The following is a 45781-nucleotide window of genomic DNA, read 5'->3' as shown; positions in this document are numbered from 1 at the left end:
ACTTGTTCATTTATAAGCGTTTTCTGTAAGATTTTCACTTGTTTGTCTTAATTTATGTTTGTGGATCAAGTAATGGTCACAGGGTTCCTGTTCTCTGTTATAAGGAACCTGCCATTTCGAACAGGTATCTTTTACCGAGAGTATCAATCTTGGATCTTTGATGGGAAGATTGATATTTTGATAGGGTTTTCGATTCTTTAAGGCATGATCCAATTGACTAAGGATATCTGAGATGGCCTCCCGTTCCAATCCCAAAGTTTCCAGTTCATATTTATGGAATGTCCATTTATTTTGCAGCCTTGTAACCAATTTACTTGCCCCATTATAATTCCCACGCCGGTAATGGTATAGACTGACTGCCAGCTGGATCATCCATACCCATATAGAATCGCGCTCGCCTGGAGCGGTTTCTTTCCAATATTCTTCTAATACTTCATGACATTCAAAAAAATCTTTTGTTCCATTGAAATGTGCCAGAAATTCTACATAAGCTTTAGGGTAATACATAAAAAACTGCTCCTTCATGCTCATTCTTGAAGTTTACCAATAGTGTAACATAACAGAGCAGAAATAAAGAGTGACAAGATCCAGAAAAATGGACCTTGTCACTGGGTCTTTAATTTTAATACCAGGATGCCCCTACAATAATCAATAAGATGAACAAAACGACGATTAACGCAAAGCCGCCTCCATAGTATCTACTCATCTTTATTCCTCCTTTTTGCAGTTAACGGAAATCTGATTTTTTGGTAAGATACATCTTACGATAATAAAATATGTAACCCCGTAGATTATGTATGGGCGAATACCCTTGGTTTGCCAGATGAAAAGTGGAGGAAATAATATGAAACAAAGTTACCAAGTAAAAATAGATGCTTTCGAAGGCCCTCTTGACCTTCTTTTACACTTGATCAACCAGTATGAAATTGATATTTATGATATACCGGTTGCAGATATCACGGAGCAATATATGGCCTATATTCATACGATGCAGCAACTGGAGCTTGATATCGCAAGTGAATACCTGGTAATGGCAGCGAGTCTGCTTGCGATGAAAAGTCAAATGCTCCTTCCTAATCAACCGGTCGAGTTGGACGATGAAGAGGATATGGAAGAAGATCCACGTGATGAACTGATGAAACGCTTGATCGAGTATCGCAGGTATAAAGATGCAGCCTTGCTTCTAAAAGAAAAAGAGGAAAAGGCGGACCGTATTTATACGAAACCTCCGTCGAATTTGGATGCTTATCGAGAAGAGCAACCAGTCATACGAAAAGGCGAAGGTTCTATTTATGATATGCTGGAAGCTATGACGAAAATATTGAAAGGTCACCGGGTAACTGATAGGAAACGAGCTGACACGAAGGTGCAGCGAGACGAGATCCCTATACAAATGAGAATGTCAGAAATCATGGACCATATCGGCAAATCAGGCAGTGCAGTGAAATTTGATGAATTATTTCCACAGCCTTCCCGGACACATATCGTAGTCACATTCATGGCTTTATTGGAATTGATGAAGGGAAACGAAATATATTGTGTGCAGGAAAAACATTTTGATGAATTGTTTGTGTATAAAATGGAGGACTAATCTATCATGAATATCAATGAATACAAAGGAGTCGTTGAAGGACTCCTGTTTGCAGCAGGGGAAGAGGGGCTGACAAAACAAAAATTGAAGGATGCCCTTGGAATAAACAAGCATACTCTTCAAGAACTTTTAGATGAACTTATGGTAGACTATCAAGCGATAGAGAGAGGCGTTACGTTGATGTTTTCGGGGGAAACCATTTATTTGGGAACCAAAGTGGAACATGCTCCATACTTGAAGGAGTTATTGGATGGTCCCCAATCTTCGAAATTATCCCAGGCCGCCCTCGAAACATTGGCCATCATAGCTTACCAGCAGCCAATTACAAGAGTGGAAATCGAAGAGTTAAGAGGAGTTAAAAGTGAGCGTGCTATCCAGACGCTTACCAGCCGATCCTTGATCCAGGAAGTTGGCAGGAAAGAGGGAATTGGCCGCCCGATTTTATATGGTACCACGAAAGACTTTTTAACATATTTCGGAATAAATTCTTTAGAGGAAATTCCACCATTGCCAGAAGGAAATGAAGATGACATGGAAACGGAAGCAGATCTGTTTTTTGAAGAATTTAGTACACATGAAAACGGGAATCCGGATGATAACGGCTAATTTTCAGATATTTCAGGCCAGTTATGGTAATATATACTTATATTAACTTGTTTGGGGGGAGATTATGGAAATCAAAGCATCCAGAGGAGTAGAGCTGGTAAAAGAAAAGCCTAATTCGCCGGAAGAGTTTTTCAATCGCTCCGAATTAATTTACGAGGATAAAGGAAGGGAACATAACTTTTCTTTGCTGTATCTCCGTTATTTTGATGAAAAATTACATGAGTTCACACCATTTAAGGAAAATCCTATCATGGTTTTTGGAGAAAATGAAATCATGCTGAAGGACTTAGCTGCTTTTATTGCCCTTGTAAAAAATCCTGGTTATAAACATAAGCGAAAAGTGTATATAAATGAATATGAGGAATATAAAGAATTATTTGCAGGTGTTAATTGGGAAGCTGTTCAACAAGCCTTCTTGAAAATCAACGATGGCAAAGGCTTTGATATGGAATCGACACTCGAATTTATTCATGCCTGAGTACCACAGCTGAGTGTACTAACATATAGGAGGCTGGCAATGAGTAATCAGATTGTTCGAGCACAGATGAACAAAGTAGACGCATTTTTAAACAACGTTGTTAAAGAATTGGATATCTACCTGGATCATCACCATTTGGCTGGTTTACTTGGAGAAAAGGGAAGTAAAGAAAGAGAGTACTATCGTTCCTTATTAAAATCACTGCGAAGGTTAGAAGTGATTTGTGATGAAGCAAAAGACACAATCGGAATATTGCTGCAATCAGAAGTGTTTCGTAAGACTGCCGCAGAACGTACGCTTTACGGGATATATCATCAATGCATTGGTGAATTCTTTTCCCCTAAAGGTGATGGCTGGTATGAAGATAGCCGGGCAGCTTATACCGGCAGGCATGCTATCCTTTTTCATAATGAGCCGCCAGAATCGCTAAGAGCATTAATGATCCAGTTAGAAAAACCTTTCCAGGAAATACGTGAAGAACTGGAATATTATGAAACAGACTATCAGCTTAAAATAATGAAGCAATAGAAAAAATCAGCTATCGCCAAGCCCTATTGGCGGTAGCTTTAGTCTTTTCTTATATTTTAACCCTTTAACAAAATTAAAGTTTCTTAAAGTAAAAGAAAATAGAGTGCCCTGCTTCATAAGAATGCGTATAACAAAACCTCCACTGACAGGAGGTTTTTTAATTATCCAATAAAGAAGAGATTCTTTTCATGTATCCCCTATCATACGCTTGTCATCCTGGCATAGATTAGTTAATAAGCAATGTAATCGAAGGAGGAGCGGCTTTGAAGAAGCGGATGATAAAGTGGCTGATCTTAAGTGTCCTCATGTTTAGTTTCATCCATCCATTTAAAGTAGAAGCAGCGATTTCGGTATCCGCCAGAAATGCAGTTTTAATGGACATGCAGTCTGGCAGGGTACTTTATGAAAAGGCAGCCTACGAAGAGGAGTTGATTGCAAGTACAACTAAAATAATGACTGCTTTATTGGCGGTTGAATCTGGAAAGCTTGATGAAAAAGTAAAAGCAAGCAACAATGCAGTCTATACGGAAGGGTCATCCATTTACCTGAAAGAAGGTGAAAAGATGACGTTGAAGGATCTGGTCTACGGTTTAATGCTTCGTTCAGGAAATGATGCCGCCATGGCTATTGCGGAGCATTTAGGGGGGAGTCAGGAAGGTTTTGCTTATTTGATGAACCAAAAAGCAGCCTGGTTAGGAATGAACCATACTCATTTTGATAACCCTCACGGATTGGATTCTGAAACTCATTACTCTTCCGCGTATGACTTAGCATTATTGATGAGAAATGCAATGCAAAATGATGTGTTCAGGGAAGTTACAGGTGCAGAAAGGTACTTATCTGATAATCGTGATTATTATTGGTTCAATAAAAATAAATTGCTGACAAAGTATTATGATTATTGTATCGGGGGCAAGACAGGTTATACCAAAGCTGCAGGAAGGACCCTGGTATCTGCTGCAAAAAAGGGTGATATGGAACTGGTAGCAGTTACGTTGAATGCGGGAGATGACTGGAATGATCATCAGGCCATGTATGAGTGGGGATTTGAAAATTTTGATCAAGTAACACTTCAGGAAAAAGGGGAGGTCCCTGTTGAAGTTCCTGGGCAGAAATCTTTGTATTATACAAGGGATGTAACCTGGCCAGTTACCGCTGAGGAAAAAGCAGCATTGCGCTCCAGATTGAATCTTTATCGGGAAGTAGATGACTTCCTGGTTGGCAGGCACGTTGTTTATTTAGACGACCGTCCTATATTGTCGACAGCTGTGGTCGATCGACCTGCTGAAGGCTCGTTTTGGTCGCATTGGAAAGACAGGGCCAGTCGCTTGATGGGGCTGGCGGCATGGTAAATATCATTTGGTCCCTGCTTGCGGTAGTTGGCATCGTGTTTGCGGCTGTCAATGGCAGAATGGAAGCAGTCAATAAAGCAATCTTCAGCACCATTGATGATGCCATCATGATAACCTTGACCATGATGGGGGTATTGATTTTCTGGCTGGGATTGATGAGGATTGCTGAAGAGGCTGGGCTGCTCAAAGGATTAGCTGTATTATTCCGGCCTTTCGTCCAGCGTATATTCCCAGATATTCCTAAGGACCATCCTGCGATGGGTTATATTTTATCCAACATGACAGCGAATTTATTTGGATTAGGCAATGCTGCTACACCTATGGGGCTAAAAGCGATGAAAGAATTGAAACGCCTGCACCAGACTGATACTGCTAGCCGGTCCATGATTACGTTCCTGGCAATCAACACCTCATCTATTACTTTGATACCAACTACAGTTATCGCAATCCGGATGAAATATGGCTCTGTAGACCCTACAGTAATTGTCGGGGCGACCATCATCGCTACCTGCATCTCCACCACTGGAGCTCTCCTTATTGACCGTTATTTCCATTGGCGAAGGACCAGGAGGGGAGAAGTATGAGTGTCAGTATCTGGATAATCCCCGTGATAATATTATTTGTACTGCTGATAGCTACCTACAAGGGAGTACCTACCTATGAAAAATTTGTGGAAGGCGGTAAAGAAGGGATCGATATTGCCGTATCTCTGCTTCCTTTTCTGATTGGAATGATGGTCTCGATTGCAATTTTCCGGGCATCTGGTGCTATGGAAGCAATCATAACCACTGTAGAACCAGTGACCAGTTTACTCGGGATGCCGGAGGATATATTGCCACTGGCCCTCGTTCGCCCCTTATCTGGTACAGCAGCTTTAGGAATGACAAGTGAACTGATCAAAACTTTTGGACCGGATTCTTTTATTGGGCTATTAGCATCTGTGATGCAAGGGAGCACAGATACTACTTTTTATATTATTACTGTGTATTTTGGTGCTGTGGGAATAAAGAAAATGGGAGATGCACTTAAAGTTGGACTAGCTGCTGATTTGATTGGTATAATAGCTTCTATAATAGTTGTCACTATCCTTTTCAGTTAAGATAAGGGATGACAGCCCTGTATAAAAGCCACGCTGAAACACTCAGCGTGGTTTCCTGTTGGTCAATGAATTTCCTGACCAGCGCTACTTCTTTCTTTTTCTTCATAAAATATTAACATTTTCATCCTAAACTAGTGAATGGTATGACTATCGCTTGCTGGTATAGAATGATGCGATTAAGTTAATCACTTGAGGAAGGAGGAGATGGAAGGTGTTTGTTCCAGATTATATATGTTATAACAATAAATAAGTAGGTGATAGATATGTCAAATGAATTAGAACGATTACAAAAAGTAATTGCACAAAGTGGAATAACTTCCAGACGGAAGGCCGAAAACTTAATAACCCAAGGAAAAGTTGCTGTAAATGGAAAGGTAGTCACTGAACTGGGTACCAAAGTTTCTCCGGATGACAAAGTAGAGGTAGAAGGCGTCCCTTTGACAAAAGAGGAACCGGTTTATTTTCTGTTATATAAACCCCGTGGAGTAATATCAAGTGTTAAAGATGATAAAAATCGTAAAGTGGTAACTGATTACCTGCCGGAAGATAGAGAAGAACGTGTCTTTCCAATTGGACGCCTGGATTACGATACTTCCGGCATCCTTCTATTGACGAATGACGGGGATTTTGCTAACCAATTGATGCACCCCAAGCATGAGATAGATAAAGTCTATATTGCAAAAACGAAAGGAATTCCTCTGAGAGAAGAGCTGGCAAAGCTGACAAAAGGAATAAAGTCAGATGGGGAGCTTTTACGAGCTACTCACGTCAAAACAAAGTCTATCGATAAAAAGAAAAATACTGCAATTATCCAATTGACTTTGCATGAAGGTAAAAATAGACAAGTGCGACGAATGTTCGAATCTTTAGGCTACCCGGTGGACAAGTTGAAACGGGAACGGTATGGATTTCTTGATTTACATGGCATGAACGCAGGAGAAATACGTGAGTTAACTCCTCATGAAGTGAAACAACTGAGACACTTAGCTGAAAAAAGTGTTAAATAACTTTCACATTTAACAATAATGATTAATGTTATAATCGCAAAAGGAGTGATACAAAATGGATAAAACCAAGAAAAAGCGCCGCAGGCTGATTTTCCGGACACTGGTTCTTGCTGTCCTGGTAGGATTAGTGGTATTTGCGATTATAGGTAATCTCTCACAGGATGACGCGGTAGTGGCTGTAGGGGATAAGGCCCCTAATTTTGAACTTGTACAATTCGGGACTAACGGAGAACGTAAGTCGTTGAAAGATTTCAGAGGCAAAGGTGTTATGCTTAATTTCTGGGCTACATATTGTAAGCCATGTGAAGAAGAAATGCCATATATGCAGGAACTGTACCCGGAATATAAAGAAAAAGGGGTAGAAATAGTTGGGGTGAATCTTGACTCAACGAAACTGGTAGTCAATCGTTTCATTGATAAATATAACCTTACTTTTACCAATCTTCATGATAAAAATGGACAAGTGATGGATCTATATGGAATAAGTCCAATCCCTTCTACCTTCTTTATCGATGAAAATGGGAACGTTGTAGATAAAGTGATTGGACCATTGACATTAGAAAAGCTGGAAGAACATTTGAAAGAGATTCAGCCAGAAGCTTAAGTCTTAGATATAGAGAGGTTTTATCTATGAAAAAAATCAAGTGCGAATGCGGGCATGTCAACCCGGAAGGTACTGTTTTATGTGAAGCCTGCGGGAAGCCGATTGAAGGCAACCAGCATATTGATGGAAATAAAAAAGACTCCCTGCTGAATATGCGTTATGAAGGAAGTGCGAGGCGTTCGCAGACTTATAACCGGAGTATAGTGGATAAAGTTTGGAACTTTTTCTCCTCCGTCAAAGTTGGGGTCTGGCTGATCATTATTACGTTAGTAGCCTCCTCATTAGGGACAATATTTCCGCAGGAGATGTATATTCCCCCAGGTGCCAATCCGGTTACCTTTTATGAGGATCAGTATGGTTTGGCCGGGAAAATTTATTATCAATTGGGTTTTCACAATCTATACAGTTCCCTATGGTTTATGATGATGATCGCTTTAATAGGTGTATCATTGGTGATTTGCAGTATAGATAGGGTCGTACCTCTACATAGAGCATTAAAAAAACAAAAGCCGAAACGCCATCATACATTTTTGAAGCGGCAACGTATTTTTGGTGAAACAAAAGCCAATGTGGACATGGATGCTTTTAAAAGCAATTTGCATAAGAATCGTTATAAAGTTCGGGAGCAGGAGGGGCATATTCTCGCAGAGAAAGGCCGATTCTCCCGCTGGGGCCCCTATGTAAATCACATTGGATTGATTATTTTCCTTTTAGGTGCTTTATTGAGGTTTCTGCCATCCATGTATATCGATGACTTTGTTTGGATTAGAGAAGGGGAGACAGAAGTCGTTCCATCAACAGGTGGTAAATATTATGTGAAAAACGAGGATTTCATCCTGGAAAATTATGATCCTCAGGAAGATAAACGTTTCCAGGAAGCTCTTATGAACCAAAACGTACCAGTGGCGAGCAATTATCAGACGAATGCAGTCATTTATGAGCGTACAAACAATGATGTGGTAGGTGCGGAGCCGGAATTGAAAGTGTTGTCGAGAGAAAAGATTGTTGTAAACGAACCAGCCAAGTTTGGCGGATTTGCTTTATATCAATCCAGTTTTCAGCTGGATGAGTTTTCATCGATGTCATTTACTCTGCATGAAACAGGCGACGAATCAGCTGTATTGGGTAAATTCACTGTTGACCTTACCGCACCCAAGATGGAGTATAAACTGGATAGCGGGGCAAGAGTAGTCATCGATGAATACTTTCCTGAATATTACATGGATGGAAATCAACCTCGTTCGAAATCCAAGTTTCCAAAGAATCCGGCGTTTGTGTTTTATGTATACCCACCTGATGGCGGGGAGCCGGAAGTTAGTTTTGCGGGAATCGGAATGAATATTGATCCTACCAACGAAAATGATTACAAACTAAATCTGGCGGGATTCGATACTCGTGATGTAACCGGTCTGGCTGTCAAAAAAGATTACACTTTACCGTTTATGGGCGTAGGTGGTTTGATTTTCATGATCGGTGTCATACAAGGGATGTATTGGAACCATAGAAGGATTTGGCTCCAGCCTACAGAAGACGGTGTATGGATCGCCGGCCATACAAATAAGAATTGGTACGGCCTCAAACGGGATATTGAGAAGTCGATACAGGATACAGGAATTGAGATGCCGGAAGACCAACAGCAACTAAAAGGTTAACCCTTTACTGCAAAGGGTGTAGGAGGATGAATATGGGAGATCTTGTAACGATCAGCAGTAATTTATTATATGCTTCGTTTTTCTTTTACTTGATTGCTACCTTCTTCTTTGGGGGTACTATTCGTAACGAGAAAACAGGTAACAGGGGGAAAGCCAGTACGATAGGGATTTCCTTGACTATTGCAGGTTTTATTACCCAGCTCGGCTACTTCTTTACGAGGTGGGTAGCCAGTCAGCATGCACCGGTTAGTAATTTGTTTGAATTCACTACGTTTTTTGGCATGATGCTCGTGATGGCGTTTATTATCATTTATTTCATTTACCGGCTGGATGTAATCGGATTATTCGCGTTGCCTATCGCTTTACTGATTATCGCGTACGCGAGTATGTTTCCGAGAGAAATATCGCCATTGGTACCGTCGCTTAAGTCGCATTGGCTTTATATCCACGTAACGACAGCAGCTGTCGGTGAAGCGATCCTTGCTATCAGCTTTGTCGCCGGATTGATTTTTTTAATACGCCAAATCGATCAAACGAAAAGTTCAAAACATACATTCTGGCTTGAATTTGTAATTTATTCGATTTTCTCAACGCTCGGCTTCATCATTATGACTACTACATTCGGTGCAATGGACTATCAAGCTCAATTTCAGGCTCCTGTTGAAGAACAGATCGTGAATGTTGAGTACGAGATGCCTGCCATTGCTGGCCCAAATGGCGGAGAGTTGCAGACAGAAGGAGCAATGCAGCCTGTATTTGAAGCTCCAGGATGGATGAGAGGGCAAGACGCTGCCCGTAAATTTAACACGCTGATTTGGTCTCTTTTAAGTGGATTAGTACTTTATGGAATCGTCCGATTGCTATTGAGAAAGCGCGTGGCTGCTGCCCTGCAGCCTAAATTGAAGAAATTCAACCCTGATCTGATAGATGAAGTATCCTATCGTGCGGTTTCTATAGGCTTTCCAGTCTTTACTTTAGGGGCAATAATTTTTGCGATGATTTGGGCGCAGGAGGCCTGGAATCGTTTCTGGGGTTGGGATCCGAAGGAAGTATGGGCATTGATCACGTGGTTGTTCTATGCATTTTTCCTGCACCTCCGTCTATCCAGGGGCTGGCATGGCACAAAGTCGGCCTGGCTTGCCGTCGGAGGATTTGCGATTATCATGTTCAACCTGATTGCCGTCAACCTTGTTATTGCGGGGTTACATTCTTATGCTTAGTAAGAAGACCATTAGAGAATGCTTTTCTCTGATGGTCTCTCGTTTACATAATGATATTTTGTTATGCTTAAAGGAAAAAGGATACAATGAATAGAAATGAAAGACATGGAATGGAAGAGGGGGCAATCAAAATGGAAAAAGAAGCAAAAGTGCTGGTGGTAGATGATGAAGAAAGAATCCGGCGCCTGATTCGTATGTATTTGGAAAGAGAAAACTTTGAAGTTGAAGAGGCAGAAGATGGGGATGAAGCACTGGAAAAGGCATTGACTGTTGATTATGATGTCATTTTATTGGATATCATGATGCCGGGTAAAGACGGAATCGAAGTATGTAAAGATCTGCGCGAAAAGAAAGCTACTCCTGTCCTCATGCTTACTGCAAAAGGAGAGGAAAGCAATCGTGTTCAGGGGTTTGAGGTAGGCGCGGATGATTATATCGTCAAACCATTCAGCCCGCGGGAAGTTGTACTAAGGGTAAAAGCTATTTTAAGAAGATCATCTTCAACTAAATTTTTACAGACTGAGACATCTGCTAATAATGTACTGGTATTTCCACATTTGACGATAGACAATGATGCACATCGGGTGACGGCAGACGGTAAAGAAGTCACACTGACACCTAAAGAATATGAACTATTGCATTTTCTGGCAAAAGCTCCGGATAAGGTATTTGAACGGGAGCATTTATTGAAAGAAGTTTGGCAATATGAATTTTTTGGTGATTTACGAACCGTTGATACTCATGTCAAGCGGTTAAGAGAAAAATTAAGCAAGGTCTCAAAAGATGCAGCTAAAATGATTGTAACGGTTTGGGGTGTAGGTTATAAGTTCGAGGTAAGTGGTGACTGATGTTTTGGCGAAGTGTAGTAGGTAAACTTTGGTTCACTATATTATTATTGGTTTCATTCGTTCTTTTCCTCTTAACTGTTCTTTTGCTGGAGTTTTTTGAGAATTATCATATCCTGGAAGCAGAAAGGGAATTGCTTCAGACAGCCGATAAAGTATCAGAAATCGTTCAGGAATATGATGACAGAGACCTTATTCTGGATACATCTTCCCGGGTGAAAGATCCTTCCAGCCGCGTGGTGATTATATTTGGCAAGAATGATATATGGCGTTCATCCGCTAAAGGAAACTTGCCGCATATAGATCAACAATGGATTGAAGAAGATAATGAATTATCTTCTGTATTATCAGGGGAAGAAAAAGTAAAAAAAATCGCTGATATCGATAATCTTCAGAATGGTGTTATGGTGGTAGGAACTCCTTTGAGCAGTGATTATGGAGGAGTTTTTGTTTATCAGTCTCTTGATATTGTGGAAGAAACAACTATGCAGACAACAAAAATCATCTTTCTGGGTGCAGGTATTGCAATCATTTTAACTACTATATTTGCATTCTTTTTATCTACTCGAATCACTGCCCCTCTGATCAAAATGCGGGAAGGTGCGCTGGAATTGGCAAAAGGAGAATTCAATACCAAGATACCCATCCTTACGCACGATGAAATCGGAGAACTTGCGATGGCTTTCAATCGAATGGGACGGCAGTTGAAATTTCATATAAATGCCTTGAACCAGGAAAAAGAACAATTATCAGGTATTCTCAGTTCCATGGCGGATGGAGTCATCACCATTAACCGCCAAGGGGAAATTCTGATTACCAATCCGCCTGCAGAACAGTATCTCCAGGCTTGGGCATATGAAGAGGGAAATTCTGAAATAAGCAATAAAGATGATTATCTCATCCTACCAGATAAAGTGAAGGATATTTTCAATCAGGTAATTGATACGGAAACGGAAGTTATGACTGAAATGGATACCCAGGGGAGAAATTGGGTGATTATCATGACTCCGTTATATGATAAGGATTATGTACGTGGAGCTGTCGCTGTACTTCGGGATATGACTGAAGAGAGGCGGCTTGATAAACTAAGGCAGGATTTTATTGCCAATGTATCTCATGAACTTCGGACGCCGATTTCCATGATGCAAGGGTACAGCGAAGCGATAGTGGATGATATTGCAGAAAGTAAAGAAGAAAAAAATGAGCTTGCTCAGATCATCTACGAAGAATCTCAGCGTATGAGTAGACTTGTTAACGAGTTATTAGATCTTGCCAGAATGGAAGCTGGGCATATCACCCTGAATAAAGAAAGAGTGGAAGTCCGCCCTTTTTTAGAAAAAATAACGAGAAAATTCCATGGATTAGCCCAAGATAAAGGGATTAATCTAAGACTTAATGCCTCGGATGATCTTGGAGATAAATGTTTTGATCCGGACCGTATTGAACAAGTATTTACAAATTTGATTGATAATGCTATCCGTCATACCCGTGATGATGGTAATGTCGATATTCATATGGAATATACGGAAGAGGGTCTTTATGCTGCTGTCCAAGATTCAGGAACAGGAATTCCGGAAGAGGATCTGCCTTTTGTTTTTGAACGGTTTTATAAAGCAGATAAATCGCGAAAAAGAAAAAAAGGCAAGGCAGGCACCGGACTTGGTCTTGCTATTGCTAAAAACATTGTGGAGGCGCATCAGGGTACCATTGCTGTTCATAGCAAAGAAGGTACTGGCACGACTTTTTCTTTTCGCTTGCCTGATATTAGCGAAGATTCACAAGATTTGTAATAAAATCTTGTTCCCTGTGAAACAACTGGTTTACAATTTTTCTGGTTATGGTAACATTACATTAGAATTTAATATTTCAGAGTTAAGGTGCTCCTGAGTGGGATTAAAAGGGAATTTGGTGAAAATCCAAAGCTGTCCTCGCAACTGTAAGTGCCACGAACCGGGCAGACCACTGTACACATAGTTGTATGGGAAGGGTCCGTAGTAGGTAAACGCACAAGCCAGTAGACCTGCCTTAATTCACCGTTTCAAAGCTTCGGGGATTGAGCTGTTTGAGACAACCGGTCGAATCGTGTGTATTTTTTTAGTAAACATTCATACTGGTTAGTCTTAGCCCATTCTTGTTGAAGGAATGGGCTTTTTGTATGGAATGGAGGCCGTGGTTGTCAATCTGACTTTCACAATCCAAAAGCATTGAAACCTATTAAAGGTGAAAGGATGGTCGAAATGAGAAGAATGATGCAAATGATCTTGGCAGTCATGTTGAGTGCAGTTGTACTAGGAGCATGTCAGGCAGATTCGGGAAGTGAATCCTCTGACGCCCAAACACAGGATCAGCAACAGGAAGTACCCGTAAAAGTAACAGTTTCAAAGAAAAATGGAGAAAAAATTGTAGCAGAGAAAGAACTGGAAGTCAAAGCGGGTACAACGCTTATGGAGGTACTTAAAAATAACTTTGATGATGTCGAAGAAAAAGATGGCTTTGTCACAAAAATAGAAGGGATCGAAGCAAAAGAAGGGGAGCAGAAGGCCTGGTTTTTTACCATCAATGGGGAGAGTGCCTCTGTAGGAGCTGAGGAGTATAAAGTAGAAGCAGATGACACGTTCCAATTTGATTTTCATAAGTGGGAATGATGCATATGAATACCTATAAAATTACCTTAATTGCATTATTTGCTTCCCTCGCCGTGGTCGGCAGGTATGCATTTGCTTTTTTACCAAACGTCCAGCCAGTAACCGCGATAATCATTATTGCCGGTTTTTGGCTTGGCCCCCTGTCTGCCGTGATATTAGCTTTACTGACAACCTTTCTTTCCAACGTGTTCCTCGGAATGGGGATCTGGACAGTATGGCAAGTAATGGCTTGGGCTGGAATCGGTTTGATGAGCGGGCTGATCGGAAAATATTGGTCTAACATTCCGTTACTTGTCCTGGCAGCATTCGGCGCCTTTAGCGGGCTCTTTTATGGCTTTGTGCTATCGGTTACAATGTATAAATTTTCAGGTTCATTCTGGGGATATTATTTAGCAGGCTTGCCCTTTGATATCTACCACGCAGCAGGTAATGTGGTTTTCATTGTCATGTTATACCCAGTACTCAGCCGATTATTTAGACGTTATTATAATCAATGGATTCCTGTATGAATACCAGCCGATTTCAGGTTGGTATTTTTTGTTTTTAGGCTTATGATGAAGAGTGTAACTTTTCCTTTACATAAAACGACTAATTCAGAGAACGGGAGGTAAACATTCGTGAGGCCGGTGTATGAATCGCTTTATGAAAAATATCATCAGGATCTTTTTAATTTTATATTCTATATGGTTAAAAATCGGGAACAAACAGAAGATCTTGTTCAGGAAGTATATATAAAAGTATTGGATTCTTACACTCAATTTAATGGAGACAGCAGCGAGAAGACATGGCTTTTTTCTATAGCACGTCATGTAACCATTGACTTCTTTCGGAAACAGACCAGAAAGCGGAAACGGCTGTTGGAATTCTTTGACTGGGATAATAAAGGGGAACAGTTAATTGACAATCAGCCTTTGCCTGAAGAGATAGCAGAAAAGAATGAGGACATTCAATTAATATATCATTATCTGGAGAAATTATCAGTCGATCAAAAAAGTGTGATTATACTCCGATACATACAATCCATGTCCATACAGGAGACCGCTGATATATTAGGGTGGACACTGAGTAAAGTTAAAACTACCCAGCATCGTGGTTTGAAACTTTTACAGAAATGGGCAGCAGAGCATAGAGAGGAGGGGAAACGTAATGAAGCAAAATGATCATAAGAACGATACCGATTTACAAAGACAGCTGGGTCAGATGCCTGCGATCCATGATCACCAGGCAAAAGATGAACTGTATGATAAAATTTCTGTTCATATGAAAGAAAGTAAACCTGATAAGAAGAAATCTGATTTTTTGCCTGTTTTCGCCTTCATTACGGTCCTCCTGCTGGCAGCCATCATCACTCCTGCTATGATGATGAACAGATCAAACGACGAATTGAATTCTTCAGAATCACAGAACTATGAGGCTGCAACCGAGTCAGGAATATCTGAAAATACTGAAGAGTCTGCGGAGTTGTTTGAAACTCAGGATGAAGGAAAAGTCACAGAACAGAACCTCCCTGTAAGCGATTTTGAAAGTCACCTGGTGTTCGAAATGGATGAAGGGGCAAACTATGTAGCTTCCGTAGCAGCAGGAAGTAATGCCGAACACATCATTCCGCTAACCATTAAGGGTACAGATAGCAATGCTGTCTTTCGAAAAGTAACAGCCTCAGCAGCTAAAATAGCAGAGAGGCTGGGAGTCTCCTTTTTTCCTCTTGAGGGAGCGGAGATTATCGCAGAAGGAGAAACTGGTGAAATCATTTTTTCGAAAGATTTTCAAACGCAAGGTTCCAGCTCGGATGTTATTCTCCAAAGAAGTATTGAACATGTATTCCGTCAGTATGGGGTATCAGAAGTGAAACTTAGCTATGAAGATGGACGCCCTTTTGAAATGGGTAATTACGGAATAGTAGAATCCATGAAAGTTTCTCCTGATCAAAAGGTAAGTTATAAAATTTATCGCTCAAGCGAGTCAAATCCAATCTTGTTAGCACCAATTGAATTAAATGAAAATGCTTCTATAGATGAGGCTGTTGAGATTATGGCCAGCCCTGGGGGAGGAGAGTATATCTATTCACCTTTGCCCGACGGTGTAGAAGTGGATGTGAATGAAAATTCCGGCCATGAATTATTGATACGCGTTAAAACTACAGGCCAGCTGCAAGCGAACCAGAAAGCAATGACTATGATTGAAGCTCTCCTCGCAACAGCCGCCAGCTTTGGGTATGAACAAGTGCAATTTGAAGGCCTGCCTTTTGCAGGCATCCGTACCTATGATTTTACAGAGCCGATAGCTACGCCTGAAGCGGTTAATCCCATATCCATTGAAGAATAAACACCACAGCACAAGAACGTTCAGAGTGAAGAACTTTGAACGTTTCTTTTAATGGTTATTCCATGCCGCTGGCTGCTGAAGACTAGATCATACGCGCCTTTAAATTCACCAGGCTTTGCATTCGTGATAGAATGGAAGTATGGTATATAGGGATGAATTTCGGCTATATGGCTTTGGGTAAGAGAAATGAAAAAACCCCTCATTCAGAGGGGCTTGACGTTACTATTCAAATTTTACCGGGTCCCCTTCAAATGGTTCATCGGCTACTTTAATGGAGTCTGTAGGACACCCTTCGAATGCATCTTCCATATCCTCTTCCAGAACTTCCGGGATTTCAACGATGCCTTCGTTATCATCAAGCACTACATATGCGATACCTTCATCATCGTAGTCGTAAATATCAGGAGCAGCTGCTCCACAAGCACCACATGCAATGCATGTTTCTTTATCAACAATAGTGTATTTAGCCATAGCACATTCCCTCCTAAAAAATACAGATCCCTAAAAATAAATTATACAAGTGATTAATTTTTATCTCTCTAGGAACATTCGCCTTAAATGTATTGTACTGCTATCTTAGAAATTTTTCAACAACAAAATCGCTCACAAACCTTGTAGTTATGCGGTTTGGTGTGACTTTTATCACTATTAACAAACAGCAGGATGTAGTAAGTTGAATATGTGAGTCAGGATGTAAGGGGGATGCGAGTGTTTGAATATATTTTACTGCGCTGTATTAATAGCATAAATGGTGAGCGGACGGCAGCAGGTATCTATAATCTGCTTGTAGGAAAGCGTTCATCTCAAACGCTGCAGGATGCCCATGCTTATCAGCTTACCGATTTCTTTGCTATTTATAAACCATTGGAGCGCATAGAGTTGTTTCATGCTATAAATCAATTAAAGGAAGAAGGAAAAATCTTCATAAAATCCGAAGATGAACGACCTGAACTGACGGCTTATGGAAATGAGCATTTGGGCCGGTTATCAAATGAGTGGGAACCGTTATATTTTAATGGAATCCGTCTCCACGAAAAAATAGGATTATTTGAGGAACGTCTTTATTTGTATATTCAAACCATTACGAATATGAAAAAAGGAAACAAGCAATTTCTTCCAATCACGGATCGGAATGATATATTAAGATGGGTGAAGATGAATTATAAAGCGAATAAAACGCATCTCATGGATCATATCCACTCCATTTATCATGAGTTATACAGTTTATTAAGCGAAGTAAACGAGGAAGAGGCAGCCGTGTTCACATATCGTCTCACAGGAGCGGGGCTGATTGGGCTAAGTAAACAGCAGCTGGCAGATATGTTCCATCTTCCGGTACATAATGTCCATTTACACATTCAACATTTCCTGCATCATCTTTATCAAGCTATTGAAAACAAGCCGGGTACCTACCCATCGTTATCTATTTTTGTTGAAGAAAAAGAGACCAGTCACTTGATTACAAACTCAGCACAAAAAACTTATTTATTTATTAAGCAGGGAATGGATCTGGAGACAATCAGTGAACGACGCCGATTGAAAATGAGTACGATCCACGATCACGTGGTGGAGATGGCTCTTGTCCAACCGGATTTTCCTGTATCCTTGTTTGTCAGTGAGCAGGAAGTAAAAGAAATTTCACAAGTGATGGATGAATTGCAAACAAATAAATTAAAAAGTATCCATGACGCCCTACGGGGCAAATTCGATTATTTCTTTATCAGGCTTGTACAAGCAAGAATGCAGCATCAAAAAAGCGAGGCAAAAATATGAGCAATCGTTCACTGGAAAAAGAATTGAAACATTATTTTGGTTTCGATACTTTTAAAACCGGTCAAAAGGAAATCATTTCAGATGTCATGAATGGCAGGGATACCTTAGGCATTTTGCCTACAGGTTCTGGTAAATCTGTCTGTTATCAATTGCCGGCAATGTTGGCTGAAGGGGTGACCGTTGTGGTATCCCCATTGGTTTCTTTGATGGTGGATCAGGTCAAAGCATTGAAGGCGAAAGGGTTTAAAAGGGTTACAGCTATAAACAGCTTTCTATCACAAGAGCAGAAGAAGCAGTTGCTAAGTCAACTCTCCCATTATAAGTTAGTCTATGTTTCTCCGGAAATATTGCAAAACCCTCTAGTAAAAGAGCGATTGAAAACTTTACCGATTTCGTTATTTGTAGTGGATGAAGCGCATTGTATATCACAATGGGGCCATGAATTCCGAACAGATTATTTGAAGCTGGCGAATGTGATTGAAACATTCAATCGACCTACCGTATTAGCTTTAAGCGGAACAGCTACACCAGAAGTACAGAAGGACATCGTTACCCAGCTGGGGATGACAGATATGGAATCCCATATATACGCAATGGATAAGGAGAATATAAGTTTTGCAATAGAGCATGTGGAGCATCCGAACGAAAAATTGGTTAAAATCGAACAACTGTTAAAATATCAGCATGCTCCAACGATGATATATTTTTCAAGCAGGCAGTGGGCTGAAAAGGCATCTGGTGAGCTATCAAGCAATTTACCTGATAAGAGAGTCGCTTTCTACCATGGGGGAATGGAACAGTCTGACCGGTTATTGATTCAACAACAATTCATGAATGATCAGCTGGATGTCATTTGCTGTACCAGCGCGTTTGGAATGGGAATAGATAAGAAGAATATACGGTATGTCATTCATTTTCATCTGCCGACCCAAACAGAATCTTTTATTCAGGAAATAGGCAGAGCCGGCCGTGATGGAAAACATAGTATTAGTGTGGTGTATTACTCTCCATCGGATGACTATCTTCCTAAAAAGCTGATACAAAGTGAACTCCCCGAAGCTCCAGATATACAGAAAACTTTGAATTACTTATTTAACCTCTATCAGAGTGGAGCAAAACTTCCAGTTGATGAACTGGTACAACAAGAATTGGAATTGACCGAAACACAATGGAGATTCATTAAATATCATTGTCACCAGCACCATCTTCTGTATCAGCAAACGATCGTCTTTAACCGGGATAAATGGAAAGATTTTCATACATTTCTCACAAACCAGGTGGAGAATAGGTTCCAATATAAAATGGCTAAATTTTCAGAGCTGATAAGTTGGGTCCATCGTCAGGGATGCCGGAGAAAGAGCCTATATCAACCTTTCCAAACCTCCTTGAAAACACCTGTCGTTCCCTGTTGTGATTTTTGCGGCTTTGACTGGAAGAATTTCACATTCGGTCAGAAGGAGGCTGTCATGATTCAACAAGATTGGAATGAACGATTGAGAGATATATTTTTACTGGGGGACAAGCATGAATAAACCGAGGCAATCAGACCTGATTAACACCATGTCAGATAAAGAGGTAACCTTCCATCTCGTTTTGACCCAAGTCATCATTGTTTGCTTAAGTATTATTGGAAGCTGGCTGTTATTTGACTCTTATTGGAACAGCTGGGCCAGTCAGTTTCATCCTTCAATGAGGGAGATCCTTATCTATGGACTCATTCCTGGCTTGATAGTAGTTGCAATCGATTTGATATTAATGAAGGTTGTCCCTCCAAAGTATTATGATGACGGCGGGATAAATATGAAGGTGTTTAAGAACCGTTCGGTACGTGGAATCGTCGGTATTACCTTGCTGGTAGCGGTCAGTGAAGAAATGTTGTTCAGGGGAGTGCTTCATGCGGAATTTGGCTATTACATCGCCAGTATCACATTTGCGGTGATGCATATACGTTATTTAAAAAAGTTTGTACTATTAATTTCGGTGTTATTTGTCAGTTTCTTTATTGGCTATATGTATGAGATAACAGGGAATCTCCTGGCTACTATGTCAGCCCACTTTGTCATTGACTTATTATTGGCTTTTTATATTCGCTTTAAAATGGGAGGGAGAATGCCAGCTTTACATGTCAAATAAAGAAAAGACCTGCTCTTCCTGCAGGTCTTCTTATTTTGTTGAAGAGATCATTGATAATTTAAAAGAATTTCTTTTTATCTCTTTCTTCCTTAAGGATTTCAACAGCTTCCCTAAAGCGCAGGGAGTGGACGATTTCACGTTCTCGTAAAAATGCTAAACTATCATTAATATCAGGATCATCAGACATATTAATTAACCACTGGTAAGTAGCACGTGCTTTTTCTTCTGCGGCAATGTCTTCATAGAGGTCAGCGATGGGATCACCTTTTGCCTGGATATAGGTGGCCGTCCAGGGGGCACCTGCAGCATTATGGTAGAACAAAGCATTATCATGGTTTGCATAATGTGCTCCCAGGCCTGCTTCTTTCATCTGCTCTGGTGTAGCGTCTTTGGTAAGCTTATACACCATCGTAGCAATCATTTCTAAATGAGCAAATTCCTCTGTACCGATATCTGTAAGTAAACCGATAACTTTATCAGGTATCGAATAACGCTGATTTAAATAACGTAGAGCAGCGGCCAATTCCCCATCAGCACCACCATACTGTTCAATCAGGAATTTTGCCAGCCGGGGGTTACAACTGCTGACCTTTACCGGGTATTGAAGTTTCTTTTCGTAATACCACATGACAAAGAATCACCTCCGCTTGAAATTATTTACACCTGCCATGGCCAAGGTGTATCATCCCACTGCCAGGGATAGCCTGAATAACTTTTTCCGTATTGCATCAACGGACCGAATTGTTGTTCGAAGTTTTTCTTTAATCTTCGGCTTTCCTTAGCACAGGCATTGAACTGTTCGATAGCCTCCCTATCGTTAGGATGAGTGTCCAAGTATAATGTCAGTTCTACCAATACAAAGTCGACTGCCTGGATGGCTTCCATTTGGTGATAATATTCAGGGGGGATGGCCGCCATCATTTCCCCTCCTCTCTATAAGGTTCAGGTTTAGGATATGGATCAAACAGAGCAGGCCATAACGTTCCTTTTCTTAATGCAACCCTTGGATCGAATTGCTGCAATCCCGGGGGCTGGAATGGCATATATAGATGAGGCGGGGTGGAGTAACATTTCACTTCGGTTGGGGGACAAGGATCCATTGGACCATAAAATGGGCGATAGCATTTCTGCTGGGTATACATTTTCATCACCTTCCTTAACAAAGACTATTGCAAGTGTATGAGCATGGAAGGCTGTCCTATACCAAGATTAAAGAAGGAAATTTGTCCTACAAAGTCGAATAATAAATAATGATAGTCAATCTTATATGTTGGAGTGATGATGATGTTTGTGAAAAGTATGATGAAGCACCCGCATGAATGCTTTACAGCCCAAATAGGAGATGACTTGAACTCGGTTATTTCTATCTTGGAGCATCATGATATTCAGGCTGTGCCTGTGCTGGATGGGAATATTTTTATTGGAATGTTATCTAAAGAAACTATTTATAAAGGGTATTTTGAAAGTAATCAATCGAAGGATGTTTATCTTACAGAATCTTCAGCAAACGATTTAGTGGAGAAAAAAGATCTTTATATAAAAGAAGATGAAGTGTTTGAGCGGACGCTGCCTGCGTTTACTGGGTTTTCGGTCATAGCGGTGGTGGATGAAGAAAAGAAATTCCTCGGGCTGGTGACTCGTGCAGATGTATTGGAGCAATTTGAAAGTGCATTTGGGGTGAAACGGAAAGGCATACGAATAGCTTTTACTTCAGAGGAATCGGAAGGTAGAATTGAGCGGTTAGGTGACATCCTGAAACAATATCATGAAAATGTGATTTCTTTAGCTACATTTGATGAGACAGATAAACTGGCCAGGCGCATTGTCCTGAAAGTAGACCCGAGCGATAATATCGATAAGTTTACCAGAAAGCTTGAGAAAACAGGCTTTAGAGTTTTGGATATAAAAGAAGTTTAGCTCTTCTTTTTTCCCTCTTCCTGACATAATCTGGTCAGGAAGGGGGATTTCTTTCTGTTACGTGCTCATAAATGGTACAATACTCTTCTAAATTGATAGGATGATATCATCCTTTAGCAACTTATTACTTATTCTCTAAAATATACAGGAGCGTGAGGTTAGGATGTTGTACGTTTTCACCGGATTGCTTCTACTGATAGCAGCGGCTATAGCATTGCTGTTTTATATGTACCGGAAAGCTTATGCAGATTTTCTGGATGAACGCCTCATCCAATTGGACAGATTTCCTTCTTCCTTCCATGGCGTCCGTATTTTCTTTATATCTGACCTTCACAGAAGGATTGTTAAAAAAGATACGTTAGAAGCTATCACACTTCCGGTCGATCTTGTAGTAATCGGAGGAGACCTGATCGAGAACGGCGTCTCCATGGATCATGTGCGAACGAATATCAAGCGATTGAAAATGTTGAAAGCTCCTATTTATTTTGTTTGGGGTAACAATGATTATGAAGGGGATTACCACGATTTAGATGCAACCTTGTTAGATGAGGGAGTCCATATTCTTGGCAATTCTGCTGTTGAGTTTACTTCCGAGACTGGTGATACGTTCAGCTTACTGGGTGTCGACACCTACCTGCATCATGAGGAAAATAGTGAATTTGCTTTTATCGATACGCAAAGTGAGTGCAAACTATTGGTCATTCATGATCCGGCTATGTTCCATCAATTGCCCGCAGAACAGAAAGAAGAGGTGGACCTGGTACTAAGCGGGCATACCCATGGAGGTCAAATCCGTTTCATGGGGCTTGGTTTGAGGCAGCGAGGCGGTATGAAAAATATTGATGAGACTCCGGTTTTTATAAGTGAAGGATATGGCACCCGTTTGATTCCTTTCCGTTTAGGGACAAGAGCTGAATGCCATGTCCTCACAGTAAACAACTAATAATTTTTGTGCAAAGGTTGTAAAGTCAGTATACAATTTTTGCACAGCCTTCCTCACTCGGATATAATTGAAAAAAACAGCGCAGATGGAGGTAGGCTCATGTCAGCGGATAAAGGCAAATACAACATAAAAGCTATATCTAACATCCTCGGTGTCCAACCCGGTACATTGCGAGCGTGGGAGCGAAGGTACCAAATCATACGTCCTGTCCGTAATAATGCAGGACATCGGCTTTACACGGAACACCATGTCCGTACTTTAAAATGGTTAATTGCTAAAGTGGATCAGGGATTTACAATTTCTCAGGCAGTTTCATTATATGAGAATAATCACCATGATATTTCCAATGATTTACAGGGTGATGATCACGATACAGAGTTATCCAGACTATCACAGCAATTATCAGATGCTTTGCTATCATTTGACGAGAAAAATGCTCAGAAGCATCTTGATCATGCTTTCAGCTTATATACACCGGAAATGGTTGCAATTGATATCATCAGTCCACTTCTGATTAATATAGGGATCCGGTGGGAAGAAAATGATATAACAAGTGCACATGAACATTTTGCAACCAATTTCCTAAGATCCAGGCTTGGTATGTTGCTGTTGTCCATCCCGTCTGCGCCCTATTTGCCAAAAGCAGTACTGGTATGCGGACCGGATGAAAAGCATGAACTAGGTTTGCTGATATTTGCTCTCTTCTTGAAACGACAAGGTTATGAAGTGGTGTATCTTGGTCAAAGTATTGCTGAAGGAGATATGTACAGGATTGTAGACGATATAGAGCCTGTTTATTTATTTTTATCAGCAACATTAAAAAAGAATGTACTTGCTTCTATAAGAATGGCAGAACGTTTGCAGGAAGCTAATCCTGATTTAAAAATAGGTCTTGGAGGTTATGCCTTTGACCAGCTGCCTGCAAAGGATAGGACAAAAGCAGGTCGTTTTGTTGTCGGATCTACGAAAGAGGATTGGTTGAAATGGCTGGAGGCACGTTGATATAACCAGTTATATGTTTTTTAATATAGAGAGTAAAGCACTTCAGATTGGACGTATGAAAGCAGCATTAAAGGGCACCAAAAGTTGAATAATAGCATAAGATAAAGATAAACCGATAGCTTCAGGGGGCGATGGGATGCGTTTGGAGAGAATGTCCAACGATAAATTTAAAATATTCCTTACCTTCGACGATTTGATTGAGAGAGGGTTGACTAAGGAAGATTTGTGGCATGATTTACCCCGCGTGCACCAATTATTCAGTGATATGATGTATGAAGCCAGTGATGAACTGGGTTTTGAACTGGATGGTACATTGCTTGTACAGGTTTATCTTTTACAAGCGCAAGGAATGTTCATCGTAGTGACTCAGACCGACCGCGATTATCAGGATGAGGATGAAGACTATATCGAGATGAAAGTTACTTTGGATGAAAGTAAAGAGTTGATTTTTTCATTCCTGGAGTTTGAGGATATCATACAAGTCTCTCGCCGTTTGTATAATCTGGGTGTAGTTGGTGGAAGCATTGTACATTATCAAGATTATTATTATATGAAATTAGAAGAAGAGGACATACAGGAACTAAACAGAGAGCAAATCATTGCATTGATGTCTGAATTCGGTACACCAAGTATTGTGACTTCCCATAGATTGTGCGAATACGGGAAGGTTGTAATGAGTAATCAAGCCGCAAAGCAAGTTTATGATTATTTTATAAATAACACACCCGAATAAAAAATGAACGGATTCTTACTACCGTTCATTTTTTTCTTGATTGTGCTCCTTCTTCCGGATGAATTGAATCTGGAAAGCTTCGTTTACCGGACCATCTCATTCCTCTTATGGTAAAGTCTCCAACCATATCTATTTTGAGTCTTCAGAAAAAAAGCTTGATGATAAAATCAGCACAGAGATTTAACAGCACCTATTCAAAAAGAAATAGAAGGTTTCCAACGAACATGTTAATATTGTAGGGAATATAATGTTAAGAAGGTAATCGTTGATGGGAGTGTATTCGTTGAAAATAGCTGTTCTATATGGTGGGACTTCCGGAGAAAGGGAAGTATCCTTATCCACTGGTAAAGGAATCATAAATGCGTTGAAAAAAAATGGACATGAAGTGGTGGATATAGATTTTCACCCGGACCGATTGAATGAAATACTTAATTTGAATGTAGATTTAGTATTTATCGGGCTTCATGGACGATATGGAGAAGATGGGAAAATACAAGGCTTACTCGATATGCTGGAAATTCCCTATGTAGGTTCAGGGGTACTGGCCTCAGCCCTTGCTATGGATAAGGCCAAGTCGAAACAGATCTTCAGTCAATATGGGATTGCTACGGCAAGAAGCAAGACCTATCAGGTGAACGCCAATACACTAACTGAGATTTCAGAGGCGATCAAGAAAGATTTCAAACCTCCATTTGTTATCAAACCGAATCAGGAAGGATCCACCCTGGGTTTAACAATCGTGAAAGATATTGTCCAAATTGAAGAGGGTGTAGAAAAAGCGATCCATTCCGATGACACGATATTGGTGGAAGATTATATCGCCGGAAGAGAAATGACAGTTCCGGTTGTAGGTAAACAAGGAGGAGAACAGGCTCTTCCAGTAATTGAAATTATCCCTAAAAGTGATTATTATGATTTTGAATCAAAATATCAGCCGGGTGGCAGTGAACATATAGTCCCTGCTCAATTACCGGAAGAGATGACTGAAAAACTGCAAAAACATGCTGTTCTTGCTCATCAATTATTAGGCTGTGATGTGTACTCGCGGGTGGATTTTATAGTGACCAATGAAAATGAGGCTGTTATTCTGGAAGTGAATACCCTTCCGGGTATGACGCCGACCAGCCTGTTTCCTGACTCAGCTAAGAAAATCGGCTGGAGTTATGAGGAGATGGTCGAGCGATTTGTTGAGCTTTCCATCAAGAAATGATAGCATGAGTCGTAACCGCTTTCATTGTAATTAAAAAGCTATTTTTTGTCCTGATTTTGTTGCTTGCATATTCGTAATGAAGGTGTATACTAATCACTGAAAGCATAGTTGTTAATGATAGTGAATGGATCGATATAGGAGGTAAACTGATGGTAGCCGATAAGCCAGCAGATGCTGCAAATGATAAGTTGGACGTTTTGAAATCCACCCAGTCTGTAATAAGGAAAGCCTTAGATAAATTAGGGTATCCAGGTGAAGTATATGAACTGTTGAAGGAACCTGTACGTATGATGACGGTTCGAATCCCGGTGAGGATGGATGATGGTTCGATCAAGATATTCACCGGATACAGAGCTCAGCATAACGATGCGGTAGGGCCGACTAAAGGCGGAGTTCGTTTTCACCCGAATGTCAGTGAAAAAGAAGTGAAAGCACTCTCCATCTGGATGAGTTTGAAAGCCGGAATCGTAGACCTTCCTTATGGCGGTGGTAAAGGCGGCATTGTATGCGACCCTCGTGAAATGTCTTTCCGCGAATTGGAAGGTGTAAGCAGAGGGTATGTCCGTTCTATCAGTCAAATTGTCGGACCGACAAAAGATATCCCTGCACCGGATGTATTCACCAACTCACAAATCATGGCCTGGATGATGGATGAATACAGCCGGATCGATGAATTTAACAACCCGGGCTTCATTACTGGTAAACCGATTGTGCTAGGTGGATCTCACGGGCGTGAATCCGCAACTGCCAAAGGTGTAACTATCTGTATTGAAGAGGCATGTAAAAAGAAAGGCATAGACCTGAAAGGCGCTCGGGTGATTGTTCAAGGGTTTGGTAATGCAGGAAGTTTCCTGGCTAAATTCATGCACGATAAAGGAGCAAAAGTCATCGGTATTTCAGATGCTTATGGTGCTCTTCATGACCCGGAAGGATTGGACATCGATTACTTACTGGATCGCCGCGACAGTTTCGGTACCGTAACTAACTTATTTAAAAATACGATTACCAATCAGGAACTATTGGAATTAGAAGGGGACATTCTTGTTCCTGCAGCGATTGAGAATCAAATTACAGAAGATAATGCATATAATATCAAAACACCAATTGTCGTAGAAGCAGCTAACGGACCGACCACACTGGAAGCCACTAAAATTTTATCCGACCGTGGTATTCTTCTGGTACCGGATGTTCTTGCTTCAGCCGGCGGTGTGACGGTTTCCTACTTTGAGTGGGTGCAGAATAATCAAGGCTATTACTGGACAGAAGAAGAAGTGGAAGAGAAGCTTTATAAAGTCATGATCAAAGGCTTTAATAATGTTTACAACACCTCCCAGACGAGACGTGTCGATATGCGTTTAGCCGCTTATATGGTGGGTGTACGTAAGATGGCGGAAGCTTCCCGATTCCGCGGATGGGTATAAGTTGATTCTAAGCCTGATATCTCCTATCATGTTATTGATAGGAGATATTTTATTGTGATAAAGTTTCTTAAAGCGTCCTAATACAAAATTGTTTTAACTGTGGCTGAAGAGCATAGTCAAAAGTCTCTTCAGTTTTCTTAGTGCCTGAAGGAGTGAGAGTCGTGCAACAAGAAGATGTGATCATAGTGGGAGCAGGTCCCTGTGGGATGAGTGCTGCTATTGAACTGAAAGAGAGAGGGATAGAACCGCTGTTGATAGAAAAAGGAAATGTCGTCAACTCCATCTATAATTATCCCACTCACCAAACCTTTTTCAGCTCCAGTGAAAAGTTGGAAATTGGGGGAGTGCCATTCATAACAGAACGACAAAAGCCGGTAAGGAATCAGGCGCTTGCTTATTACAGAGCGGTAGCCCAACGCAAGCAGTTGCGGGTTAACGCCTATGAAAGAGTGACCGGGGTGAAAAAAACCGGCGAAACTTTTACCATTCATACAAAGAAGAACTCGGGTGAGCAACTGACGTATAGTGCGAAAGATATTATAATAGCAACCGGTTATTACGACCAGCCTAATCTGATGGGTATTGATGGAGAAGAATTAGAGAAAGTGATGCACTATTTTAAGGAAGCACACCCTTATTATCAAAAGAATGTTGTCGTTATCGGAGGGAAAAATTCCGCTGTCGATGCCGCTCTCGAACTTGTAAAAGCAGAAGCGAATGTGACTGTACTTTATCGTGGCGAAGATTATTCCAAGAGCATCAAACCCTGGATACTGCCTGAATTCGAAGCATTGGTTAATAAAGAAATAGTAGAAATGAAATTCTGCGCTGATGTAAAAAAGATAACAGAAACTGAGGTCGTTTATACATGTGAAGGCGTGGAACACAGGATTCCCAATGATTTTGTTTTCGCAATGACGGGGTACCAGCCGGATCATAGTTTCCTGACCAAAATGGGCGTGGACATGGATGAAAAGACAGGACGACCGGCATTTGATGAAACGACCATGGAAACGAATGTACCTGGTATTTATATTGCAGGTGTTATTGCAGCCGGCTATAATAATAACGAAATATTCATTGAAAATGGGCGTCATCATGGGGAACAGATAGCTAAAGCGATTGCAGCTGAAAAATAGAAGAAGAGGCTGGTTTTTTCTATAAAATCCAGCCTCTTCTTTCGTTTCAGTGACTGTTTCCCAGGACCTGAAAAAGCTTTAATCAGTAATCAAACATGGGGGCCAGTTCAGTTGGGTTATTCGTCATTTCGAGCGCGATCATAAGCTTGATTCTTGCCTTAGGACCTGTTAATCCGTTAGCAAAAATAATGCCTGCTTCTCGTAATTTTCTTCCTCCACCTTCATAAGCATAAGTGTCCTGCACGATACCCTGATAGCAGCGGGAAACGAGGACAATCGGAATATTCATTTCCAACAGTTTTTTTATGGAGTCCACTGTGGCTGGGGGAAGATTTCCTTGCCCGAGAGCTTCTATGACAAGCCCATCAATATCCGTCTCACGTAATGCATCGAACATCGTACCATCCATACCTGCGTAGGCTTTGACCAGGGCTACATTTTTGCTTAGCTGCTGAATTGGATAAGAATCACGTCTGCTCAGTTTATGATGAAAAAAGACATCACGTTTTGTGGTTATACCAATTGGACCGTATTGAGGGCTTTGGAAAGTCGCTACATTACTGGTAGAAGTTTTCGTGACATTCTTTGCGGTGTGGATTTCATCGTTCATAACTACCAGCACACCTTTGTCCTGCGCCTCATCGCAGGTTGCGACGCGAATAGCAGTCAACAAATTATAAAGACCATCGGCACCGATTTCATTACTGGAGCGCATTGCTCCTGTCATCACTACAGGTCTTCTTGTCTGCAGGAACAGATCTAAAAAATATGCGGTTTCCTCTAAGGTGTCTGTACCATGGGTGACGACAATCCCATCAATTTCCTTAGAAGCAAGCTTTTCATGAATCCTTCTTCCCAGTTGCAGCATGTGTATGGGTGTCATATGAGGGGAAGGGATATAGAAAAGCACCTCATCCTCGATTTCAGCTACATTCCCCAGCATATCATTAAGTTCCTGTAAGGGATGACGGCCATCAGTATTGACTTCTCCTGTCGCTTTATTTTCTTTCATCGAAATCGTTCCGCCTGTATGGATTATCATAATCCGTTTCATATTTAATCACCTGCTTTTTCTAATGTTCCGTTTCTTTCCTTTCCATGATACGATTAAATCACCTGGATGGAAAGTGAGGAGCTATCGATGATATCCCTGTTTACACTGGCTATTGCCCCGGTGGCAGCCATTATGACATTCGTTTATTTTAATAAAAGGATAGAATTAGAGCCGCTCCCATTGATATTCCGTACTTTCATGCTGGGAGCGCTTCTGGTGCTCCCGATCATGTTTATACAATATGCTTTTCAAGTAGAAGGACTCTTGCAATCCCCGTATTCCCAGTCATTTATACTAGCAGGGCTGCTGGAGGAATTTATAAAATGGTTCATTTTTTTATTTGCTGTCTATCAACATAGAGAATTCGACCATCCTTATGACGGCATCATTTATGGGGTCGCAATCAGCCTTGGGTTCGCTACGGTAGAAAATATCATCTATCTTTTAGCGAACGGTACTCAATATGCATGGGGGAGGGCGGTATTCCCAGTATCCTCTCATGCATTGTTCGGCATATTAATGGGATATTATATTGGAAAAGCTAAGTTTAACACCTATTATAAAAAATTGTGCCTCTTGCTAGCTTTATTGATACCGGTTGGTTTACATGGATTATATGATATGATCCTTTCCACCACTGCCAATGCCTGGATTTATCTGATGATTCCTTTTATGGCAGTTCTTTGGTATATCGGGATAAGGAAGATCAATCTGGCTAACCATAATTATCCCAATGTCCATACAAAAGCTGAATAGAAAGTTGAAAAAATCATGTCTATGCAGGCATGATTTTTATTTTTCCACGAATTTTTCGGGGGAGAGAGGCAATGGTTATGATAAGGAATTGATACAAGTGATAAACGAATTATTTTCTTTTCAAGGCAGCATCACGGTATCTGACAGATATGTAAGATGTTAGCACTGGCGTTATTTTAATGAATAAATCCTGACTAGATTCAAAAGATATCAATAGCATTAATGAATAAATCAGTCCAGGAGGCGAGAATGAGTAATGATCATAAAGCGGTCTATTTTTTATACAGCTTTATCGGTACTATTGGCAGGAGGAATAGTGACAGCCTTTCCAACTGAACCAGTAAAAGCCTTTTCCAATCAAGTGATTCAGCAGGGGGCAGTTGGGGACGATGTTATCGAGCTGCAGGCCAGGCTCCAGTATCTGGGTTTTTACAATGGAAATATTGATGGTGTATTCGGGTGGGGAACCTACTGGGCGCTGCGGAATTTCCAATATGAGTTCGGCATGGAAATTGATGGATTGGCAGGTCAGTCAACAAAACAAAAACTAGTGAACGCCACTCAGTATGATGAAGGTTTTGTCAAAGAGCAAATAAGGCAAGGAAGAGACTTTTCTTATTATGGCGGTGTCCCTAAAGAACAACAAGTGAAAAAACAGCCACAAAAACAGTCGCAGAAACAACAGGAAAATCAGCAAAAAGCTGAAGGCCCTAGTAATACTGCTGTGAATGTTCCAAATGGGTTCTCCCAAAATGACATTCAATTGATGGCTAATGCTGTCTATGGTGAAGCGCGAGGAGAACCTTACGTCGGCCAGGTAGCGGTTGCAGCGGTAATCTTAAACCGGGTCAACAGTTCAACCTTCCCAAATACAGTCGCAGGTGTAATTTTTGAACCTAGAGCATTTACCGCTGTTGCAGATGGACAAATATGGCTAACCCCCAATGAGACAGCTAAGCGGGCGGTCATGGATGCGGTTAATGGTTGGGATCCATCTGGTGAGGCGATTTATTATTTCAACCCTGATACTGCCACTTCTGGATGGATATGGAGCAGACCTCAAATCAAAAAAATCGGGAAACATATTTTCGCAAAATAGGTGGTGAGATTATATGAAAAGATGGATATTAATTACGTTGTTAGTTATTGGAGTAGTAGGAACAGGAGTATGGGGCTACAAAGAACATCAGGATAAAAATGCGGTATTGATCCAGGCTGAAAACAGTTATCAGCGGGCGTTTCATGATCTTACTTATCATACAGATTTACTGCATGATAAAATCGGAAATGTCTTAGCCATGAATACACAGAAACGTCTTTCACCTGAACTCGCTCAAATATGGAGATTGACATCGGAGGCCCAGGCAGATGTTGGCCAGTTGCCATTGACGTTGCTCCCTTTCAATAAAACAGAAGAATTTTTACATGATATTGGTGATTTCAGCTATAAAACAGCAATCCGTGACCTGAATAAAAAGCCACTTTCTGATAAAGAAGTAAAAATGCTGGAAAAACTGTATAAACAAAGCGGAACAATAAAAGATGAACTTCGTAAAGTCCAACACACTGTATTGGAAGAAAACCTCCGCTGGATGGATGTCCAGCTAGCTTTAGCTACTAATGATTCGCAGGGAGACAACACGATCATAGATGGATTCAAGACAGTAGAAAAAAGCGTTGCAGGTTTTGGAGAAGAGAATAATAGCAGCAATATTATCGGAATAGCTGATGAAAATCATGAATTCAAGGGACTGGACGGAGAGAAAATCACCGAACAGCAAGCCCGGGAAATAGCAAAAGAGATTTTCAATATAAAAGGTGATCAGAAGCTAAATATTACTAAATCAGGTAAAGGAGCAGATGTCCAAACCTATATGGCATCTTATCAACAGGGGGATAAAAACGGCTATGCTGACCTTTCGGAAGTAGGAGGTCATCCTTTGACAGTGATGGTCGAAAGACCTGTTCAGGAAGCGAAAATCAGTCTCCATGAAGGGGCGCTGAAGGCGAATGAATACTTAAAATCCTTTGAATTTCCGGATCATGAACTGATTCAAAGCAGTCAATACGAGAAAGAAGGGGTATATTCGTTTGTCGCTACACAAAATGGGGTGCGAATTTATCCGGATGCCATTCAGATGAAAATTGCTTTGGATAATGGTGATATGCTGGGAATGTCGGCGAAAGATTACTTCATGAACCATCAGAAGCGTGAAATCAAAGAACCTGCTATTTCGGAAGAAGAAGCGAGATCCAGTGTTAATCCGGAAGTGAAGATTCAGGAGCAGCATATGGCGATCATTGAAAATGATCTTGCAGAAGAAGTGTTGACGTATGAGTTTCTGGGTACTTTAGGTAATAATACCTACCGGATATTTATAAACGCTGAAGATGGGACAGAAGAAAAAGTTGAGCGATTGAAGGCTACGGAAATCAAATTTTCACGAGCAGTTTAACAGGAAAGGTGGAGGTTCCACCTTTCCAATTTTTAATTATTTTGAGATAATTACATAGACAAAAATCCTGGTAAGAAAGAAGTGATTGCGTGGTAGAAATAGGTGCTCCCGTTTCACTTGAACTGATACATACAGATTGTGCTCATGATGAATTATTTAAAAGTAAAATTGTCGATAAAAAAGATGATTACCTTTTCCTGACTTATCCTGTCGGTGAAAAGACACGGAAAACCGGAATCTTTCTGGAAGGCACCCAATTTAAACTGAGTTTCGTTGGTAAAGATCAGTCCGTTTACCTATTTGAAACCTCTGTTTTAGCCCGGAAAAAATTAAAAATTCCAGTGTTGGTATTCTATTTTCCTAAAGAGAGCGAGACCATCAGGATTCAAAGGAGAAAATATGTAAGGGTCGAAACAGCTGTAGATGTCGCTGTACTTAGCACTCAGCGGGATGTAACGCCTTTCACTACGGTTACCTTGGATATAAGCGGCGGGGGTGCTGCTATCGTGTTACCGGAAAGTCATCAGGTCAAGCATCAGGAAAATCTGAATCTGATGCTTGTATTTCCGATGAATTCCGGGGAAATACGATATGTAGAAGCAGAAGGCACGGTGATTCGCATTTTTAATAATAAAGGAGTGAATAGAGAGAGTGCATCCATTGAATTCACCAATATTACGGAACACCAGAGACAAACGATAATTCAATTTTGCTTCGAACGTCAGTTATATATGCGGAGAAGAGGAATTCAATAAATGTTTCTCCATACTTCATAAAATAATGAAGCAAGTGAAATATACGCTTGGGCCCAAGAGGTTGTTACTTGTCTGTTACCAATAACAATTACTGCATGCGGGAATGATATGAAATTTGTTGCACATTCCTGATCATGATGGTTTTACACTTAAGGTAACATACAAATTCCATAGATTTTTAAACCAGGTTTATGTTATGATTTTGAGGTAGAAAGTGAATAGTTTAACTTATAAAAAAGCGTAAAAAATACAACTAAAAGATAGGTTGCAAGGAGATATATAGGAAGGGCGCGCTTTCTTGGACCAGAAAGGCGTCTTTTTTCCTTGTAGCCGGGGAGCATAATTGTTGGAAAGTGGTGAATGGATTTGGAGAAGCAAATAGCGATAGCAATAGATGGACCTGCCGCTGCCGGTAAAAGTACTGTTGCAAAAAAAGTCGCCCATCAACTTGGATATGTATATATCGATACTGGAGCGATGTATCGTGCTCTGACCTGGTGTGCGTTGCAAAAAGGGCTTAACCTGGAGGATGAGGGAAGTGTACATCAATTATTAACCGACTGTGACATATTATTGAAAATGGAACAGGACGGACAGCATGTATATGTCAACGATGCAGATGTTACCCAGGCGATCCGTACACAGGAAGTGACGAATCAGGTGTCAATTGTCGCTAAACATAGGAAAGTGCGCGAGGAGATGGTACAGCGACAGCAGCAACTGGCAAATAAACGTGGTGTCGTCATGGACGGCAGAGACATAGGGACCCATGTGATACCAGATGCTGAAGTGAAGATTTTCATGATTGCATCTGTTGAAGAACGAGCGGAAAGAAGACATAAAGAGAATTTGGAAAAAGGTTTTACTTCTGATTTAGAAGAGTTAAAGAACGAAATAAGAAGACGGGATGAAATCGATTCAAAGCGGGAAGTTGCCCCGCTCGTAAAAGCAGACGATGCAGTAGAAATAGATACCACTTCTTTGGGGATCAATGAAGTGGTCGAGCGAATAATAGCAGTAGTTAAAAATAATGGTTAAGGAGTAAGTGATATGAATCTGTATAAGGTGGGGAAGTTTTTATTCACAGTTATTTTATACCCTCTCTACCGCATCAAGGTCATTGGTAAAAACAATATACCAAAAGAGGGACCCGTGATTATCTGTTCCAATCATATATCTAACCTGGATCCACCGGTGGTTGGCATTACCAGTGGAAGGAACATTCATTTCATGGCAAAAGAAGAACTTTTCAAAAACAAATTTTTTGGGAAAATACTTCATAAAGTTCATGCATTCCCAGTAAAGCGCGGGATGAAAGACCGGAATGCATTGAGAGGCGGATTGAAGATTCTCGAAGAAAATGAAACCCTGGGTCTTTTTCCAGAAGGGACAAGGAGTAAAACTGGCGAAGTAGGACAGGGGTTAGCAGGCGCTGGTTTCTTTGCACTTCGTTCTGACGCATGGATTGTACCATGTGCAATCATCGGCCCATATAAACCTTTCAAACGGTTGTGGGTAGTATATGGAGAACCGATTGATATGTCCAGTTATCGGGAGAATAAAGCTTCAGCCCGAGAAACTACTGATATGATAATGAAAGAAATCGAAAAATTAGCAAAAAACCCAAAAATGAATGGTTAATTACTTGACAAATTCTTATAAATATTAGAAGTTAGACAAAAGGACATTCTGAAGTGAAGTAGTGTCGGATTTTGAAGGAGGTAGCTTGGTATGGATGAAATGAATCAAGAAGTTACAGGAATGCAAGAATTCTCTACTGGCGACATTGTTACAGGAAAGGTAGTGAAAGTCGAAGAAAAGCAAGTCCTTGTTGATGTCGGTTATAAAGTAGAGGGGATTGTTCCAATCAGTGAACTTTCCAGCCTTCATGTAGAGAAAGCATCCGATGTAGTCAGTGAAGGCGATGAAATCAAGCTTCAAGTCAAGAAGGTAGAAGATGATGAAATCGTACTTTCCAAACGTGCGGTTGATGCTGACAAAGCTTGGGAAGAATTAGAACAGAAATATGAGAGCGGAGAAGTTTTTGAAGCAGAAGTAAAAGATATCGTCAAAGGTGGACTTGTAGTAGACGTCGGCCTGCGCGGCTTCATTCCCGCTTCTTTGGTAGAAACTTATTATGTAGAAAACTTTGATGAATATAAAGGAAAACCTTTGACATTAAAAGTAGTAGAACTCGACCGCGAACAAAACCGTGTAATCTTATCCCACCGTGCTGTGGTGGAGGCAGAAGAATCCACAAAGAAACAGGAAGTCTTAAATTCACTGGAAGAAGGTCAGGTGATTGAAGGTACCGTACAGCGCATCACTGATTTTGGTGCATTTGTAAATCTTGGCGGTATCGATGGACTGGTTCATATCTCCCAGCTTTCCCATGAACACGTGGAAAAGGCTTCTGATGTAGTCGAGGAAGGTCAAAAGATTGAAGTGAAGGTTCTTTCTGTGGACAGAGACAACGAACGTATTTCTCTATCTTATAAAGAAACACAGCCTGGCCCATGGCACGATTTGGAACAACGTGTAGAGCGTGGAGCAGTGCTGGAGGGGACGGTCAAACGCCTGGTGAACTTCGGAGCATTCGTCGAAGTGTTCCCTGGAGTAGAAGGACTTGTTCATATTTCTCAAATTGCAAGCCGTCATATCGGCACTCCGGATGAAGTGCTCGAAGTCGGGCAGGAAGTTAAAGTCAAAGTTCTTGATGTAGATGAACAAGCTAAGCGTCTGTCATTAAGCATCAAAGAGCTTGAGCGTGACGAAGACCGTCAGGAATTGAAACAATATGAAAAGGAAGACGACCATTCTGGCTTCCAATTAGGAGATATGATTGGAGATAAGCTGGACAAATATAAAAATTGATTGGTGAGAAGGATATGTCGAGAGAAAAACGCAAAATCGATCATATCCGCCATGCACTCAGTCATCCCAGAGAACAAATCAACCATTTTGATGATATAGAAATTGTACATCAAAGTATCCCTACATTAGACTGGGATGAATTGGAATTGAACACGGAAGCAGGCGAACTTTTATTAAGTTCGCCTCTTTTTGTCAATGCCATGACAGGTGGCGGCGGAAAAAAGACAGAAGAAATCAATAGAGGCCTGGCAGAAGCTGCGGCTGAAACAGGTATTGCTATGGCTGTTGGATCACAGATGTCTGCCTTGAAAAACTCTGAAGAAATGAAGAGTTACCAAGTAGTCAGGAAAGCGAACCCGGAGGGGATCGTTTTTGCTAATTTAGGCAGTGAAGCAACGCTGGAGCATGCGGAGCGGGCAGTGGAAATGCTGGAAGCAGATGCAATGCAGATTCATTTGAATACTATGCAGGAATTGATCATGCCAGAAGGAGACAGAGATTTCCGCGCTCGATTACGTAATATGGAGCAGATAGTATCCCATCTTTCTGTACCTGTCATCGTCAAAGAAGTAGGGTACGGTATTTCAATGGAAACAGCCTCCTCATTAAAGGATATCGGGGTACGCTATATTGATGTGGCGGGTCGAGGGGGCACAAACTTTTCTAAAGTGGAAAACAAAAGAAGAGAGCAGCCCCTGGTAGACTATGAGAATTGGGGGATTCCTACCCCGATTTCTATTTTGGAAGTTCGAAACCGATACCCGGAATCTTATACATTCGCTTCTGGAGGAATCCGGAATGGGCTTGACGGAGCTAAATCCCTGATATTAGGGGCGCAAATGTTTGGTATGGCAGGTGGTTTACTACAAGTAATGGTTCAGGATGGAAAAAAGGCTCTCGTAAAACGAATCAATGGGGTTCACCATGAATTAAAAATTGCCATGATGATGTTGAACGCTCGCAGGCCCAGGGAATTGGAAGGAAAAGCATATATTTTATCAGGAAAAACAAAAGAATGGATAGAACAGCGTATTTAGCGTCTGAGTTATTTCCTCAAAGTGAAAAAAGCTGTCCCGAGAAGAAAACCTTCCGGGACAGCTTTTTTCACTTTGATTCAACTGATGTGGATCCTTTTTTGGGAGTTCTGACATCCCGGTCTGATTCGACACGACTTTCTTTCCGTAATTTCTTTTCCTGGCGATCCTTACCCATTTTTATCCCTCCTCATCTCAGCGTTTAGTATTCCCCTTTATAATTTTCCTTATGAGGTTTAAATAGGTGGACAGCCATCCATAATGTAAGAAAGAAGGGATGTAAAGCAATATGGATGTGGCCGTCTTTTATTGGATCAGCTGGATGATTTGGATATATGTAGTGTTTTTTTATAATGAAATTGAGTGGAGACCGTTTTTTTCAATTGGTCTGCTAGGATTCATTTTTCTGTCTGACAATTATGTCAAACTCCAGGATGTGGCCATTTCATGGGCTTTTATCCTGATGTGGAGTGGTGCTTTATGGTTTCTGATGAAAGCCAGGGTAACATCCTTGCAGATGATATATATGATTTTATTCAGTTTCATGCTTGCGGGAATCCAATTATTCATGTTTGTGAACCCTGTATGGTCTTTATTTCCGACGGATATCCTATTGATTATGCTTTCTGTATTACTGTTTAAGTTACTGGACAATCAGTTGCGTAATCGGATTATGATGTTCACCTTTTTTGCTTCTACAGGGAGTTTCATTCGTTCCTATTTTCTTTACCAGTATGGCATTATCCAGGTGATCGGGAGTACGGGTGAACTAATCTTTATCATGAAAGGCATGTTCATATTCCTTCTGGTGCATGGCTTACAGGTGAGTAAGCAAAAAGTAACACAGGCAGCCAACCAAATAAAAATGAGAACGGAGAGAATTGATTCATGAATGAATATACTTATCCGATCATATTCGGCATTATTGTCGGTACAGGATTGAGGCTGTTGATGCTAAGGACAGATTATCGTCAATACCCGACTTATTTGCATGGCAAAATCATTCACATTTCATTAGGGTTTATTGCTGCATCGCTTGGCACATTCGCGGTGCCGTCAATAATGGAAAAAGAGTTTACCGCCGTCACCTTTCTGACCCTTGCTGCTTCTCAATTCAGAGAGGTGAGGAATATGGAGCGAAACACGATGACGGAATTGGACGAATACGAGTTAGTACCGAGAGGAAATACTTATATTGAAGGTATCGCAGTGGCCTTTGAGGGGCGTAATTATATAGTTATCATCACCTCACTGTTATCAACTCTGGCTTATTTGGCCTTTAACGTATGGGCAGCAATTCTTACAGCTATCATCCTATATCTCCTTTCAAAGAAGTTGATGAGTGGTTCCACTTTAAAAGATATCGTACATATCAACTATGCCGAGCCGCATTTTGAAGGTGCCGGCCTATATGTCGATAATATTTATATTATGAACATAGGTTTGCCGGAAAGGCAGGAAGAAATCTTACGCTACGGAATGGGCTTTATTTTAGAGCCTAAGAACTTCAATGTCCGCTCTACCATTGCAAACCTGGGACAAAGGCAGGCAATTCTCCATGATGTTTCTGTGACCTTGGGGGTTTTTAGAGATTCCGGCACTCCAGCATTGGTCCCCTTGATCAAGCGGGATCTGGATGATGGCAGGATCGGTGTTTTCATCCTCCCCCAGGATAAGGACCTTGACCGTGCGATAAAGACGATCGGGGCTGTTCCTGTCTTGGAGAATGCTATTCGGATGCCTTATGAGTCGCGTCCGGAAATGGAGGGTAAGAAACAATGAAATTGGAAAAAGCGATCCTGGCTGCCATTACCACGGACCAATCAAGAGAGAGGGTTGGAGGCGGCATGCCGATTTTCTACTGCGATACCCGTGAAGAGATGGAAAAAGTGGCTGCTAACTTGGAAGCGATCATTGACGGAATCGCTCATGCCCTCAGCAAAGACCTTTATATCATCGTAAAACACTGAAAAAGATTGTTTCAAGACCACTTGTTTGCTAGAATAGTTACGTATAATGTGTGAAAAGCATTGCTTTACATCACAAGGTTAAATGAAAAGTCAGTCAGGGGGGTTGACTCAAACACAAGGATGACTCCACCATGCTTAACTCTTTCAGTATGGTTAATCATTCCTTGATGGACCCTCCTTTTTTTAATGCTTTATAAAAGCGATAAAAAAGCTGCTGTTCGGCGGCAGGCGGAATGAAGTTGTGAATATGCCGGCTGAGTGAACAGTTTTTTTACTTTTCAGAATTACCACTTATATGATAAAAATAATAAATATGCCAGGCAGAAAGGATGTACCTTTCATGAGAAAATCAGTCGTAGCCATTGTAGGCAGACCGAATGTAGGTAAATCAACGATATTCAACCGGTTAGTCGGTGAAAGAATTTCTATTGTAGAAGATATCCCCGGGGTGACGCGTGATCGTATCTATGCACAAGGGGAATGGCTTAATACTACCTTCAATATCATCGATACAGGTGGAATTGAAATAGGAGATGAGCCTCTGCTTGTGCAAATGCGCGAACAGGCTCAGGTAGCTATTGACGAGGCAGATGTCATCATATTCATGGTGAATGGCCGGGATGGAATCACCGGTGCTGATGACGAAGTAGCAAAAATCCTCTACAAATCAAATAAGCCGGTAGTGCTTGCTGTCAATAAAGTAGACAACCCTGAAATGAGAGAAAATATATATGAGTTTTACTCCCTTGGGTTTGGTGAACCGTACCCGATCTCCGGAACTCACGGATTAGGATTAGGGGACATGCTGGATGCGGTTGTCAGTCATTTTCCTGAGAAAAGTTTTGAAGAGGAAGATGATTTAACGATTCGCTTCAGTTTGATTGGAAGACCGAATGTGGGTAAATCCTCTCTGGTGAACGCGCTGCTTGGGCAGGAACGGGTGATAGTTAGTGATATAGCCGGTACAACTCGCGATGCGATAGATACCCCGTTTAAAAAAGAAGACAGGGACTTTGTCATTATCGATACGGCTGGAATGAGGAAAAAAGGGAAAATTTATGAAACAACAGAGAAATATAGCATCCTGCGGGCTTTGAAAGCGATTGAACGTTCGGATGTGGTACTGGCCTTGATTGATGCTGAGGAAGGAATCATCGAGCAGGATAAAAAGATCGCCGGATACGCACATGAAGCAGGAAAAGCGGTTATTATCGTAGTGAACAAATGGGATACAGTAGAAACAGATGAGAAAACGATGAAAGAGTTCGAACAAAAGGTGCGTGCTCATTTTCAATATTTAGATTACGCTCCAATTGTATTTTTATCTGCAAAAACAAAGAAACGTATTCATACGCTGCTTCCTCAAGTGCTGAAGGCGAGTGAGAATCATGCAAAAAGGGTACAGACCAATGTGTTGAATGAAGTAATTATGGATGCATTGGCAATGAACCCTGCTCCCACGGTTAAAGGCCAGCGGCTGAAAGTGTTTTATGCTGCCCAGGTCTCGATAAAGCCTCCGAGCTTTGTCGTATTTGTCAATGAACCAGAATTGATGCACTTCTCTTATGAGCGTTTCTTAGAAAATCGGATCCGGGAAGCTTTTGGTTTCGAAGGCACTCCAATAAAGATATTCGCTAGAAAACGAAATTAAGAAAGGGGTAAAATAATGGAAAAAATCGCTGTCATAGGAGCAGGTAGCTGGGGGACCGCTTTAGCACTTGTGCTCGCTGATAATGATCATGATGTTAGATTATGGACTCACCGGCAGAAGCAGGCAGAAGAAATAAATAATACACATACGAATGAAAAGTATCTCGAGGGGATTACGCTTCCAGAATCCATAACAGCTTTTCATAACCTGAAAGAAGCAGTAAAAGACGTTTCCCATATAATTCTGGTGGTGCCGACCAAGGCGATGCGTGAAGTTTGTCAGGAACTGAAACAAGTAATCGATCATCCTGTGACAATCACTCATGCATCCAAAGGGATTGAACCTTCTACTTATAAACGTGTTTCGGAAGTGATTGCAGAAGAACTTCCAGGAGAGTTGTATAATGCGATTGTAGTCCTCTCCGGTCCGAGTCATGCTGAGGAAGTAAGTTTGCGTCAACCGACAACGGTTACCGTCTCCTCTGAAAATTTGAAACAGGCAGAGCTTGTCCAGGACTTGTTCATCAATGAAAAATTTCGCGTGTATACCTCGCCGGATCTTGTCGGTGTGGAATTAGGCGGGGCACTTAAAAATATTATCGCTCTTGGTGCGGGTATTTCTGATGGGCTTGGTTATGGCGACAATGCTAAAGCCGCCTTAATCACCCGGGGATTGGCGGAAATTACGAGACTTGGCACATCAATGGGTGCTAACCCTTTGACGTTCGCGGGGTTATCAGGAGTAGGAGATCTGATTGTAACCTGTACCAGTCATCACAGCAGAAACTGGCGTGCCGGAAACCTGTTAGGGAAAGGAAACGACCTGGACGAAGTATTGGATAAGATGGGAATGGTGGTGGAAGGAGTCAGAACCACAAAAGCAGCCTATCAGTTTTCCAAAGAGCAATCGGTGGAGATGCCAATTACCAATGGACTCTATAGAATCTTATTCGAAGGAGAAAAACCTAAAGATGTTGTCGATCAGTTGATGACAAGAGGACGCCGTCATGAAATGGAAGAGTTAAGTAATATACTGGGCGAACGATCATAATCCTTTTTTGTAATGCCTCACAATCCTACCTTTTGTGCATATGATATGTTGAATGTTATGCACGAGGAGGGACACTTAGTGAGTGATTTTCAGAGAAATCTATTCGATCAAATTCAAAAGAAATCGAATGTATCGCCCGATGAAATATTTAAAGTAGCAGATTCTGTCAAAAGTGCAGACTTGTCAGATGAAAAGACGATTCGGAATCTAGTCAGACAATTATCCAGGATGGCTAATAAACCTGTTTCGAAAGAGAAAGAGGATAAAATCGTGAAGGCGATCATTAATCAAAATATGCCGCTTGATATGAACAGTCTGAATCAATTATTTAAAAAATGAAACTGTGGTTGGGCGCGTGAGGATACGGGCATACCATCAACTGCATAAGATAACTCGCAGCAACCATTCTATTTGAGCTGCCATTGGGGATTATTTAGTCGCGGGGCTGTAACAAGGTATATGATGAGAATGAACTGGTCTATTAACAAAACCGGTATAGAAAGAGAAATTCACATCATCACTTTGATACAGTCTCCTTTCTTATGCGAATTTACTGGATTCGGACAAGCATTATGATATAATACCTGAGGTAAATAACAGAGTATCAATAGGGGGAAATAGCATGTCATTGTCTATGTTGAATATGTATATATCCTTTGCTGGTATCATTTTCATGTTTCTCGCAATCGGTCTTATCATGTTGAGCCGTTATAAGCTTAAGGGAATCTTAGCAGGAATTGTCGCGGCATTTGCATACATATTCATGATCCTGGCAGGTCTTATAATATTTTACATTGTTTTCAGTGGACCCACCGGATGATGTCTGGCAAGGGAGGGTAAAAAGTGAAGCTCAAAATATTTTTGGCTGGATTGTTCATATTACTGCTGCTTACAGGATGTCTTTATCCTGAGAACCGCTTATCAAAAAATAGTATACCGAGCGAGGTACAACTGGAAAATGTACAACGGGCAATAGACAGCTATCGTGAGCAGGAAAATGGTTTACTGCCGATTAAAACAAAAGGTGAAGACACTCCCATTTTTCAAAAGTATGTGATTGATTTTAAGAAGCTGAAAGAAAAACGCCTTATTTCAGAAATACCGGGAAATGCTTTCGAAAACGGGGGAGTATACCAGTATGTATTAATACACCCTGAGGATGATCCGACGGTTAAATTGATAGATTTGCGTATGACGGAACAGCTCCGTTCTTTGCGTTATGATATCAATCGTTATCAGCAAAACAACCAGTATCTTCCATATAAATCCCAAGTGGCTCAAGGTATATATGATTTGGATTATAAGAAACTCGGTTTAGATGCCCCAATGACGGTTACGAGTCCTTATAGCCACGAGCCATTGCCGGTATATATCAAAGGTAACGGTGATCTTCTGATTGATTACCGGAAAGACCTGTACAACTTTTTAAAGAACAAGGAGCATTCCTATAAAAAAGGGGATGATATTCGCTATCTTTTGGTGAATCATTCTCCATTTGTCCCCGTTTATTCTCCGGCATACACCATAGAGGACGGGGAGCCTATTTTCATGTCGGAGGCATAGAGGAAACGATCATTTCATAAGCATAAGAGACTGGAAGGAACCATATCGCCAGTTTCTTATGCTTTTTTTGTCTCTCAATGTAAAAACGCAAAAAATCAGTCATATTCTATTAGGACAACGACATAGAATCATAATGTCATAGCTCGTATAAGTTTTATGAGTCGAGGCAGATCAGGAGGGGATCTTTTGGAAAAAGTCGATATTTTCAAAGATATTTCCAAACGGACGAATGGAGATATTTATCTGGGTGTTGTCGGGGCGGTCCGTACAGGTAAATCAACCTTCATCAAGAAATTCATGGAATTGGTGGTTCTCCCGCAAATGGCTAACGAAGCAGATCGGGAGCGGGCAATGGATGAACTCCCACAAAGTGCAGCTGGAAAAACCATCATGACGACAGAACCTAAGTTTGTACCTAACCAGGCAGTATCAGTAGAGGTAGAAGAAGGATTAGATGTCAATGTCAGGCTGGTTGATTGTGTCGGGTATGCAGTGAGTGGAGCGGTGGGGTATGAGGATGAAAATGGACCTCGTATGATCAATACTCCGTGGTATGAAGAGGCTATCCCTTTCCATGAAGCAGCGGAAATCGGAACGCGAAAAGTCATTCAGGATCATTCCACAATCGGTGTAGTGGTTACCACCGATGGAACGATCGGTGAAATTGAACGTAGTGACTATGTAGAAGCGGAAGAGCGCATTGTCGAGGAAATGAAAGAAGTCGGAAAACCGTTTATTATGATTGTCAACTCAGTTCAGCCTTACCATAAGGATACAGAAATCCTCCGCGATCAACTCAGTGAGAAATATGATATTCCAGTACTTGCTTTGTCAGTGGAAGGAATGCGTGAAGAGGATGTCAATAGTGTCCTCAGGGAAGCACTTTACGAATTCCCTGTGCTTGAAGTGAATGTCAATCTCCCAAGCTGGGTAATGGTTTTGGAAGAAGGGCATTGGCTCAGGAATAATTTCCAATCAGCGATTGAAGAAACCGTTCAAGATATTAAACGTCTCCGTGATGTCAGCCGTGTTGTCGGTAATTTCGATGACTATGAATATATTTCGAAAGCGAATTTATCAGGTATGGAGCTGGGTGAAGGCGTTGCTGAAATTGACTTACAGGCACCTGATCAATTATATGATGTAGTATTAAAAGAGATTGTAGGTGAAGACATTCGGGGTAAGGATCATTTGCTGCAAATCATGCAGGATTTTTCTCACGCAAAGAGAGAGTATGACCAAGTAGCTGAAGCGCTGAATATGGTGAAGCAGACCGGATACGGTATTGCGGCCCCTACCTTACATGATATGGCACTCGAAGAACCTGAAATCATCCGCCAGGGTTCGAGATTCGGTGTTAGACTGAAGGCTGTCGCGCCATCTATCCATATGGTGAAAGTCGATGTCCACTCTGAGTTTTCTCCGATTATCGGTACTGAGAAACAAAGTGAAGAACTGGTCAGGTACTTGATGCAGGACTTTGAAGAAGATCCATTGTCGATTTGGAACTCCGACATTTTCGGACGGTCACTCAGTTCGATCGTGCGAGAAGGAATTCAGGCGAAATTATCATTGATGCCGGAAAATGCAAGATACAAATTAAAAGAAACATTGGAGAGAATCATCAACGAAGGTTCAGGTGGAATGATAGCAATCATACTATAACGGCTCTTGAAAGGGCCGTTTTTTTATGTGTTTAAAAATATTTTTTTCGTTTTTGCAGGAGAAAGGAAGCGATATGTCGTAATACCGTAGAGAGCCTTTATTAAAAACCGCATAAACCTTGTCATACCAATGGTTGCGCGTTTCTTGCATCCTGATTTTGAATATGGTACGCTTCATGTACCGTAACGGTTGAGAACCGATAGAAATTGCGGTATTAAGCGGTTTTAGTGCACTTCTCTATTGAATTTCACTGAAATCTCGTTTAATATAAGGCATGTCATCAAATCAATGATGACAGCTTGTTCAAATTAAATGTTCCAGGGCTCCTGAATTGGAAAGCTTTGTGAATGGATTATCCGCCCGAGAGGAGGTGAATATCATGAACAAGACAGATCTAATCAACACTGTTTCTGAAAAAGCTGATCTTTCTAAAAAGGATGCTACAAAAGCAGTTGATTCCGTATTTGAATCAATCATGGATTCACTTAAAGATGGTGACAAAGTACAATTGATTGGTTTCGGGAACTTTGAAGTACGCGAGCGTGCTGCCCGTAAAGGCCGTAACCCGCAAACTGGTGAAGAAATTGAAATTTCTGCCAGCAAAGTCCCAGCATTTAAACCAGGTAAAGCCCTTAAGGATGCTGTTAAGTAATCTCCTACATAGGGCAAGTGGGAAAGGGTGCCATATGTGCACCCTTTTTTCATGGTATAAGAATGGTTTTAAAAGTGC

At 41.1% G+C, this 45781-nt stretch carries 53 protein-coding genes and 1 riboswitch; of the genes, 45 read left to right on the top strand and 8 right to left on the bottom strand.

Annotation, left to right across the window (positions count from 1 at the left end; genetic code table 11):
- Window positions 1–6: 6 nt before the first annotated feature.
- Window positions 7–507 (bottom strand): DUF309 domain-containing protein, encoded by a 501-nt coding sequence (locus P855_RS0108050; protein ID WP_037985720.1) that lies wholly within the window; start codon window positions 505–507, stop codon window positions 7–9.
- A gap of 115 nt (window positions 508–622) precedes the next feature.
- Window positions 623–706: a YjcZ family sporulation protein gene (locus P855_RS20680; RefSeq protein WP_037985719.1), complete on the bottom strand. Its 84-nt coding sequence runs from the start codon at window positions 704–706 to the stop codon at window positions 623–625.
- A gap of 138 nt (window positions 707–844) precedes the next feature.
- Here P855_RS20680 and P855_RS0108040 point away from each other — a divergent pair, with 138 nt between their 5' ends.
- From P855_RS0108040 to P855_RS0107955, 17 genes are all read left to right on the top strand, one after another.
- Complete coding sequence (locus tag P855_RS0108040; protein WP_028783089.1) at window positions 845–1591, top strand: segregation/condensation protein A; 747 nt, start codon at window positions 845–847, stop codon at window positions 1589–1591.
- 6 nt (window positions 1592–1597) lie between these two features.
- Window positions 1598–2197 carry an SMC-Scp complex subunit ScpB gene (gene scpB / locus P855_RS0108035; protein ID WP_028783088.1) on the top strand — a complete coding sequence of 200 codons (600 nt, stop codon included), beginning with the start codon at window positions 1598–1600 and terminating at the stop codon, window positions 2195–2197.
- 64 nt (window positions 2198–2261) lie between these two features.
- A complete protein-coding gene (locus P855_RS0108030; protein WP_028783087.1) occupies window positions 2262–2675 on the top strand; it encodes a hypothetical protein in 414 nt (137 codons plus the stop codon).
- Between the two features lie 39 nt (window positions 2676–2714).
- Window positions 2715–3203 carry a DUF3907 family protein gene (locus P855_RS0108025; protein ID WP_028783086.1) on the top strand — a complete coding sequence of 163 codons (489 nt, stop codon included), beginning with the start codon at window positions 2715–2717 and terminating at the stop codon, window positions 3201–3203.
- 305 nt (window positions 3204–3508) lie between these two features.
- A complete protein-coding gene (locus tag P855_RS0108020) occupies window positions 3509–4555 on the top strand; it encodes a D-alanyl-D-alanine carboxypeptidase family protein (RefSeq protein WP_419177265.1) in 1047 nt (348 codons plus the stop codon).
- Window positions 4549–5139, top strand: a complete 591-nt coding sequence (locus P855_RS0108015; RefSeq protein WP_028783084.1) for a nucleoside recognition domain-containing protein — start codon at window positions 4549–4551, stop codon at window positions 5137–5139. The genes P855_RS0108020 and P855_RS0108015 overlap by 7 nt, the downstream gene beginning before the upstream one ends.
- Window positions 5136–5654, top strand: coding sequence for a spore maturation protein (locus tag P855_RS0108010; RefSeq protein WP_028783083.1), 519 nt, complete (start codon window positions 5136–5138; stop codon window positions 5652–5654). Before P855_RS0108015 ends, P855_RS0108010 begins: the two co-directional genes overlap by 4 nt.
- Before the next feature lie 263 nt (window positions 5655–5917).
- Window positions 5918–6661: a pseudouridine synthase gene (locus P855_RS0108000; RefSeq protein ID WP_028783082.1), complete on the top strand. Its 744-nt coding sequence runs from the start codon at window positions 5918–5920 to the stop codon at window positions 6659–6661.
- Between the two features lie 55 nt (window positions 6662–6716).
- Window positions 6717–7265: a thiol-disulfide oxidoreductase ResA gene (resA, locus tag P855_RS0107995; protein WP_028783081.1), complete on the top strand. Its 549-nt coding sequence runs from the start codon at window positions 6717–6719 to the stop codon at window positions 7263–7265.
- 26 nt (window positions 7266–7291) lie between these two features.
- Window positions 7292–8917, top strand: a complete 1626-nt coding sequence (gene resB, locus P855_RS0107990; RefSeq protein WP_028783080.1) for a cytochrome c biogenesis protein ResB — start codon at window positions 7292–7294, stop codon at window positions 8915–8917.
- Window positions 8918–8949: 32 nt separating this feature from the next.
- The gene (ccsB, locus tag P855_RS0107985; protein WP_028783079.1) at window positions 8950–10137 is read left to right on the top strand and encodes a c-type cytochrome biogenesis protein CcsB; all 1188 of its coding nucleotides are present in this window, start codon (window positions 8950–8952) and stop codon (window positions 10135–10137) included.
- Between the two features lie 131 nt (window positions 10138–10268).
- A complete protein-coding gene (locus tag P855_RS0107980) occupies window positions 10269–10985 on the top strand; it encodes a response regulator transcription factor (protein WP_028783078.1) in 717 nt (238 codons plus the stop codon).
- Entirely contained in the window at window positions 10985–12772 is a 1788-nt protein-coding gene (locus P855_RS0107975) for an ATP-binding protein (RefSeq protein ID WP_028783077.1), read from the top strand. Before P855_RS0107980 ends, P855_RS0107975 begins: the two co-directional genes overlap by 1 nt.
- 68 nt (window positions 12773–12840) lie before the next feature.
- Window positions 12841–13025, top strand: a riboswitch (cobalamin riboswitch).
- Window positions 13026–13219: 194 nt separating this feature from the next.
- Entirely contained in the window at window positions 13220–13627 is a 408-nt protein-coding gene (locus P855_RS0107970; RefSeq protein WP_028783076.1) for a DUF4430 domain-containing protein, read from the top strand.
- A gap of 5 nt (window positions 13628–13632) precedes the next feature.
- Window positions 13633–14136: an ECF transporter S component gene (locus P855_RS0107965; RefSeq protein ID WP_028783075.1), complete on the top strand. Its 504-nt coding sequence runs from the start codon at window positions 13633–13635 to the stop codon at window positions 14134–14136.
- Between the two features lie 108 nt (window positions 14137–14244).
- On the top strand, window positions 14245–14787 hold the full coding sequence (gene sigX / locus P855_RS0107960; RefSeq protein ID WP_028783074.1) for an RNA polymerase sigma factor SigX: 543 nt from the start codon (window positions 14245–14247) through the stop codon (window positions 14785–14787).
- Window positions 14774–15952, top strand: a complete 1179-nt coding sequence (locus P855_RS0107955) for a hypothetical protein (RefSeq protein ID WP_028783073.1) — start codon at window positions 14774–14776, stop codon at window positions 15950–15952. Before sigX ends, P855_RS0107955 begins: the two co-directional genes overlap by 14 nt.
- A gap of 222 nt (window positions 15953–16174) precedes the next feature.
- Here the strand turns inward: P855_RS0107955 and P855_RS0107950 are convergent, their stop codons facing one another.
- Entirely contained in the window at window positions 16175–16423 is a 249-nt protein-coding gene (locus tag P855_RS0107950) for a ferredoxin (RefSeq protein WP_028783072.1), read from the bottom strand.
- Window positions 16424–16660: 237 nt separating this feature from the next.
- Between P855_RS0107950 and P855_RS0107945 the strand changes: the two genes are divergently transcribed.
- From P855_RS0107945 to P855_RS0107935, 3 genes are read left to right on the top strand one after another with little or no spacing between them, the layout of a single operon-like run.
- Window positions 16661–17725, top strand: a complete 1065-nt coding sequence (locus tag P855_RS0107945) for a helix-turn-helix domain-containing protein (protein WP_028783071.1) — start codon at window positions 16661–16663, stop codon at window positions 17723–17725.
- Window positions 17722–19257 carry a RecQ family ATP-dependent DNA helicase gene (locus P855_RS0107940; protein ID WP_028783070.1) on the top strand — a complete coding sequence of 512 codons (1536 nt, stop codon included), beginning with the start codon at window positions 17722–17724 and terminating at the stop codon, window positions 19255–19257. The genes P855_RS0107945 and P855_RS0107940 overlap by 4 nt, the downstream gene beginning before the upstream one ends.
- Window positions 19250–19858: a CPBP family intramembrane glutamic endopeptidase gene (locus P855_RS0107935; RefSeq protein WP_028783069.1), complete on the top strand. Its 609-nt coding sequence runs from the start codon at window positions 19250–19252 to the stop codon at window positions 19856–19858. The genes P855_RS0107940 and P855_RS0107935 overlap by 8 nt, the downstream gene beginning before the upstream one ends.
- Before the next feature lie 58 nt (window positions 19859–19916).
- Here the strand turns inward: P855_RS0107935 and P855_RS0107930 are convergent, their stop codons facing one another.
- The 3 genes from P855_RS0107930 to P855_RS21770 are packed head-to-tail and all read right to left on the bottom strand — an operon-like array spanning window position 19917 to window position 21000.
- Window positions 19917–20486: a manganese catalase family protein gene (locus P855_RS0107930; protein ID WP_028783068.1), complete on the bottom strand. Its 570-nt coding sequence runs from the start codon at window positions 20484–20486 to the stop codon at window positions 19917–19919.
- Window positions 20487–20515: 29 nt separating this feature from the next.
- The gene (locus P855_RS0107925) at window positions 20516–20776 is read right to left on the bottom strand and encodes a spore coat protein CotJB (RefSeq protein ID WP_028783067.1); all 261 of its coding nucleotides are present in this window, start codon (window positions 20774–20776) and stop codon (window positions 20516–20518) included.
- A complete protein-coding gene (locus P855_RS21770; RefSeq protein ID WP_084315641.1) occupies window positions 20776–21000 on the bottom strand; it encodes a spore coat associated protein CotJA in 225 nt (74 codons plus the stop codon). The genes P855_RS0107925 and P855_RS21770 overlap by 1 nt, the downstream gene beginning before the upstream one ends.
- Window positions 21001–21142: 142 nt before the next feature.
- Here P855_RS21770 and P855_RS0107915 point away from each other — a divergent pair, with 142 nt between their 5' ends.
- The 7 genes from P855_RS0107915 (at window position 21143) to P855_RS0107885 (ending at window position 28223) form a co-directional block, all read left to right on the top strand.
- Window positions 21143–21775 carry an HPP family protein gene (locus tag P855_RS0107915; protein WP_028783065.1) on the top strand — a complete coding sequence of 211 codons (633 nt, stop codon included), beginning with the start codon at window positions 21143–21145 and terminating at the stop codon, window positions 21773–21775.
- A 163-nt stretch (window positions 21776–21938) separates the two neighbouring features.
- Entirely contained in the window at window positions 21939–22718 is a 780-nt protein-coding gene (locus tag P855_RS0107910) for a metallophosphoesterase (protein ID WP_028783064.1), read from the top strand.
- Window positions 22719–22817: 99 nt separating this feature from the next.
- The gene (locus P855_RS0107905) at window positions 22818–23720 is read left to right on the top strand and encodes a MerR family transcriptional regulator (RefSeq protein WP_028783063.1); all 903 of its coding nucleotides are present in this window, start codon (window positions 22818–22820) and stop codon (window positions 23718–23720) included.
- 136 nt (window positions 23721–23856) lie between these two features.
- A complete protein-coding gene (locus tag P855_RS0107900; RefSeq protein WP_028783062.1) occupies window positions 23857–24453 on the top strand; it encodes a genetic competence negative regulator in 597 nt (198 codons plus the stop codon).
- A gap of 283 nt (window positions 24454–24736) precedes the next feature.
- Window positions 24737–25663 carry a D-alanine--D-alanine ligase gene (locus P855_RS0107895; RefSeq protein ID WP_028783061.1) on the top strand — a complete coding sequence of 309 codons (927 nt, stop codon included), beginning with the start codon at window positions 24737–24739 and terminating at the stop codon, window positions 25661–25663.
- Window positions 25664–25812: 149 nt separating this feature from the next.
- On the top strand, window positions 25813–27084 hold the full coding sequence (locus P855_RS0107890) for a Glu/Leu/Phe/Val family dehydrogenase (RefSeq protein WP_028783060.1): 1272 nt from the start codon (window positions 25813–25815) through the stop codon (window positions 27082–27084).
- A gap of 161 nt (window positions 27085–27245) precedes the next feature.
- The gene (locus P855_RS0107885) at window positions 27246–28223 is read left to right on the top strand and encodes a YpdA family putative bacillithiol disulfide reductase (protein WP_028783059.1); all 978 of its coding nucleotides are present in this window, start codon (window positions 27246–27248) and stop codon (window positions 28221–28223) included.
- Window positions 28224–28305: 82 nt separating this feature from the next.
- Here P855_RS0107885 and P855_RS0107880 read toward each other — a convergent pair whose 3' ends face one another.
- Window positions 28306–29277: an asparaginase gene (locus tag P855_RS0107880; RefSeq protein WP_028783058.1), complete on the bottom strand. Its 972-nt coding sequence runs from the start codon at window positions 29275–29277 to the stop codon at window positions 28306–28308.
- 87 nt (window positions 29278–29364) lie between these two features.
- Here P855_RS0107880 and prsW point away from each other — a divergent pair, with 87 nt between their 5' ends.
- The 8 genes from prsW (at window position 29365) to fni (ending at window position 37155) form a co-directional block, all read left to right on the top strand.
- On the top strand, window positions 29365–30033 hold the full coding sequence (gene prsW, locus P855_RS0107875; RefSeq protein ID WP_028783057.1) for a glutamic-type intramembrane protease PrsW: 669 nt from the start codon (window positions 29365–29367) through the stop codon (window positions 30031–30033).
- A 256-nt stretch (window positions 30034–30289) separates the two neighbouring features.
- A complete protein-coding gene (sleB, locus tag P855_RS0107870) occupies window positions 30290–31132 on the top strand; it encodes a spore cortex-lytic enzyme (RefSeq protein WP_028783056.1) in 843 nt (280 codons plus the stop codon).
- Between the two features lie 13 nt (window positions 31133–31145).
- Entirely contained in the window at window positions 31146–32489 is a 1344-nt protein-coding gene (gene ypeB, locus P855_RS0107865) for a germination protein YpeB (RefSeq protein ID WP_028783055.1), read from the top strand.
- Between the two features lie 89 nt (window positions 32490–32578).
- The gene (locus P855_RS0107860) at window positions 32579–33244 is read left to right on the top strand and encodes a flagellar brake protein (protein WP_028783054.1); all 666 of its coding nucleotides are present in this window, start codon (window positions 32579–32581) and stop codon (window positions 33242–33244) included.
- A 366-nt stretch (window positions 33245–33610) separates the two neighbouring features.
- Window positions 33611–34282: a (d)CMP kinase gene (cmk, locus tag P855_RS0107855; protein WP_028783053.1), complete on the top strand. Its 672-nt coding sequence runs from the start codon at window positions 33611–33613 to the stop codon at window positions 34280–34282.
- Window positions 34283–34294: 12 nt separating this feature from the next.
- Window positions 34295–34885 carry a lysophospholipid acyltransferase family protein gene (locus P855_RS0107850; RefSeq protein ID WP_028783052.1) on the top strand — a complete coding sequence of 197 codons (591 nt, stop codon included), beginning with the start codon at window positions 34295–34297 and terminating at the stop codon, window positions 34883–34885.
- A gap of 90 nt (window positions 34886–34975) precedes the next feature.
- The gene (gene rpsA, locus P855_RS0107845; protein WP_028783051.1) at window positions 34976–36118 is read left to right on the top strand and encodes a 30S ribosomal protein S1; all 1143 of its coding nucleotides are present in this window, start codon (window positions 34976–34978) and stop codon (window positions 36116–36118) included.
- A 14-nt stretch (window positions 36119–36132) separates the two neighbouring features.
- A complete protein-coding gene (gene fni / locus P855_RS0107840; protein ID WP_028783050.1) occupies window positions 36133–37155 on the top strand; it encodes a type 2 isopentenyl-diphosphate Delta-isomerase in 1023 nt (340 codons plus the stop codon).
- Window positions 37156–37222: 67 nt separating this feature from the next.
- Here the strand turns inward: fni and P855_RS22050 are convergent, their stop codons facing one another.
- The gene (locus P855_RS22050; protein WP_152526198.1) at window positions 37223–37330 is read right to left on the bottom strand and encodes a YpzI family protein; all 108 of its coding nucleotides are present in this window, start codon (window positions 37328–37330) and stop codon (window positions 37223–37225) included.
- A gap of 111 nt (window positions 37331–37441) precedes the next feature.
- Here P855_RS22050 and P855_RS0107830 point away from each other — a divergent pair, with 111 nt between their 5' ends.
- The 10 genes from P855_RS0107830 to P855_RS0107785 all read left to right on the top strand — a co-directional run bounded on the left by P855_RS0107830 (window position 37442) and on the right by P855_RS0107785 (window position 45703).
- On the top strand, window positions 37442–38044 hold the full coding sequence (locus P855_RS0107830) for a hypothetical protein (protein ID WP_028783049.1): 603 nt from the start codon (window positions 37442–37444) through the stop codon (window positions 38042–38044).
- Entirely contained in the window at window positions 38041–38934 is an 894-nt protein-coding gene (locus P855_RS0107825) for a YIEGIA family protein (RefSeq protein WP_028783048.1), read from the top strand. The genes P855_RS0107830 and P855_RS0107825 overlap by 4 nt, the downstream gene beginning before the upstream one ends.
- Complete coding sequence (locus tag P855_RS0107820; RefSeq protein ID WP_028783047.1) at window positions 38931–39122, top strand: capping complex subunit for YIEGIA; 192 nt, start codon at window positions 38931–38933, stop codon at window positions 39120–39122. The genes P855_RS0107825 and P855_RS0107820 overlap by 4 nt, the downstream gene beginning before the upstream one ends.
- Before the next feature lie 340 nt (window positions 39123–39462).
- Window positions 39463–40773 carry a ribosome biogenesis GTPase Der gene (gene der / locus P855_RS0107815; protein WP_028783046.1) on the top strand — a complete coding sequence of 437 codons (1311 nt, stop codon included), beginning with the start codon at window positions 39463–39465 and terminating at the stop codon, window positions 40771–40773.
- A gap of 15 nt (window positions 40774–40788) precedes the next feature.
- Entirely contained in the window at window positions 40789–41823 is a 1035-nt protein-coding gene (locus P855_RS0107810; RefSeq protein ID WP_028783045.1) for an NAD(P)H-dependent glycerol-3-phosphate dehydrogenase, read from the top strand.
- 78 nt (window positions 41824–41901) lie between these two features.
- Entirely contained in the window at window positions 41902–42162 is a 261-nt protein-coding gene (locus tag P855_RS0107805; protein WP_028783044.1) for a stage VI sporulation protein F, read from the top strand.
- Window positions 42163–42445: 283 nt separating this feature from the next.
- The gene (locus P855_RS0107800; protein ID WP_028783043.1) at window positions 42446–42643 is read left to right on the top strand and encodes a DUF2768 domain-containing protein; all 198 of its coding nucleotides are present in this window, start codon (window positions 42446–42448) and stop codon (window positions 42641–42643) included.
- Window positions 42644–42666: 23 nt separating this feature from the next.
- Window positions 42667–43386 carry a hypothetical protein gene (locus P855_RS0107795; RefSeq protein ID WP_028783042.1) on the top strand — a complete coding sequence of 240 codons (720 nt, stop codon included), beginning with the start codon at window positions 42667–42669 and terminating at the stop codon, window positions 43384–43386.
- Window positions 43387–43572: 186 nt separating this feature from the next.
- Window positions 43573–45051 (top strand): stage IV sporulation protein A, encoded by a 1479-nt coding sequence (gene spoIVA, locus P855_RS0107790; protein WP_028783041.1) that lies wholly within the window; start codon window positions 43573–43575, stop codon window positions 45049–45051.
- Between the two features lie 379 nt (window positions 45052–45430).
- Window positions 45431–45703 (top strand): HU family DNA-binding protein, encoded by a 273-nt coding sequence (locus P855_RS0107785; RefSeq protein ID WP_037985717.1) that lies wholly within the window; start codon window positions 45431–45433, stop codon window positions 45701–45703.
- Window positions 45704–45781: the final 78 nt, after the last annotated feature.

This window comes from Thalassobacillus devorans MSP14 (assembly GCF_000496835.1).
GTDB lineage: Bacteria > Bacillota > Bacilli > Bacillales > Halobacillaceae > Thalassobacillus > Thalassobacillus devorans_B.
This window is presented reverse-complemented; position numbering and strand designations above follow the sequence as displayed.

Bases quoted from the DNA above. Each gene is read 5' to 3' on its own strand.
- P855_RS0107810 (WP_028783045.1), top strand. From the start codon at position 40,789: ATGGAAAAAATCGCTGTCATAGGAGCAGGTAGCTGGGGGACCGCTTTA.
- P855_RS0107930 (WP_028783068.1), bottom strand. From the start codon at position 20,486: ATGTGGTATTACGAAAAGAAACTTCAATACCCGGTAAAGGTCAGCAGT.
- P855_RS0108040 (WP_028783089.1), top strand. From the start codon at position 845: ATGAAACAAAGTTACCAAGTAAAAATAGATGCTTTCGAAGGCCCTCTT.
- P855_RS21770 (WP_084315641.1), bottom strand. From the start codon at position 21,000: ATGTATACCCAGCAGAAATGCTATCGCCCATTTTATGGTCCAATGGAT.
- P855_RS0108020 (WP_419177265.1), top strand. From the start codon at position 3,509: ATGTTTAGTTTCATCCATCCATTTAAAGTAGAAGCAGCGATTTCGGTA.
- P855_RS0108000 (WP_028783082.1), top strand. From the start codon at position 5,918: ATGTCAAATGAATTAGAACGATTACAAAAAGTAATTGCACAAAGTGGA.
- P855_RS0107955 (WP_028783073.1), top strand. From the start codon at position 14,774: ATGAAGCAAAATGATCATAAGAACGATACCGATTTACAAAGACAGCTG.
- P855_RS0107980 (WP_028783078.1), top strand. From the start codon at position 10,269: ATGGAAAAAGAAGCAAAAGTGCTGGTGGTAGATGATGAAGAAAGAATC.
- P855_RS0108010 (WP_028783083.1), top strand. From the start codon at position 5,136: ATGAGTGTCAGTATCTGGATAATCCCCGTGATAATATTATTTGTACTG.
- rpsA (WP_028783051.1), top strand. From the start codon at position 34,976: ATGGATGAAATGAATCAAGAAGTTACAGGAATGCAAGAATTCTCTACT.
- resB (WP_028783080.1), top strand. From the start codon at position 7,292: ATGAAAAAAATCAAGTGCGAATGCGGGCATGTCAACCCGGAAGGTACT.
- P855_RS0108015 (WP_028783084.1), top strand. From the start codon at position 4,549: ATGGTAAATATCATTTGGTCCCTGCTTGCGGTAGTTGGCATCGTGTTT.
- P855_RS0107965 (WP_028783075.1), top strand. From the start codon at position 13,633: ATGAATACCTATAAAATTACCTTAATTGCATTATTTGCTTCCCTCGCC.
- P855_RS0107970 (WP_028783076.1), top strand. From the start codon at position 13,220: ATGAGAAGAATGATGCAAATGATCTTGGCAGTCATGTTGAGTGCAGTT.
- P855_RS0107915 (WP_028783065.1), top strand. From the start codon at position 21,143: ATGTTTGTGAAAAGTATGATGAAGCACCCGCATGAATGCTTTACAGCC.
- P855_RS0107925 (WP_028783067.1), bottom strand. From the start codon at position 20,776: ATGGCGGCCATCCCCCCTGAATATTATCACCAAATGGAAGCCATCCAG.
- P855_RS0107910 (WP_028783064.1), top strand. From the start codon at position 21,939: ATGTTGTACGTTTTCACCGGATTGCTTCTACTGATAGCAGCGGCTATA.
- sleB (WP_028783056.1), top strand. From the start codon at position 30,290: ATGATCATAAAGCGGTCTATTTTTTATACAGCTTTATCGGTACTATTG.
- P855_RS0107975 (WP_028783077.1), top strand. From the start codon at position 10,985: ATGTTTTGGCGAAGTGTAGTAGGTAAACTTTGGTTCACTATATTATTA.
- P855_RS0108025 (WP_028783086.1), top strand. From the start codon at position 2,715: ATGAGTAATCAGATTGTTCGAGCACAGATGAACAAAGTAGACGCATTT.
- prsW (WP_028783057.1), top strand. From the start codon at position 29,365: ATGATATCCCTGTTTACACTGGCTATTGCCCCGGTGGCAGCCATTATG.
- der (WP_028783046.1), top strand. From the start codon at position 39,463: ATGAGAAAATCAGTCGTAGCCATTGTAGGCAGACCGAATGTAGGTAAA.
- P855_RS0107825 (WP_028783048.1), top strand. From the start codon at position 38,041: ATGAATGAATATACTTATCCGATCATATTCGGCATTATTGTCGGTACA.
- P855_RS0107940 (WP_028783070.1), top strand. From the start codon at position 17,722: ATGAGCAATCGTTCACTGGAAAAAGAATTGAAACATTATTTTGGTTTC.
- P855_RS0107900 (WP_028783062.1), top strand. From the start codon at position 23,857: ATGCGTTTGGAGAGAATGTCCAACGATAAATTTAAAATATTCCTTACC.
- P855_RS20680 (WP_037985719.1), bottom strand. From the start codon at position 706: ATGAGTAGATACTATGGAGGCGGCTTTGCGTTAATCGTCGTTTTGTTC.
- P855_RS0107850 (WP_028783052.1), top strand. From the start codon at position 34,295: ATGAATCTGTATAAGGTGGGGAAGTTTTTATTCACAGTTATTTTATAC.
- P855_RS0107935 (WP_028783069.1), top strand. From the start codon at position 19,250: ATGAATAAACCGAGGCAATCAGACCTGATTAACACCATGTCAGATAAA.
- P855_RS22050 (WP_152526198.1), bottom strand. From the start codon at position 37,330: ATGGGTAAGGATCGCCAGGAAAAGAAATTACGGAAAGAAAGTCGTGTC.
- P855_RS0107880 (WP_028783058.1), bottom strand. From the start codon at position 29,277: ATGAAACGGATTATGATAATCCATACAGGCGGAACGATTTCGATGAAA.
- ccsB (WP_028783079.1), top strand. From the start codon at position 8,950: ATGGGAGATCTTGTAACGATCAGCAGTAATTTATTATATGCTTCGTTT.
- P855_RS0107800 (WP_028783043.1), top strand. From the start codon at position 42,446: ATGTCATTGTCTATGTTGAATATGTATATATCCTTTGCTGGTATCATT.
- fni (WP_028783050.1), top strand. From the start codon at position 36,133: ATGTCGAGAGAAAAACGCAAAATCGATCATATCCGCCATGCACTCAGT.
- resA (WP_028783081.1), top strand. From the start codon at position 6,717: ATGGATAAAACCAAGAAAAAGCGCCGCAGGCTGATTTTCCGGACACTG.
- P855_RS0108050 (WP_037985720.1), bottom strand. From the start codon at position 507: ATGTATTACCCTAAAGCTTATGTAGAATTTCTGGCACATTTCAATGGA.
- P855_RS0107950 (WP_028783072.1), bottom strand. From the start codon at position 16,423: ATGGCTAAATACACTATTGTTGATAAAGAAACATGCATTGCATGTGGT.
- P855_RS0107890 (WP_028783060.1), top strand. From the start codon at position 25,813: ATGGTAGCCGATAAGCCAGCAGATGCTGCAAATGATAAGTTGGACGTT.
- scpB (WP_028783088.1), top strand. From the start codon at position 1,598: ATGAATATCAATGAATACAAAGGAGTCGTTGAAGGACTCCTGTTTGCA.
- P855_RS0107785 (WP_037985717.1), top strand. From the start codon at position 45,431: ATGAACAAGACAGATCTAATCAACACTGTTTCTGAAAAAGCTGATCTT.
- P855_RS0107905 (WP_028783063.1), top strand. From the start codon at position 22,818: ATGTCAGCGGATAAAGGCAAATACAACATAAAAGCTATATCTAACATC.
- P855_RS0108030 (WP_028783087.1), top strand. From the start codon at position 2,262: ATGGAAATCAAAGCATCCAGAGGAGTAGAGCTGGTAAAAGAAAAGCCT.
- ypeB (WP_028783055.1), top strand. From the start codon at position 31,146: ATGAAAAGATGGATATTAATTACGTTGTTAGTTATTGGAGTAGTAGGA.
- P855_RS0107820 (WP_028783047.1), top strand. From the start codon at position 38,931: ATGAAATTGGAAAAAGCGATCCTGGCTGCCATTACCACGGACCAATCA.
- P855_RS0107830 (WP_028783049.1), top strand. From the start codon at position 37,442: ATGGATGTGGCCGTCTTTTATTGGATCAGCTGGATGATTTGGATATAT.